At 50.9% G+C, this 57,671-nt stretch carries 43 protein-coding genes and 1 tRNA gene (2 of these 44 only partly in view); 22 read left to right on the top strand and 22 right to left on the bottom strand.

Annotated elements, in window-relative coordinates; translation table 11 throughout:
- Together recF and ACOQPM_RS03150 are read left to right on the top strand one after the other, a co-directional pair.
- Positions 1 to 571 carry the 3' portion of a DNA replication/repair protein RecF gene (recF, locus tag ACOQPM_RS03155; protein ID WP_420627775.1) on the top strand. It extends 674 nt beyond the left edge of the window, so the window shows 571 of its 1,245 coding nt (coding positions 675-1,245); its start codon lies beyond the left edge, outside the window; its stop codon occupies positions 569 to 571.
- A 145-nt stretch (positions 572 to 716) separates the two neighbouring features.
- A complete protein-coding gene (locus ACOQPM_RS03150) occupies positions 717 to 2,687 on the top strand; it encodes a response regulator (protein WP_420627774.1) in 1,971 nt (656 codons plus the stop codon).
- Here ACOQPM_RS03150 and rsmG read toward each other — a convergent pair.
- Together rsmG and ACOQPM_RS03140 are read right to left on the bottom strand one after the other, a co-directional pair.
- A complete protein-coding gene (rsmG, locus tag ACOQPM_RS03145) occupies positions 2,682 to 3,407 on the bottom strand; it encodes a 16S rRNA (guanine(527)-N(7))-methyltransferase RsmG (protein ID WP_420627773.1) in 726 nt (241 codons plus the stop codon). The genes ACOQPM_RS03150 and rsmG overlap by 6 nt on opposite strands.
- Positions 3,404 to 5,110, bottom strand: coding sequence for a peptide ABC transporter substrate-binding protein (locus ACOQPM_RS03140; protein ID WP_420627772.1), 1,707 nt, complete (start codon positions 5,108 to 5,110; stop codon positions 3,404 to 3,406). Before ACOQPM_RS03140 ends, rsmG begins: the two co-directional genes overlap by 4 nt.
- Before the next feature lie 468 nt (positions 5,111 to 5,578).
- Between ACOQPM_RS03140 and ACOQPM_RS03135 the strand changes: the two genes are divergently transcribed.
- Positions 5,579 to 6,811 carry a response regulator gene (locus tag ACOQPM_RS03135; protein WP_420627771.1) on the top strand — a complete coding sequence of 411 codons (1,233 nt, stop codon included), beginning with the start codon at positions 5,579 to 5,581 and terminating at the stop codon, positions 6,809 to 6,811.
- A gap of 4 nt (positions 6,812 to 6,815) precedes the next feature.
- On the opposite strand, the gene ACOQPM_RS03130 is transcribed toward ACOQPM_RS03135, so the two are convergent.
- The 3 genes from ACOQPM_RS03130 to lexA form a co-directional block, all read right to left on the bottom strand.
- On the bottom strand, positions 6,816 to 7,040 hold the full coding sequence (locus tag ACOQPM_RS03130; protein WP_420627770.1) for a hypothetical protein: 225 nt from the start codon (positions 7,038 to 7,040) through the stop codon (positions 6,816 to 6,818).
- A 1-nt stretch (position 7,041) separates the two neighbouring features.
- Positions 7,042 to 8,280, bottom strand: a complete 1,239-nt coding sequence (locus ACOQPM_RS03125; RefSeq protein WP_420627769.1) for an FtsK/SpoIIIE domain-containing protein — start codon at positions 8,278 to 8,280, stop codon at positions 7,042 to 7,044.
- Between the two features lie 99 nt (positions 8,281 to 8,379).
- Positions 8,380 to 9,081 (bottom strand): transcriptional repressor LexA, encoded by a 702-nt coding sequence (gene lexA, locus ACOQPM_RS03120; protein ID WP_420627768.1) that lies wholly within the window; start codon positions 9,079 to 9,081, stop codon positions 8,380 to 8,382.
- Between the two features lie 189 nt (positions 9,082 to 9,270).
- On the opposite strand from lexA, the gene ggt reads away from it, so the two are divergent.
- The 8 genes from ggt to ACOQPM_RS03080 all read left to right on the top strand — a co-directional run bounded on the left by ggt (position 9,271) and on the right by ACOQPM_RS03080 (position 20,288).
- Positions 9,271 to 10,878 carry a gamma-glutamyltransferase gene (gene ggt, locus ACOQPM_RS03115; protein ID WP_420627767.1) on the top strand — a complete coding sequence of 536 codons (1,608 nt, stop codon included), beginning with the start codon at positions 9,271 to 9,273 and terminating at the stop codon, positions 10,876 to 10,878.
- Positions 10,879 to 10,964: 86 nt separating this feature from the next.
- A tRNA-Ser gene (locus ACOQPM_RS03110) sits at positions 10,965 to 11,052 on the top strand.
- 200 nt (positions 11,053 to 11,252) lie between these two features.
- Positions 11,253 to 13,517 carry a GAF domain-containing sensor histidine kinase gene (locus tag ACOQPM_RS03105; RefSeq protein ID WP_420627766.1) on the top strand — a complete coding sequence of 755 codons (2,265 nt, stop codon included), beginning with the start codon at positions 11,253 to 11,255 and terminating at the stop codon, positions 13,515 to 13,517.
- Between the two features lie 15 nt (positions 13,518 to 13,532).
- The gene (locus ACOQPM_RS03100) at positions 13,533 to 14,570 is read left to right on the top strand and encodes a patatin-like phospholipase family protein (protein ID WP_420627765.1); all 1,038 of its coding nucleotides are present in this window, start codon (positions 13,533 to 13,535) and stop codon (positions 14,568 to 14,570) included.
- A 122-nt stretch (positions 14,571 to 14,692) separates the two neighbouring features.
- Positions 14,693 to 15,697: a patatin-like phospholipase family protein gene (locus tag ACOQPM_RS03095; RefSeq protein ID WP_420627764.1), complete on the top strand. Its 1,005-nt coding sequence runs from the start codon at positions 14,693 to 14,695 to the stop codon at positions 15,695 to 15,697.
- Positions 15,698 to 15,832: 135 nt separating this feature from the next.
- Positions 15,833 to 17,488 carry an McrB family protein gene (locus ACOQPM_RS03090; protein ID WP_420627763.1) on the top strand — a complete coding sequence of 552 codons (1,656 nt, stop codon included), beginning with the start codon at positions 15,833 to 15,835 and terminating at the stop codon, positions 17,486 to 17,488.
- A gap of 27 nt (positions 17,489 to 17,515) precedes the next feature.
- Positions 17,516 to 18,775 carry a hypothetical protein gene (locus ACOQPM_RS03085; RefSeq protein WP_420627762.1) on the top strand — a complete coding sequence of 420 codons (1,260 nt, stop codon included), beginning with the start codon at positions 17,516 to 17,518 and terminating at the stop codon, positions 18,773 to 18,775.
- Positions 18,756 to 20,288, top strand: a complete 1,533-nt coding sequence (locus tag ACOQPM_RS03080) for a tetratricopeptide repeat protein (RefSeq protein WP_420627761.1) — start codon at positions 18,756 to 18,758, stop codon at positions 20,286 to 20,288. The genes ACOQPM_RS03085 and ACOQPM_RS03080 overlap by 20 nt, the downstream gene beginning before the upstream one ends.
- A gap of 154 nt (positions 20,289 to 20,442) precedes the next feature.
- On the opposite strand, the gene ACOQPM_RS03075 is transcribed toward ACOQPM_RS03080, so the two are convergent.
- Positions 20,443 to 21,948, bottom strand: coding sequence for an NADH pyrophosphatase zinc ribbon domain-containing protein (locus ACOQPM_RS03075; RefSeq protein ID WP_420627760.1), 1,506 nt, complete (start codon positions 21,946 to 21,948; stop codon positions 20,443 to 20,445).
- Positions 21,949 to 22,102: 154 nt separating this feature from the next.
- Here ACOQPM_RS03075 and ACOQPM_RS03070 point away from each other — a divergent pair, with 154 nt between their 5' ends.
- On the top strand, positions 22,103 to 23,011 hold the full coding sequence (locus ACOQPM_RS03070; RefSeq protein WP_420627759.1) for a ParA family protein: 909 nt from the start codon (positions 22,103 to 22,105) through the stop codon (positions 23,009 to 23,011).
- The gene (locus ACOQPM_RS03065) at positions 23,004 to 23,735 is read left to right on the top strand and encodes a hypothetical protein (RefSeq protein ID WP_420627758.1); all 732 of its coding nucleotides are present in this window, start codon (positions 23,004 to 23,006) and stop codon (positions 23,733 to 23,735) included. The genes ACOQPM_RS03070 and ACOQPM_RS03065 overlap by 8 nt, the downstream gene beginning before the upstream one ends.
- 55 nt (positions 23,736 to 23,790) lie before the next feature.
- Here ACOQPM_RS03065 and ACOQPM_RS03060 read toward each other — a convergent pair whose 3' ends face one another.
- Positions 23,791 to 24,573 (bottom strand): carbon-nitrogen family hydrolase, encoded by a 783-nt coding sequence (locus ACOQPM_RS03060; protein WP_420627757.1) that lies wholly within the window; start codon positions 24,571 to 24,573, stop codon positions 23,791 to 23,793.
- Positions 24,574 to 24,756: 183 nt separating this feature from the next.
- Between ACOQPM_RS03060 and ACOQPM_RS03055 the strand changes: the two genes are divergently transcribed.
- The gene (locus ACOQPM_RS03055) at positions 24,757 to 29,526 is read left to right on the top strand and encodes a protein kinase domain-containing protein (protein WP_420627756.1); all 4,770 of its coding nucleotides are present in this window, start codon (positions 24,757 to 24,759) and stop codon (positions 29,524 to 29,526) included.
- A gap of 119 nt (positions 29,527 to 29,645) precedes the next feature.
- Positions 29,646 to 30,806, top strand: coding sequence for a methionine aminotransferase (locus ACOQPM_RS03050; RefSeq protein WP_420627755.1), 1,161 nt, complete (start codon positions 29,646 to 29,648; stop codon positions 30,804 to 30,806).
- A 25-nt stretch (positions 30,807 to 30,831) separates the two neighbouring features.
- Here ACOQPM_RS03050 and ACOQPM_RS03045 read toward each other — a convergent pair whose 3' ends face one another.
- Entirely contained in the window at positions 30,832 to 31,797 is a 966-nt protein-coding gene (locus ACOQPM_RS03045) for a helix-turn-helix transcriptional regulator (protein WP_420627754.1), read from the bottom strand.
- Positions 31,798 to 32,025: 228 nt separating this feature from the next.
- Here ACOQPM_RS03045 and ACOQPM_RS03040 point away from each other — a divergent pair, with 228 nt between their 5' ends.
- A complete protein-coding gene (locus ACOQPM_RS03040) occupies positions 32,026 to 33,168 on the top strand; it encodes an ATP-binding protein (protein ID WP_420627753.1) in 1,143 nt (380 codons plus the stop codon).
- Between the two features lie 49 nt (positions 33,169 to 33,217).
- Here the strand turns inward: ACOQPM_RS03040 and ACOQPM_RS03035 are convergent, their stop codons facing one another.
- Entirely contained in the window at positions 33,218 to 33,442 is a 225-nt protein-coding gene (locus tag ACOQPM_RS03035) for a hypothetical protein (protein WP_420627752.1), read from the bottom strand.
- A 262-nt stretch (positions 33,443 to 33,704) separates the two neighbouring features.
- Here ACOQPM_RS03035 and ACOQPM_RS03030 point away from each other — a divergent pair, with 262 nt between their 5' ends.
- From ACOQPM_RS03030 to ACOQPM_RS03020, 3 genes are read left to right on the top strand one after another with little or no spacing between them, the layout of a single operon-like run.
- Complete coding sequence (locus ACOQPM_RS03030) at positions 33,705 to 35,480, top strand: polymer-forming cytoskeletal protein (RefSeq protein ID WP_420627751.1); 1,776 nt, start codon at positions 33,705 to 33,707, stop codon at positions 35,478 to 35,480.
- A 15-nt stretch (positions 35,481 to 35,495) separates the two neighbouring features.
- Positions 35,496 to 36,809, top strand: a complete 1,314-nt coding sequence (locus ACOQPM_RS03025) for an FtsW/RodA/SpoVE family cell cycle protein (RefSeq protein WP_420627750.1) — start codon at positions 35,496 to 35,498, stop codon at positions 36,807 to 36,809.
- Between the two features lie 7 nt (positions 36,810 to 36,816).
- Positions 36,817 to 38,166 (top strand): penicillin-binding transpeptidase domain-containing protein, encoded by a 1,350-nt coding sequence (locus ACOQPM_RS03020; RefSeq protein ID WP_420627749.1) that lies wholly within the window; start codon positions 36,817 to 36,819, stop codon positions 38,164 to 38,166.
- Between the two features lie 81 nt (positions 38,167 to 38,247).
- Here ACOQPM_RS03020 and ACOQPM_RS03015 read toward each other — a convergent pair whose 3' ends face one another.
- The 10 genes from ACOQPM_RS03015 to ACOQPM_RS02970 all read right to left on the bottom strand — a co-directional run bounded on the left by ACOQPM_RS03015 (position 38,248) and on the right by ACOQPM_RS02970 (position 50,369).
- Positions 38,248 to 38,466 (bottom strand): hypothetical protein, encoded by a 219-nt coding sequence (locus ACOQPM_RS03015; RefSeq protein ID WP_420627748.1) that lies wholly within the window; start codon positions 38,464 to 38,466, stop codon positions 38,248 to 38,250.
- A complete protein-coding gene (locus tag ACOQPM_RS03010; RefSeq protein ID WP_420627747.1) occupies positions 38,456 to 39,496 on the bottom strand; it encodes an ABC transporter ATP-binding protein in 1,041 nt (346 codons plus the stop codon). The genes ACOQPM_RS03015 and ACOQPM_RS03010 overlap by 11 nt, the downstream gene beginning before the upstream one ends.
- Positions 39,497 to 39,515: 19 nt before the next feature.
- On the bottom strand, positions 39,516 to 40,481 hold the full coding sequence (locus ACOQPM_RS03005) for an ABC transporter ATP-binding protein (protein WP_420627746.1): 966 nt from the start codon (positions 40,479 to 40,481) through the stop codon (positions 39,516 to 39,518).
- A 4-nt stretch (positions 40,482 to 40,485) separates the two neighbouring features.
- Positions 40,486 to 41,847 carry an ABC transporter permease gene (locus ACOQPM_RS03000; RefSeq protein ID WP_420627745.1) on the bottom strand — a complete coding sequence of 454 codons (1,362 nt, stop codon included), beginning with the start codon at positions 41,845 to 41,847 and terminating at the stop codon, positions 40,486 to 40,488.
- 4 nt (positions 41,848 to 41,851) lie between these two features.
- A complete protein-coding gene (locus tag ACOQPM_RS02995) occupies positions 41,852 to 43,000 on the bottom strand; it encodes an ABC transporter permease (protein WP_420627744.1) in 1,149 nt (382 codons plus the stop codon).
- Positions 43,001 to 43,180: 180 nt separating this feature from the next.
- Entirely contained in the window at positions 43,181 to 45,799 is a 2,619-nt protein-coding gene (locus tag ACOQPM_RS02990; RefSeq protein ID WP_420627743.1) for an ABC transporter substrate-binding protein, read from the bottom strand.
- 654 nt (positions 45,800 to 46,453) lie between these two features.
- Positions 46,454 to 48,223 carry a hypothetical protein gene (locus ACOQPM_RS02985; protein ID WP_420627742.1) on the bottom strand — a complete coding sequence of 590 codons (1,770 nt, stop codon included), beginning with the start codon at positions 48,221 to 48,223 and terminating at the stop codon, positions 46,454 to 46,456.
- Positions 48,224 to 48,385: 162 nt separating this feature from the next.
- A complete protein-coding gene (locus ACOQPM_RS02980; RefSeq protein WP_420627741.1) occupies positions 48,386 to 49,909 on the bottom strand; it encodes a GNAT family N-acetyltransferase in 1,524 nt (507 codons plus the stop codon).
- Entirely contained in the window at positions 49,906 to 50,145 is a 240-nt protein-coding gene (locus tag ACOQPM_RS02975) for a hypothetical protein (RefSeq protein WP_420627740.1), read from the bottom strand. The genes ACOQPM_RS02980 and ACOQPM_RS02975 overlap by 4 nt, the downstream gene beginning before the upstream one ends.
- Complete coding sequence (locus ACOQPM_RS02970; RefSeq protein WP_420627739.1) at positions 50,142 to 50,369, bottom strand: hypothetical protein; 228 nt, start codon at positions 50,367 to 50,369, stop codon at positions 50,142 to 50,144. The genes ACOQPM_RS02975 and ACOQPM_RS02970 overlap by 4 nt, the downstream gene beginning before the upstream one ends.
- Positions 50,370 to 50,481: 112 nt before the next feature.
- Here ACOQPM_RS02970 and ACOQPM_RS02965 point away from each other — a divergent pair, with 112 nt between their 5' ends.
- Both ACOQPM_RS02965 and ACOQPM_RS02960 read left to right on the top strand, forming a co-directional pair.
- Positions 50,482 to 52,872, top strand: coding sequence for an NB-ARC domain-containing protein (locus tag ACOQPM_RS02965; RefSeq protein WP_420627738.1), 2,391 nt, complete (start codon positions 50,482 to 50,484; stop codon positions 52,870 to 52,872).
- A 70-nt stretch (positions 52,873 to 52,942) separates the two neighbouring features.
- Positions 52,943 to 53,497 carry an MOSC domain-containing protein gene (locus ACOQPM_RS02960; protein WP_420627737.1) on the top strand — a complete coding sequence of 185 codons (555 nt, stop codon included), beginning with the start codon at positions 52,943 to 52,945 and terminating at the stop codon, positions 53,495 to 53,497.
- Between the two features lie 10 nt (positions 53,498 to 53,507).
- Here ACOQPM_RS02960 and ACOQPM_RS02955 read toward each other — a convergent pair whose 3' ends face one another.
- The 3 genes from ACOQPM_RS02955 to polX form a co-directional block, all read right to left on the bottom strand.
- Positions 53,508 to 54,092, bottom strand: a complete 585-nt coding sequence (locus tag ACOQPM_RS02955) for an SH3 domain-containing protein (RefSeq protein ID WP_420627736.1) — start codon at positions 54,090 to 54,092, stop codon at positions 53,508 to 53,510.
- Positions 54,092 to 55,336 carry a SpoIIE family protein phosphatase gene (locus ACOQPM_RS02950; RefSeq protein ID WP_420627735.1) on the bottom strand — a complete coding sequence of 415 codons (1,245 nt, stop codon included), beginning with the start codon at positions 55,334 to 55,336 and terminating at the stop codon, positions 54,092 to 54,094. The genes ACOQPM_RS02955 and ACOQPM_RS02950 overlap by 1 nt, the downstream gene beginning before the upstream one ends.
- Positions 55,337 to 55,417: 81 nt before the next feature.
- Positions 55,418 to 57,163: a DNA polymerase/3'-5' exonuclease PolX gene (gene polX / locus ACOQPM_RS02945; protein WP_420627734.1), complete on the bottom strand. Its 1,746-nt coding sequence runs from the start codon at positions 57,161 to 57,163 to the stop codon at positions 55,418 to 55,420.
- A gap of 262 nt (positions 57,164 to 57,425) precedes the next feature.
- On the opposite strand from polX, the gene ACOQPM_RS02940 reads away from it, so the two are divergent.
- Positions 57,426 to 57,671, top strand: partial view of an ABC transporter substrate-binding protein gene (locus ACOQPM_RS02940; protein ID WP_420627733.1) — the 5' portion only. 1,533 nt of this gene lie beyond the right edge of the window; 246 of the gene's 1,779 nt are visible here — the first part of the coding sequence; the start codon lies at positions 57,426 to 57,428; its stop codon lies beyond the right edge, outside the window.

The following is a 57,671-nucleotide window of genomic DNA, read 5'->3' as shown; positions in this document are numbered from 1 at the left end:
ACAGCAAATACATTATGAATCATTGACAGCAGGTAAAGAATCTATCAAACTGCTTTATCTACCACGATTGAACAGTAGCCGATCAAAGGTGTCGCCATACGAGGAGCAAAGCACCACGGAGCTGGCTGATTGGCTTGAAAACCATCAGGGACAGTCAGAATTAGTTTCAGAACGTTTTGGTAAACTACTCGCAGATTCTTTAGCAACTGATATTGCGCGTGGGGCCACAACAATTGGCCCTCACCGTGACGACTGGACTTTTCAATTAAACGGCCGTTCTCTGGGCAGTTTTGGCTCTCGTGGACAGCAGCGCACTGCGATTCTGGCACTAAAGATGGGCGAGATCAACTGGATGGAGACAGCAACTGGTGAACGCCCTATTTTGCTGTTGGATGAAGTAGTGGCAGAATTGGATGAACAGCGACGTGCAGCTTTGCTCAACGCCGTCACCAGCACCACACAAGCTATCTTAACAGCCACAGACCCTGGCATGTTTTCTGACACGTTTTTGCAAACGGCAACACGCATGGAAGTTAAAAACGGCCGTATTCAAATAGCCGTTCAGGAATAAAATAATGGTTTCCCAACGAACGGCTACTTCAAGCCCAATCGCCAAATCTACGTTTTGTATCCGAATGGACACAAAGTAATGTAATTAACCAACTAGGCACAGCAAACCAAACCGGCAAGTGCCCCGAAATTGAGTGAACAGTATTGTGAACCAAACCAACCAAGACCCAACCGTAGTGCTCATCATAGACGACATGCGCGAAAACAGGCTACTGCTCTCCTCTCAGCTACGGCTAGATGGGCACGACATCATTGAAGCAAGCGGCGGGCGAGATGGCATCGCAATGGCTCAAAAACATGACCCCGATCTCATTTTGCTCGATGTGATGATGCCTGACATCAACGGGTTCAAAGTTTGCAAAATCCTCAAGGAAGATCAGCGAACGCACCTTATTCCTATCATCATGATCACCGCGTTGAGCAAGGTCGAATCCCGCATTGAAGGCAAAAAAGCTGGCGCAGATGAATTTCTCTCACGCCCACACATCCGGGAAGAGCTGCTTGTCCGTGTACGAACCCTCATTCAGCTAAAGCGCGCCCGTACAAATTTGGAAGAAGAACGGCATCGCCTGCAACTGCTGTATAACATCAGCCGCGCCGTTAGTACCCAGCTAGATTTAAAGTCAATGATGTCTACCATTATTGAGGAAACGCAAGCGGCCGTTGGTGCCACCAAAGGCAATATCATGCTGCTCAATGAGCAGGGCGATGTGTACCACAAATTCATTATCCGGGCTGGCTCTCCTATTGAAATTAGCGACCGCGTAACCCGCGAAGTAATGACGCGGGGACTAGGTGGGTGGCTTGTTAAAAACAAGCGAACCGAAATAATCCACGACATTCGTCAGGACGATCGCTGGACCACCCTACCGGACGATGTAGGGGAAACCGGCTCTGCTATCGGCGTTCCACTCCTTGGCTCAGACCGCACCGTTGGTATTCTTATTCTGAACCATCCAGAAGTTGGTTACTTTACTGACGAACATCAAAAATTGCTCAATGCCATTGGCGCTACAGTCTCCACAGCCATTGCCAATGCTTACTTGTTTACAGAAATTAGTGAAGAAAGGCGCAAGCTGGAATCGATTCTAAGCCAGGCAACAGATGCCATTGTTACGACTGATGAAGAGTGGCACATCTCATTGTTTAATCATGCAGCCGAGCGTCTTTTCAATCTGCAGGCTGATGAAGTAGCGGGAAGAAACCTGGGCGATATTGAGCAGCTCCAACTATTGCTTTCAAGTTACGGCAACGGTAGTAATCAAGCCAACGCGCAAGAAATCAAGCTGGAAAATGGCAGTACGCTTTTTACGAGTATTTCAGCTATCCAGGGTGTTGGCTATGCAGCCGTGCTGCAAGACATTACAGAGCTTAAGCGTATTGAAGAATTCCGGCTGGCTGAAGAGCGGCGGAAGAAACAAGAGATTAAGGAAACATTCTCACGCTACATGGGTCCTAGTCTGGTGGACTATGTGTTGTCTCATGAGCCAGGGCTGATGGCGCGCCGTGAAAGGCGGCGTGCGGTGGTTATGTTTGCCGATATTCGCAGCTTTACGCGCTTTACAAGGCTTGTTGACCCAAATGAGGTGATCGAACGGCTGAACAAGTTCTTCACCAAAATGACAGAAGTTGTCTACCGGTTTGAGGGTACTATTTTTGAGTTGACAGGTGATGAAATTTTGGTGGCGTTTAATGCTCCTTTTGATCAGGCTGATGCGGCGAACCGTGCGGTGGAAACGGCCGTTGCCATGCAAAAACGGTTCAACGCACTACGGATGGAGCTATTTGAAGAGCTAAACGCAGGCTTTGGCATGGGAATTGGCATTGATGAGGGGAATGTGATTGTAGGTAATGTAGGTGCCGAAACGCGAATGACTTTCCGCATGGTGGGAGATGCAGTGAACACGGCTCACCGCTTGGTTGACATTGCTGTAGACGGCCAAATTGTGGTCTCTAAAGGCGTTTACGACAAGCTAGAGGTGAACAGTAGCGATCTATTGCTGGCTCATCCGTTAAGCCCGGTTGGAGCCGTAGAAATTCAGGGCAAGGACGAGCCGGAACACCTGTACCAAGTGCAAATTCCGTTAGAACAAATGCTGGCCGAAGAGGAATTATAACGGCCGTTTACTTGGCACTCCCACCCGCCGTGGATATTTTTCCGGCGTTTCCCGCTCTTTTTGTATTGTAACCAAATAATGAGTCTGGCTTCTTTGCGGCAAAAGCACCGTATTCAGGTTTGGCTCCTCGCCGCCGAGCACCTGAATTGCATTTAGAGCATCCTCTATCTCTCGCTGTACCCCATCCCCTTTCTGCGCCAATGCGGTTCCTCCCACCCGACACAGCGGCAACAAATATTCAACCAATATGCGGAGTTCCGCCACGGCTCTGGCGGTTGCCCAATCATACTGGGCTCGATGCTGTGGCGACTGCCCCAGCCGTTCCGCTCGTTCAGTGGCGATTGTAACTTGTGTTAAACCAAGTTCCTGAACAGCTGCCTGCAAGAATTGGCCTTTTTTACTTACGCTTTCTACCAGCGTCAATTTTAGCTGTGGAAACAGAATTTTGAGCGGCAGGCCAGGAAACCCCGCCCCAGACCCAACGTCAATGAGGGAACGGCCGTTCAAATCCCCCACCACTTCCACACAGCTCAACGAATCTAAGAAGTGCCTAATGCGAATTTCGGCGGGGTCACGAACGGCCGTTAAATTCATCCGCATATTCCAATCAAGCAGCAACGCCTGGTATGCAGCAAATTGATGCACTTGTTCATCTGTTAAAGATGCGCCCAAGCCATTTGCCCAATCAGCAAATTGAATCCACTCGGCTGTGTGTTTCACTGTGAACGGCTCCGCTCTAGCTCTTTGCGGGCAACTTCAACTTCGTAGCTATCGTACTGCTCACCACCAAAAAGTGCCGGCTGGTAGGTAAGCCAATCTTGCACCAATACCAAATCGGTAGGCACATAAAGTGGCGCTAGCGGTGCAATTCCCTCATCCCCAAACATGATATTTTCAATTTGGCGGTAAAGTTCAAGCCGCCTGGAAATATCTACCGCTGTAGCCGCCTCACGAATGAGCATATCTACATCGCCGCACTCCCGCCGTTCCCGATTTTCACTCTCCTGACAATGCAGCAAATCTCCCATCCAGTTTTGTGCGTCAGGAAAATAGGATGCCCAGGCAAGCTCCCAAATATCCGGCCTGGCTGCACCTGCATCCGCCCGCGTATTGGCTAGCAATGTGCCAAATGGCACCTGCTCAATTTGAATTTGAGACTCCTCGCAGCCTAATTCCTCCACCCACATTTGGACGAGCAACTCAGCCTGGAGCAACGAAAGATCTGAGGATGACACCATAAAACGAATTTCAGGCATTAGGCGGCAGCTACCAAAACCGCTTTCTACCATTTGCAGGCGAGCATAATCTGGACTGTACCCTACACCGACTTGATCTGTTGGCATTGCCCCAAAGACACCGGGCGGTATTAAGTGGCGCATGGGTACGGCCGCTTGCCCAAACACTTCTTCCACAAGCTCTTCCCGGTTAATGGCGGCACTAAAGGCGCGACGGACATTTGGCTCGCGGAAAATGCCGCTTTGAAAGTTAAAGTTCAAGTAGAAAACAGTTTGTTGGCTCACTTGTTGAAGTTGCTGCAAGGTAGCTGGTGGCAGATCACCTAAATTTAGCTGGGTGGCATCAATCATATCCAATGATTTGGCTTGCCACAGCAAGAGCGCAATCTCATCGGTATCTATATAATTGATTCGGATAATTTCGCTGTTGCCCTGAAACGGAATTGGCCACAGTGTGTTCCGCTGCAAGGTGCTAAAGTCTGGCGAGGTGGGAATGAAGGGGCCACTGGTTAATAGTGGTGCACCGTCCTGAACGGCCGTCTGCCAATCATTGCCATACTGTTCTACAAATGAGTCTTCAAAAAGTTCGCGGGGTAACGGCCGCATAAACCAAAGGCTGGTGATAGTTAAAAAGTGTGCGGCTGACCGATTGAGGCGTATTTGCATGGTGGTATCATTTAACGCTCGCACGCCGATATTGGCCAGGTCTGCCGGAGTTGCTGTGGTAATTTGGTGTACTTGCTCACACCCTTCTACCAAAAACAGTATAAATGCGTCTGGCGAGTTGGTTTCGCGGGCACAGGTTCTTTGTATGGCAAAGACGATGTCGCTGGCCACCACAGGCCGCACTGCCTCAGAGATGACATAGCCATCCACCACTTCTTCACTGGGGCGTACCCAAAAAATGTCATCCCGCAGCGAGAAGGTCCAGGTACGGCCGTCTGCCGACACTTCCCATGATTCTGCCAAAGCTGGATCAACCTGATTGGTTGCGTGATTGTAGCGAGTAAGCCCTACAAACATATTCTCAACCAGATCAATCCCATCTGGATCGTCAGTGACTTGTGGGTCAATATTGGGCACATCGCTACGCACAAAACTCAAATCCACCACCACAGGTTGTTTTTGCTCTGGTGCGGCGGTAGGAACGGCCGTAGGCGTTGGCGTCAGTTCCAAAATTCGGGTCACTACTATCTCTTCGCCCGCAATATTAAAGACCTCTGTCACGACCACGGATGGTACTTCTTGACTATTATCGCAGGCTACAAATAAAATGATCCCACTTATAATGAACGCTAGGCTCAGGCAAATGAAAGTTTTATTGATCTTGGGTTGATTTTCCATCACAGCGTCATGCTAACCCATGCAAAACTGGGTGACAAGTTTTTTAACCAACGTTGTGCAAATTGATTGCACCCAACCGGGTTACGATGTATAGATTAGAGTTGTTCCTGAATAAAAGAATGAAGATTTTAGGACGCGGAAAAACGCGGATTTACGCGGATAAAATAACCTAATCCGCGTTTTTCTGCGCTCGTCTGCGTCCCATTTCTTATTAGGGAACAACTCTATTGGGTAGATTTCCGTGGTTGCATGCTTGCAGGCCGAGTAGTAATATAGGCGAACTGATACCTCCCAGCTTAAGGAAAGGCTAATATGTACGAGCGCGTACTCATTATTGATGATTCACAAGAGATTCGGGATTTTCTTTGCGAATATATTTTGCAACCAAAAGGGTTTGAGGTTCTACAAGCCTCCAATGGTTTGATGGGGCTGGAAATGGCCATTGCCAAAGAGCCAGACCTGATGATTGTGGATCAACAAATGCCGCGCTTAACTGGCCTAGAGGTATTAGAGAAACTGCGGGAACGGGGCGTAGAAATTCCAGCTATATTGGCAACAGCGCATGGTTCTGAAGAAACGGCCGTTGCTGCCTTCCGTTTGGGTATTCGAGATTACGTTATCAAGCCATTCGACGCCGACGAGATTAGCGATTCCGTGGATCGCGCCTTGCGCGAGAGCCGCTTGCAGCGGGAACGCGACCAGCTTGTGCAGCAACTCATGGAAAGCAACTCCCAGCTTCAGCGTCGCGCCCAAGAGCTAAACGTGCTGTATGGCGTAGGCAAATCGGTTGCCTCTTCGCTGGATTTGGAAGAAGTACTGCACCGGGTTGTGGAAGCGGCCGTTTACGTGGTAGGTGCAGAAGAAGGGTCGCTCATGCTGCTAGACGAAGAGCAAGATGAGCTTTACATTCGCGCCTCTAAAAACCTGGATTCCAAAGCGCAATCCATGCGTAAGCGCGTGAACGACAGCCTTGCGGGCAAAGTGTTGCAAACCAAACGGGCCATCGCCATCGGCAACGATTCACAGTGGAAGCGAACCCACACGGCCTTGTTGGTCAAATCACTCATTTATGTGCCGCTCATTTTGCAAAACAAGCCAATTGGCGTTCTGGGTGTGACCAACCGCCTCAAAGAAACCTCTTTCGACAGCAACGACACCCGCGCACTCTCGGCGTTGGGTGGCTACGCAACCATTGCCATCAACAATGCCAATATCTACACAGATATTGAGCAGCAGCGCGTCACGCTTTCTGTGGTGGTTGACCAAATTGACGATCCGGTTTTGGTTGTAGATAATGAAGACAGGCTACTGCTTTTGAACAAAGCGGCTCGTGAAGCGTTTGAGCTACCTGAGGCAAAAGTGGTGGGGCATCCCATTAACAAGCTGCTGAAAAACGAAGCAGCCGTTGATTTTATTTTGCAAAGCACAGAAGAAAATGTGCAAACAACGGCCGAAATTGAAGGTGCAGACGGCCGTACCTACCAAGCACGCATGACCCTCATTGAAGGCGGTAGTCGCTCAATTTTGATGACCGCAAAAGAATAAGAGATTAAACTGGCTTCATCCCCAGCCAGAAGTGATGCGGCAAAATAGCCGCCTGGGGCTGTACGCTTACTTTCCCCACGCGCTTTTCCTCAGACAACATCTTTTTGTTTACGAGGCATAGTTCCGGCATGTGGCCGTATTTCTCCCGATAATAGTCCACCGCCCGTTTCACCTTTTCATCCAGGCTCCGGCTCCGATCATCATCTAGCCACAACATGCCCACGTTCATCTTAATCCTCCACAATATTGCCTAACGGTTGTTCATCTTTTTCTGGCACTTCCGCTGTTTCTGCCGATGTGCCTGCATCGGCCCAACTTCCCTCCCGTTGCCAATCATACTCATTTGTTTCTGCATTTGTTGTGCCTAAGGCAAGCGGTTGTGCCAATAACGGCTGGGGACGGTTACGATGGATTGTTTCCAAAGTCAGGTGCAAATCGTAATTGCCAATAAATGCTGCCTGAAAATGAACCTGGCTGTCGTCAGCCACCGCCAGGAAGTCCCCTCCACCTAACAACGAATGAGCTTCTGCGCCAACAACGGCCGTTGCTGCCAATGATTCCGCCTCGTCCCGCACAGCACCCACCAGTCGCAGCGGCAAATTCGCCCGCATCACGTTGCTGAGCCATGAAGCTGTAGGCTGGCTGGTGGCCAACACCAAATGAATGCCTGCCTCAGCCCCACGTTGAAGCAGTTCAGCCAATGCACCTTGTATACCCTCCATTGGCGCAGCCAAAAATAGTGTTTCCACATTGTCAATCAGCGTCACAATGGTGGGCTGCACAGTCTCGTGCTTTAGCCGATGGTGCATTTCATCTACCAATATTTGCAATGTTCGCAATGCTTCTTCTGGTTCTGCAATAACTTGGCTGAGCAGATGGGGCAAATACATTAACGGCGCGAGTTCGTCCCCTGGTTTGCCGGGGATCCTTGGATCAATGACAAGTAATTGCAATTTGGATTGACGGTTGGTCATGGCTAACGAAACAGCCATTGTGCGTAACAGTGATGTCTTGCCAGCCTTGTCCATCCCAACGAGCAACGCATGGGTAATGTCTGGATCGGCAAAGGGCAGCAGCAGTGGTGCGCCTTCTTCATCCATGCCGAGGACGGCCGTACTTTCTGGCAGTTCAGGCAACAGGGGCAGTAAATCCAGCAAGGCCACAGGGGGTTCATGCGGCCGTACAATGTCCAACCGCCACTGCCCCAGTTCATCCTTCGCCAATGAGACATCTGAGACACCCAACACGGAAAGCAAATCCCGCTTTAGGCCGCGTAATCTGTGCAAGCCAGATTCCAAGTGCGACTGCAAATCGAACCGGATGGATTGCGTTTGCACCTGCCCACCAGCAACCCGTGTGGGCACCTGGTGCGTCGTAAACACACGCTCAATTTGCCGCGACTGCAGTTCTAACTGATGACGCAGTCGCTCTTCTTTATTCATCTTTTGCCAGGTTTCTTTTTCGCTCATAATATGTTCCAATGCGCCCACGCAGCACATCTGTTCTATTTTTGGGTAAAAAAAATGGACGGCAAGAAACGGCCGTCCATCAAGCATCCATTTTCTCTGCTACGCCGTCTGTCGCAGCACCATCATCACTTTGCCCTGCACTTGCACATTCTCACGATCTACATAAATCGGTTCCATGGTGGGGTTTGCAGGCTGCAAGCGCACCTGGTTGCCTTCTTGGTAATAATATTTTAGCGTGGTGGTGTCATCGCTTAACCAAACGGCCACCATGTCTCCGTTGCGAACATTGTATTCGGGGCGCATGATCACAATATCGCCATCGTTCACCATCGCATCAATCATAGAGTCACCGCTGACGCGCAGCGCAAACAGATCATCTTTGCGCCCTGGAATCATGCTGCTGCTCAATTCAATGGCATCATCGTCGTCATAAACAGAGAAATCGCCGCTGCCAACTTCAATTGGGGAGCCAGCTACAATGTCGCCAACCATAGGAACTCGGAGCATATTGGAAACGGCCGTATTCACCTGCCCGACCATTCTTTCAACAGCCTCCACAGCTTGGCCAGTAATCTCAGCCGCCTTTTCTGTTAAACGCAAACCACGGGACACATCCGAATCCCGATGAAGTAACCCGCGCTCTTCAAGCCTGGTCAGGTTATAGTTAACAACAGAGGTAGAGCTAATTTTTACTGCCTTGCCAATTTCTCGAATTGTTGGGGGACGTCTAAATTCAGCAATATATTGTTGAATATAAGTCAAAATATTTTTTTGGCGTTCAGATAATGCTTTTTTGGCCATTTTGCCTTTCTCCTAAGATACTACATGCCATGATATTGCTGAATCTGATAAACTTTCTTGAGGATTCACTATTTGCACACATTATGACAATCGCTCATTTGTTCTGAGGCGAAGTATACACGAACACCTGTTCGGTGTCAAGCTAATTTTTGGCCTAGACCATCTGGTACAAATTTTTAAGGAAAGCGCATGAATTTTGAAAAGTTCCAATTCCCCAGCAGACGTTCCAACATCATTGCCCACAATGGATTGGTAGCTACCAGTCAGCCGCTGGCCGCCCAAGCTGGACTGGATGTGCTAAAAGCAGGGGGGAATGCCCTCGATGCAGCAATTGCCACCGTAGCTACTCTATGCGTGGTGGAACCATGCTCTACGGGCATTGGCGGGGATGCGTTTGCCCTGATTTGGCAGGCCGACGAACAAAAATTGTATGGCCTCAATGCCAGTGGCCCTGCTCCCCAAGCACTTACGGCCGAATTGGTCCGCAACCAGGGTCATGAACAGTTCCCGGCAATTGGAGGGCTGGCGGTAACGGTACCGGGCGGCTTGCGCGGCTGGGAAGCGACATTGGAACGATTTGGCAGTTTTGGATTGGATACTTTGCTGCAGCGTGCCATCGCTTATGCACGGGATGGTTTCCCTGTGAGCCAACGCATCGCCCGCGCTTGGGGATTTTCCACTGAAAAAATGAGCCGTCTGCCAGATTCCAGGCGGGTGTGGTTGCCAAACGGCCGTTCTCCCCGCACCGCCGAACTGTTCCAAAACCCGGAATTTGCCCTCACCCTGCAAACGATTGCCGAAGATGGGGTAGATGCGTTTTATCAGGGCGAGATTGGCCGCCAAATTGCCGAAGCTGTGCAGGGCGATGGCGGTGTGCTGACGCAAGACGATTTGGCAAATTACCAGGCAGAATGGGTAGAGCCAATCAACGTAGAATACCGGGATGGCTTCGTTTTTCATGAAATTCCACCGAACGGGCAAGGATTAACCGCGCTTTTGGCACTCAATCTTGCCAAACAGTTTGATTTGCCTGCGCTGGGCTACGGCACGGCCGATTATTACCACGCACTCATCGAAGCCATGAAGCTAGCTTTTGCCGATGCCCATGCCTACATCGCCGATCCGCGCCAGGCCGAGGTGCCAATTGAGGCACTCTTAAGCGATGCGTACACGCGAAGCCGCACCAGCCTCATCCAACCAGACAGCGCTTTGCAGCCCTCGCCGGGCACGCCCCAAACGCACGGCGACACCGTTTACCTAACCGTGGCCGATGGCAATGGCAACATGGTGAGCTGGATTCAAAGTTTGTACATGGGCTTTGGCAGTGGCATCACAGCGGGTCGCACCGGTGTGCAACTACAAAATCGGGGGGCCAACTTTAGTTTGGAGCCTGGCCATCCAAATGAAGCGGCACCGGGCAAACGGCCGTATCACACCATCATCCCCGGCTTCATCACCAAAAATGGGCAGGCGTGGAGCAGCTTTGGCGTGATGGGGGGCTTTATGCAACCACAGGGACATTTACAAGTGGGGCTGAACCTGGTTGAGTTTGGCATGGATCCGCAAACTGCGCTGGATGCTCCCCGCTTTAACTGGCTAAAAGAGAAGCAAGTGGCGTTGGAAGCGGCCGTTTCCGACGACATCCGCCAAATTTTACAGCAGCGAGGACACGATCTGTGGGAAAAAAGGAAGCCGCTGTATTACGGTGGCGGGCAGGTCATTGTACGCAATCCCGAAACCGGGGTACTCATTGGCGGCAGCGAACCGAGGAATGATGGAACGGCCGTTGGCTATTAGCCCATTCGCCGACCCCACATTTTATTTAAGAATGGGCAAGTTCCCTTGCAAACCTGCCATCTCGTACTATAATTCCCATCCGGTTCGGAGAGGTCGCATAGTGGCTTAGTGCGCACGCTTGGAAAGCGTGTATACCGGAAGGTATCGCGGGTTCGAATCCCGCCCTCTCCGCCACACAAGGCGCAGCGAAAGGCTGCGCTTTTTATTTTCCCTTCGGAGCAAAGTGCCAGTCACGAGCTTAAACTTGTTCAATAGTTAAGGCCGCTCATCCCGTGACTGGCACTCAGCGGCAACGCTGGATGGTACACTGGTACTATTCCCACAATCTAGCTTTGCCACGAGCCACCCCAACCATTACAATAGTCTCATCAAACATGAACGCATACCAAACTAACCTTTACCTACCCCTAATTGCCGCTGGTTTTTACCTGGTGCTCCTCATCTTGCCGCAAATCCGCCGCCAGCCAGAAAAAAACCAAACCAGGTGGCTAATCATCACCCTCATCCTTTCGATTGGATGGGAGTTTGCCATCTTTTTTGCTAGCAGCGTGCCAATTGCAAATTTTCCCAACATAATTTTGCTGCTGGCAGTTTGCGCTCTGGCGGCAACCACCAGTGCCTTTTTGGAGTGGCAGCCCGCAAAACGGTATCTGTTTTTGGGGGCCGTTGCTTTGCTTACGGCCGTATTCATCAACTTACTGGCCCCCAATCACCGCTTCTTTCTGCCAGACGGCCGTGTCCTCTTAACCAGCAACGGAACGCTCGCTTTTTACCTGGTGTGGGGCGCCCTAGCCGGCGGGCTGCTGGTTGCCACTTGGCGTGAATATCGCCGAACCAGCTTCCCCTGGCACGCCAACCGGCTGCTCTATTGGTTTTCAGTTCTGGCTACCTTGTTTTTAGGAGAATTCATTCAATTCTTCGATCAGCTACCCTTTCTCATCGTTGGGCAAATTTTACGATTTGTGGGGATGGCTGGGATGGCCTACGGCGTTGCTTCTTTCCGCATTTTTGACGTGCGCGCCCGCGCCCAACGCGCCATCGCCTTCATCATTATCAACACCCTCTCCGCTTTGCCACTCATTCTTTCCGTCATTATCGTTTTCCAATTCGGAGCAGCCCTGAGTCAGGGCAACAACATCCTCACATCCATTCTCATCGCCGTCATCATCACGCTCGGTTTTTTCCTGTACCAACCCTTCCGGCGGCTAATCAGTCGCCTAGTTTACCGCTACCTGCGCGGCGAAGGGGTGAATGCCGGGCAAGTGGTGCGAAACTACAGCCAGGACATCTCACGGACGCTGGACGTGCAGCAAATATCATTGCTCATTGTGGGTACGTTAAGCGAGCTATTGGAAACCAATCGCGGCACGCTGATGTTGGTGACACGGTTAGATGATGGCGGTTATGAAGTAGAACCCATTCCCGCCATGGGGGCTGTGCCTCGCTACCCTATTCGCTTTAGCCAAGACGATCTATTCATTTCTACGCTGGTGAACCAGCACCAGCCTCTGTTGCAATACGAACTAGATTTCAACCCGGCATTTAGTGAGCTCAGCGACCAGGAACAAAGTTGGCTGAAAGAGATGACAATGGAAGTGTACGTTCCCGTAAGCAGTGGCGCAGATATTGTAGGTTTGGTAGGCGCGGGGCCCAAAAGTTCGGCCGTTCCTTACCAGCCAAATGAACTGGAATTGATACAAACGTTGGCAGACCAAACGGTGGTTGCCTTGCAAAATGCCCGTCTCTTCAGCGAGATTAACGACCAAAACGAGCATATTCGCTACCTGAACATTGATCTGGTTGAGCAAAATGAGAAGCTAGAAATTATGGATCGGGTGAAGTCAGACTTCATCACCATTGCCTCGCACGAGCTACGAACACCGCTGACGCAGGTAAAAGGGTACGCCGATATTTTGTCTGCCATGAATGAGGAAAATGCGCTAACGCGGGAGCAAACCCGCGAGATTGTCGGGCATATCAACCGAGCCACATTGCAGTTAGAACGGCTCATTACTGCCATGCTGGATGCCAGTCAGCTAGATGTGGATGGCATGCAGCTAACCTTTGTTAAAACGCAGCTAGACACGGTGTTGCGTTTAGCGGTTGAGCCACTCATCCAGGCAATGCGAGAGCGGCGTATTCACCTGGATATTGAAGGAATTGATGAGTTGCCGCCCATCTACGCCGACTTTAAGCGATTGGTGCAGGCATTTACAAATTTACTAGGCAACGCCGTGAAATACACTCCGGACAATGGCAACATCTTTGTGAAGGCAGCTATTGTGCCGGGACAAAGTTTTGAAGAGGAGTTTCTGGAAATTGCGATCCGGGACACTGGGATTGGGATTGATCCGCAGTTTCACAATTTAATTTTTGAGAAATTTTTCCGCATTGGTGATCCACAGCTACATTCGACGGGCAATACCAAATTCAAAGGGGCGGGGCCAGGCCTGGGCTTGCCTATTGCCAAAGGTGTCATTGAAGCACACGGCGGCCGTATTTGGGTGGAATCTGAAGCAGAAGATGAAGAGCGTTTGCCAGGAACCAGCTTTAATATTGTGCTGCCGGTTCGTCCTGCTGGCTCTGAAGATGTGGTGGATGGGGATACGGCCGTTCGCCCAGCCTACCTCATCGGTTAAAACAGGAGGCGTCTCATGCCCACAAAAAATCGTAAAAACGCGCTTATTCTGTCCGGCGGTGGTGGACGGGGCGCATATCACGTAGGTGTGATGCGCTTTCTGGAGGAACATGAATGGTTCCCCAACGTTGTGGCTGGTACTTCCATTGGCGCGGTCAATGGTGCAGCTCTGGCTTCTGGTCACAGCTCTCGCTCGCTGTGGGCTCTCTGGCAGCGGCTCACCTCCGACGATGTGCAAAAGACGCATTGGAATCTGCTGGAGGGTAACTATCTGCTAGATACGTCGCCCCTTCGCAACACCCTGCAGGAGCATGGTTGGGTTGATTTTGAACGGATCAATTCTGAAGAAGCGGCCGTTCACCTGCGCGTAACAGCCACCGAGATCAACAGCGGCCAACTGCACATCTTTGGTAACAGCGAGGATGTTTACCCAAGCAAAATGCGCCGCGAGAAAATTGAGCTTAACCACATCATTGCTAGCTGCTCTATTCCCATTGTTTACCCTGCTACTCAGCTAAATGACACGCTTTATTGGGATGGCGCTACCGTGGCCAACACGCCGCTTGGCCCCGCCATTGATGCTGGCGCAGAGGAAATTGTCGTCGTCATGATGACTCCCTGGGAAGATGGTGCCGATAACAACCCAACACTGCCCACGCCTAACAATATCCTGACAGCTGCCAGCACCATGCTGGAATGGGCACTGCTGGCCTCCTTCCAATCCGACCTAAAAATGTTCCGACGTATCAATGAAATGGTGCGGCTGCAGGTAGAAAATGCCCGCCTGCAAGCCACCAATCGGCTGCTGATGAGCCAGCTACGGGGCGAAGAAATTGAGCTTGAGGACAGAGACAATAATGGTATTCCAGACATTTTTGAGGACAAATATCACGCACTGCCCGACCCGATCATCGTCGCCCCACAAAAGGCCATTCCGGTAGATCGCATCATTCGCTATACCCGCGACGGGCACGATGAACTGTTCCAGATGGGGTATGAAGATGCCAAACGTGCCTGGAAAGCGGCGGGCAAAGCAGTCGAAGGCGAAGCGTGATCGGGAGATTGGAGGCTGGAGATTAGAGATTCGAGCAATCCACGCTCTTTTTTCTCTGTGTAACTCCGTATATCCTCTGTGCAGCTCAGTGTCCCGCTTTTCTACTTTCACAGGAGTATATTATGTTAACTGATAATCCAAAACGGGCATTGGTGCTTTCGGGCGGCGGCGGTCGTGGTGCGTACCATGTGGGGGTGTTGCGTTTTCTGGAGGAGCATGAATGGTATCCAGATGTGGTCGTGGGTACGTCCATTGGTGCGGTAAATGGGGCGGCACTGGCCTCTGGCCATACAGCCAATTCGCTATGGGCCTTGTGGCGGCAATTGCGAACCAAGCATGTACAAAAGCCAAATTGGAATCCCTTCTCATCCGTCTCGTTGCTAGACACCTCCCCGTTGAAAGATACGCTGCTGAATGAAGGCTGGGTTGATTTTGATCGCATCAATGATCCAGAGCAAACGGCCGTTCACTTACGCATCACCGCCACAGAAATTTCAACCGGGCTACTCCACATCTTTAGCAATAGCCTAAACAACAAAACAAAGATTACCGTTGAGCATATTTTATCTAGCTGCTCCATCCCACTCATTTATCCCCACACCAATTTAGGCGCAACCAAATATTGGGATGGCGCAGTCGTCGCCAACACGCCGCTGAGTGCCGCCATTGCTACTGGAGCAGAAGAAATTATCGTGGTCATTATGACCCCCATCAAGCAAACGGGTGACGATAGTTCCCCACCAACGCTGCCAACTAGCCTTCCCACAAATCTGTATGAAGCCGCCAGCATGACCCTAGAATGGGCGCTGCTGGCTTCGTTCCAGGCAGACATGAAGATGTTCAACCTCGTCAACAGCTTGGCCGAAATTCGGGATGAACTGGATAAAATTCAGGCAGATTACCCGGACGTTGTGGATCAGTATATGCAGGATATGAACAACTTTGTGGGGGCAAACGTGAAACAAGATTACAAAAAGCTGAAATATCCCACCATCATTTGCCCAGAAGATTTTATTCCAGTAGAGCAAATTGTGAGCTACACCAAGAAGTGGCATGAAAAACTGTACAAAATGGGATACGATGATGCGCGTGCAGCCTGGGAACAAGAAGGGTATACCGTAGAATAATCCTTGCCCGCAAATAAACAAAATAATGCAATTTGCATCCCAGCCCACTCCTGATTAAACTAGCCAAAGATTTTACATAACTTCTGCAAGAGATAACAAAAGTCTCCAAGACTTTTGTTATCTACCCAACTATTTATGCTCCCTAATTGGCAGGTTCAAGAACTCATCCAGCTCGTCCGGCAACGCTACCCGGATTGGGAAGATTTTGCCCACCCGGATTTCATGGCGGATGAGATTTCGTACAAGCAGGCCACCGTCGCCAAAGCGCACAATTGGCTAAGCCAGGAGGCTTTGGATCAGCTACTGGCAGATGGGGCTTACGACACGTTCATCAGCCGACTAAACAAGCTGACGCAGGACAATAATTTGCTGTGGCGTTCGGTGCCTTCTTCGGGAGATACGGCCGTACTCAACCATCCTGATCTCGACATACCCGCCTTCTGCACGCAGCTCCGCAATCTGCTGTACGGCGACCGCCCCACCCCAGACCGCCTGCAAACTTTCTCAGACTACCTAAGTGCCAGCGGACTACCCAACAAATGGCCGCTGCCCACCTACTTTTTGTTCATCTGCCATCCGCAAACCGAGATGTTGGTCAAGCCCCGCACCGCCCGCTGGTTCCTCAAGTTCACTCAGCCGGATGATGAAAGTAACCCACCTATTCCCCAAACCAAGCTGTTCATCACTCTGGAACCGTCAGTCAGCAGCTACGCCTTGATTTTGCAGCAAGCCAATTTGCTATACGAAGCCCTGCGTGATTATGGCGTGCGCGACATGGTGGATGTGCAAAGCCTTATCTGGGTGTGTGAGCAGATCAGCAAGCACCAAACCGGCAGGCTCACCGACAAAGGGCAAATTGAGCTAGACGTGCCAAAATCGCTACCGACCAGCCCCATCCGGTATGCGCCTGCGGTGGAAACGGCCGTTCTCCACGACCCCACCCCCGACTACCAAACCACAACCGAGCTGTACTCCCTGGAACAATGTGCTGACGACACGGGCTTACCCCAAGAAGACCTCAGCCGCTGGCTGCGCGCTATCGAGCGCAAGGGGCAGGCCATTTTTTACGGGCCACCCGGTACGGGAAAAACTTTTTTGGCGCAAAAGCTGGCGCAGCACCTTACTCAAGGCCAGGATGGTTTCTGGGAAATGGTGCAGTTTCATCCCGCCTACGCCTACGAAGATTTTGTGCAGGGGATACGGCCGTTTACCGACGAATCCGGCACCCTCCACTACAGCCTCGTCCCCGGCCGCTTTTTAGACTTCTGCCGACGCGCCAGCCAGCACAAAGGCGTTTGTGTGTTGATTATTGATGAGATTAACCGGGCGAACTTAGCGGCCGTTTTTGGGGAACTGATGGTGCTTTTGGAGTATCGCGATGCCTCGATTCCGCTGGCCAGCGGCGGCAGCTTCCAAATTCCGACCAACGTGCGAATCATTGGCACCATGAATACGGCCGATCGCTCCATTGCCTTGGTAGACCACGCCCTGCGCCGCCGCTTCGCCTTCATCCACCTGCCACCAAACTACGACGTCCTGCGCCACTTCCACGCCAGCACCAGCTACGATCCAGAACCGCTCATCAAGCTGCTGCAACGCCTCAACCGTCAAATCGCCGATCCGCATTATTCAGTTGGCATTACCTTTTTCTTGGAGCCAAGTTTGAGGGATCAACTTCCCGACATCTGGCAACTAGAAATCGAACCCTACCTGGAAGAATATTTCTTCGACCAACCCGACCAGATCGAAGCGTTCCGCTGGGTGAAAATTGCCAACCAGCTCCCCTCATAACCTGCATCAACATGGTATAATTGCCGCATGGACGAAAAACGCGCCACCAATCTGGAAGAAGTCTGGCTCCACTTTGATCCACACAAGCCACTGCCAGCAAACTCAAAATATTACGTTGAACGCCCCGGCAATGCCCTGCAAAGGCTGCAACGATGGCTGCTGCGCGAGCAGCCATCCCCAAAATATTTCTACTCCGGTCATCGCGGAGCGGGCAAATCCACCGAACTAAATCGCCTCATCGCCGACGAAAAAATCCAAGGCAAGTACATCGTCATTCCTTACCACATTAGCGACTACGCCGACCCTATGAATTTGAGCCATGTGGACATCATCTTTTCGATGGGAACTCAAATTTTCTCCCAATACACCAGCGAGGAAGGCTACGGCAAAAAGCTGCCCAAAGCATTGTTAAATGAACTGGAAGGGTGGCGCGGCCGTATCGAAGAAAAAGTCAAAACGGTAGATAAAACGGTCGGCGCATCAGCGGAAGCAAATCTGAACGCTTTCTTTTTGAAGGCGTTGGGCTGGAGCAAAGCAGAGGAAACCAGCCGCAAGCAAATTCGGCAGATTTTAGAGCCGCGCCTCTCTGAATTGATCAGCACCATTAACCTGATTATCGCTGCCATTATTGCCCAAGAGAAAAAACAGGTTTTGGTGGTCATTGATGATTTAGACAAGCCGCCACTGGAAAAAGCGAAGGAAGTTTTTTACGGCTACCACACCATCCTCATGCAGCCAACCTGCGGCATTATTTACACTGTACCCAGCGCCATCTTCTTTGCCTCTGAATATGCCGCGCTGCGCGGACAAAGCTTCTTCCTCCCAAACGTGAAGCTACACCCGCCCGGCAAGCCAAACGAGAAACTGCCAGCAGGCTATGAAACGATGCGAAACTTCTTTTCACGACGCGCCAGCTATGAACTTATTGATGACAAAGCACTAGAAGCCGCAGCGACAGCCAGCGGCGGCGTCTTTCGTGAATTTGCCCGCCTCATCCGCACCGCTGCCGATTTAGCCATTGAAGCCAACCGAGAGCAAATTGCCCCGGTTGACGTCGAGCGTGCCGAAGCAGAGCTACGCAATGAGTTCACCCACTTCCTCACACCCGAAAATTACGAAACGCTGCGTGAGATTGAGCGAAATCCACACTACAAAGACCCGGTAAAGCTATCGCCGCTTTTGCACAACTTGGCCGCGCTGGAATACCACAACGACCAAAGCTGGTACGCGGTTCACCCCGCCATTTTGCCCCTGATTCGTGAACTAAATGGAAACGCAACCAACTGAAACTACCCCCTTTGAGCAGCGCATAGACCGCCTGGCAAACCACCTCTTGCGGGCTGGAAAAGGGCAAAAATCGGCCATCTTGTTTGCCGTTTACCGCTCCGAATTTGCCCGTGCCGAAGCAGAGAAGATGCTGGAAACCAAACTGCAAGATGCAGGCGAAAAGATTGTGCGCGTGCGTGTAAAGTCAGAGGGGGAAACGGTTGATTTGCCCCGCTACCTGCGGCATCATCCCAAAAAAGGGGAAGCCGTCTTTTTCATTTACGATGTTGCCAATGGGGGCGACGCCACCCAGCAATACCTCAACTACCGCCGCGAATTTTTGGTGGAAGACCAGCAGCGGCTGCTGTTATGGCTGCGCGAAAACGAAATTGGCTCCCTAGCCCGTAACGCCCCCGACTTTTGGGCCTTTCGCGGTCGTACCCTTGAGTTTTTGGAGCAACTAGCCTCACAACACCAAGACCAGCTAGCTGGCGACCTAGCTTACTACAACTGGCAAGGTGATTTTAGCCAAAGCAAAGAAGAGTTAGAAGCGGGCATTCGCCTGCGAGAACAGCTACTGGCCGAACTGCCCGATAAACCAGAATTTAATCAAAACCGATCTGAAGTTTTGTACGCATTAGCAGCCCAATATGCAATGCAGGGTCGATCGGACAAGGCATTGCAACTTTTTAACCAACTAGAGCAGCTTGTTGAGCCAACCAAGGTTGAATTTCTTTCCCGAATTTTTGTTGGCCGTGGCCTCGTCTACGATTCCCTAATGGATTATGAAGCAGCTCTTACCGAATATAGGGAAGCAATTCGACTGAATCCACAAAACGAAAATGCTTACAAGAATCGAGGCATTGTTTACAATACCTTAGGGCATTATAAGGAGGCTCTAACTGATTACGAGGAGGCTATTTACCTGAACCCCGAATTCGTGGATGCCTATAATAATCGTGGCAACACTTACTACAATCAGGGCAATTACTCGGCTGCCTTGACCAACTATACAGAAGCTATCCGACTGGAACCAAAAGGTGCAATACCTTACAACAATCGGGGAGCCACTTACCACGCTCAGGGAAACTATGCAGCGGCATTGTCTGACTACACAAACGCTATCCGACTGAATCCTGAATATGCGTTGGCCTACCACAATCGGGGGATCACCTACCATACTCAAGGAAATTATTCGGCGGCTTTAGCCGACTCTACAGAAGCTATTCGGCTGAACCCTGAATATATGGATGCTTATAATGAGCGGGGCAACATTTACCATACTCAAAGGGATTACACAAAGGCATATGATGACTATGCAAAAGCCAACAAGCTAAACCCTGAAGACGTGACCGCCTATCTAAATCTAGCTTTATTGAAAATGGACATGGGCAAGCCTGAGAAAGCATTGCAACATTTGCAACGGGGGTTAGAGCTTGCACCAAACAAACGCCAATGGGTAGCTAATCATGCCTCTTTTGCCCCGCTACGGGATGACCCGCGTTTTCAGGAGTTGGTGGGTAAAGGTGAGTAACTTCATGTCCCTCGTTCCCACGCCAACGCGTGGGAATGCCCTCCCCGGCGCTCTGCGCCGCATTTGGAACGCTGGAGCGTCCTGATCTTCATTCCACGCCGAGCGTGGAACGAGAAAAAAAATCTGTGTAATCTGCGAAATCTGTGGCTAAACCCTACCCAAACAGTTTGGCAAAGAAGCCGCGCACGCCGCGAGACGGCCGTTTCCCCACCACAGCCCCCGTTTGCCCATTCACCAACAGATCATACGTCTCATCATCCACTTGGTAATGCACCAGCCAAATCGGTACCAAAGCCAGCTTAAACGACTCTACCACCAGACCCAACGAGCCTAGCTTGAGATTCCGCACATCCGCCAGCGTGAGCTTGCGGGGATTGCGGCGCAGCTCTTGCAACACCTGCTTACGCGCCTGTAAAGACGCATCCGCCAGCGGAATAGTGTGCCGCTCGGCAGGCCAGTCGGCCAGGTAACGACTATCATAGACCATCAGTCCGTCCAAATCGAAACCGTCAAACGCTTTGGTGAGCTTACGATCCAGCTTCTTGCTGGCAGGCACGCGCACGTCGTCGCTAAATGTCAGGTGATTGCCGGTAATTGGCACCCAGGTGTCCCCCTTCTTCACTTGGCCACCCCAGTGAATTTCCCCGCCCACGTCAAACGTCCACAGCGGCAAATAGATGCCAACAATGGGTGAGAGAGACGGCCGTTCCACCCCACCTTCCTGCAACCAACCTCGAATCGCCTTCTCTGCCTGCTCATGCGAAATGCGAAAAGGAATGACCGTGTGGGGCGGCATGATGTTGTGAGAAGCGGCCGTTTCCGTCACGTAAGTTGAGTCGCAGTAGGGGCAGGTCATCGAGATGGCTTCGGGAGCCAGAACGAACTCTACGGCGCAGCCGTTGCACTGGAAAGTACGCATCTGCACCGGAGCCAAATGCCCCTTAGCCCGCGCCAATGCCGTCGTAAACTCCTGCTCAAACGCGCCTTCACCGAAATTAGCCACAGAGTTCACAGAGGTTTTTGAGTTTGGATTCTCTTTTTCCTCTGTGGCTCCAATTGTTTGCTCAAAGCCGCAAAAACCGCAGCGCAGCGTTGTGCCATCGGCCAAAAATTGCAGCTTGCCGGCACACTGCGGGCAAGCAAATTGCTCTGCAGCCGTCTGCTCCGGTTCCTCGCTGGTGGTTTGGCTGATTTTGTTGGGATCAATCACATCTTTAGCTTGGAGACGGCCGTCCAGTAAAGCTAAACCCCGCCGCGCCACGCCATGCGTGGGATCAAAGGCCAGCACCTGCTCCAAACAGTGTCGCTTCTGTGCTGGCTTCTCATACACCTCGCTCAGCCAGAGCCACGCCTGCGCCTGCTGCTTCTCGCTGGAATCCGTTCGCAAAACCCAGCTTAAATAATGAAATGCTTCATCCTTGTCCCCCGCTTTGGTGGCAGCCACGCCTTGCCGAAGCAGTTCGCGCACGCCAGCTGTGCGGACATTGGCAAAACCGCCTTCCCCGGCAGAAAATTGCTGAAGGCGCATCAGCTCTTGTGGCGACTCCCGCTGGCGCTCTACGGTAATGTGGTGATTGCACTGCTCACACTGGCGGGAACGGCCGTCTGCCGAAAAGACCAATCGGCCACCACATTCTGGACATTGGTTGGAATCGTTCATACCTGAATTGTAAAAGCCAGGCTTTACAAAGTCACTTACACTTCGGTCATGGTTAGCGTGCAGGGGAAGCATACTTTCCCCTCGCCCACTCGCACAGTTATGGTAAAATGTCAGCAGATTCCTCAACAAGAGAGAAAAAGCGACTTCAAAAACCATGACGCAAAATCCAGGCAGGCAAGACAAAGTATTGGCCGTTGTCAACCGCAAGGGAGGCGTGGCGAAAACAACCACCGCTATCAATTTGGCACATGGCCTCTCGCGCAAGCTGATGCGGCGTGTCGCCCCCCAAGATTTAGACAAAATTACCGATACGAGCAATCTGTTTCAATATCGAGACACACATTATTACCTGTTGGGGCACGTTTTACTTATTGACTTTGATCCACAAGGGCACTGCGCGCGTGGGTTGGGTATAGACACAGGCAAGGCAGATATTGGCGACGTATTGCTAGAGCAACGCCACATCACCGAAGCGGTTGTCTCTGCCGACCGCGCCGACGAAGGGTTCCCCCGCCCCAATTTGTGGATTTTGCCCGCGTCAGACAATTTAGAACATGCCAAAGACATTTTGCGCGCCCAGGCATTTGCCATGCCCAGCACCAAAAATTACGGTCTGGTGCGTGTCTTGGAAGAACGATTGCAGGTCGCTTTGGAACAGTTTGCCTACATCGTGTTAGATTGTCCGCCAGCGCTAGACACATTTACCCAGGCGGTTTACCAATTTTCTGATGCAGCTATCGTTCCTGTAAAACCGGACTATTTTTCGATGGCTGGCACCGGTCAACATATCAGCTCCATTTTTGAGGCACAAACAAGAGGCATTGACATTCGTATTCACACTATCGTACCGACACTGAACGTCGCGCGGCAGGTATTGGATCGAAAAATGGTGGATGAGCTACGTGAGCTACATGGCGACAAGGTCAGTCAACCCATCCCGCGCAGCCAGGCAGTGGCCGAAGCGCCCGCTTTTCAGCAAACAATCTTTGAATATGATGCCCGGTTTTTGAATCCGGCAACCATCGCTTACCAGGCATTGGTAGACAGAGTGTATTATGGCTAAGAAGAAAACCAGCAAAGCAGCCCAGCAAGAAAATGTAACGGATCCTTTGAGTAGTGTAGAAACGTTTGATCCCAAAAAAGTCGCGGAGGAAACGGCCGTTCGCGCTCAAAGCCGCCCCGTTTCCCCCCTCGGCCCCCCTCAGGCCGTCCCTACCCCGCCGCAGCTTACAATGCCAGTGCCCGTGGGGCAGCCCAGCGAGGATGTAACCGCCCTCAAAGCAGAAATCCGCGAACTGGAAAAACGGAACATTGAACTGGAAACGGCCGTTACCCAACACAAAGCCACTATCGAAGAGCTAAAAGCCGAACGAGAGGTGCGCCTCAAGCTAGAGCGCGAAATGGCTGGCATGGAAGTGGAAATTCGCCAAGTGCGCCACGCAACGGCCGCTCTGGAAGAAGAACGGCAAGCCCGCGTGGCGCTAGAGCGCAAGCTGGCCTCGCTGGAAGTAATTGCCGAACGCGCCCAGGAAGCCACTACTCAACTTGCCGATGAACGCGCCATGCGCGTCAAGCTGGAGCGAGAAAAAGCTACCCTGGAAGTGCAGGTGCAGAGCCTGCAAAAGCTGGATACGCTTCTGGCCGAAGAGCGCCAAGCCCGAATGAATGCCCAATCCCGCGCCTCCTCCGCCGAAGCGCGGCTGGCCCGCATGGAGGGTGAAATTCAACAAGGCGGTGGCGGTGAGAGCGGCCGTTCCTTCATGGATCGTCTGCGCGGCCGCTCTTAGAAAATGGCCACAGAGGTAAAAGAGAAAAACTCTTAAATCTCTGTGTCCTCTGTGGTTAATAAATCTCCGGACGACGATCGGCAAAAACGGGAATTTTGGCGCGAACGGCATCTACCTGGGCAATATCAATAACGGCCGTTCCCAACATCTTCCCCTCTCCCAATTCAAGTACAATCTCCCCCCACGGGTCTAAAATGCAGGAATGACCAAAAAAGTCGGTGTTTTTGCTGCTGCCAACCCGGTTGCAGGCCACCACAAACATCTGGTTTTCAATGGCGCGGGCGCGGAGCAGCGTGCGCCAATGCGCCAGGCGCGGATGCGGCCATTCGGCTGGCACAAAGACCAATTGCGCTCCCGCCAGCGCATATTGCCGAAACAGTTCTGGGAAGCGCAAATCGTAACAGATGGTTAGCCCTGCCTTCCCCCACTCAGTTTCAACCAGGGTCGGATTTTCACCTGCGGTCAGAAATTGCTCTTCCTGCATCAGCCGGAACAGATGCAGCTTGCTGTATTCACCCAGTGAACGGCCGTTTGCATCAAAGTAAATGGCCGTATTGCCAAACGCCCCCTTGCCCAGCAGCGATAAACAAGAACCCAAAATCGCAATCTGATGCTGCTTGGCCAACGCCGCAACCTGAGCAAACAGTCCCGCATCAGTCCGCGTGGCGTAGCTAGCCGCATTTTCCAAATCGTAGCCAGTGGACCACAATTCCGGGAAAACAACCAAATCTGAACCGCGCCGGGCCGCTTCGGCCGTCATCGCCTGCACCGTGCGCCAGTTTGCTGCCGGATCACCCAGTTTGACATCCATTTGCCCTAAAGAGATTGTTGTTTTCATAACGGCCGTTTCCTCCACATTCAACAAAATTTGACATTTTCGTTATAATACGCATATTCGGGAAAGGTCAAAATAGTTGTTCGCAAATTTTACTTCCCATGCTAGCTGCTTTCTAGGCAAACTTGTTCCTTGCCTACCCTAGCAACTTACCAGCCACCACATCGAGTCGTGTAAAACATTCTTGTGAACAATCAATCTGATCTCACCGGACGCACTTTTGGTAAATACAAACTGTATAACCGCCTAGGCATTGGGGGAATGGCGCGTGTTTACAAAGCGTACCAAAGCAATTTGGATCGCTTTGTGGCCCTGAAGGTGCTGCACGCTTACCTGGCCGAAGAAGATGAATTTATTGGCCGCTTTGAGCGTGAAGCGGCTGCCGTTGCCCGAATGCGGCATCCCAACATCGTGCAGGTATTTGATTATGATACCGAAGGGGATAGCCGCTACATGGTGATGGAGTACATCGAAGGGCCTACCCTTAAAGCCGAGCTAGATCACCGCGATTCATCCGACATCCCTTTCACCTTTGATGAAATTAGCCATATCATCACATCCTTAGCCAAAGCGCTAGATTACGCCCACACGCGCGGCATCATTCATCGGGACATCAAGCCCTCCAACATCATGTTTACGCTGGATGGGGACGTGGTGCTCACCGACTTTGGCATTGTGCGAATGGTGGGGCTGCCGCGCTACACGCTTACCGGCATGGTGGCCGGTACACCGGCCTACATGGCACCGGAGCAGGCACAATCACTCACCATTGACCACCGCGCCGACATCTACTCGCTCGGCGTAATTTTATATGAACTCATTACCGGGCATACCCCGTTTTCGGGTGACACGCCCATGGAAATCATCAAAAAGCATATTGATGAGCCGCTACCGCAGGTTGATGCACCCAAACCCATTCCACAGGAAGTTGAACAAGTCATCAACAAAGCAATGGCCAAAGACCAGGATGATCGGTTTCAATCGGCCGCTTCCCTGGCCACCGCCCTGCAACAAGCTTTGGGGCAAACGGCCGTTTCCCAACCCACCATCATCCAAATGCAGCCATTGGCAACGGCCGTCTCCACCCCCGCCGATCCTGCTACCCCCATCCTCTCGCCCAGCTTTCAAATGCCGGACACCTGCCCCTACCGAGGCCTGTTTGCCTTTGGCGAAGAAGATGCCGCCAACTTTTTTGGCCGCGAAGCGTTTACCCAACGCCTGCTAGAAACCGTCGAAAGGCAACGCCTTCTAGCAATTGTTGGCGCTTCTGGCAGCGGCAAATCCTCCGTCGTGTTTGCTGGATTGGTTGCCAAACTGCGCGCCAACCGCGATTGGCACATCATCACTTTTCGGCCAGGGCCAGAGCCATTTCATGCCCTCTCAGCCGCCCTGATTGCCCACCAGCATCCCACATTTAGCGATGATGAACAGCGCAAAGCAACCAGCCAGCTCGCCAACGATTTGCGATACAAAGAGGTGCAGCTGCTCCCCTTGCTAAGCCGCATTTTGACACAACACAAGCCAGCCAAGCAGCTTCTCATCGTCTCTGACCAGTTTGAAGAAATTTACACGCTTTGCAGTGACCAAAAAGTACGCCTCGCCTTTTTAGATTTACTGCTGGAGGCAGTAGACGTGGCGCAATTCCGCCACCTACCCCACTTTACCTTGGCGCTCACCCTGCGTACCGACTTTTTAAGCCAGGCACTCACCCACCGCCCCTTTGCCGATGCCCTGCAAAACGCCGACATCAAGCTAGGTCCCATGACCCGCCGCGAACTTAGCCAGGCCATCGCCAACCCGGCCCGTCGCTTTGGCCTGCTTTTTGAAACGAGCCTGGTCGCCCGCATTTTAGATGATGTTGGGGACGAGCCGGGCAATCTGCCCCTGCTGCAATTTGCTCTAACCGAGTTGTGGGAAAAAGCGCGTGAAGGCTACCTTACCCACGAAGGGTACGATGCCATCGGCGGCGTGGAAGGGGCGCTGGCGCGGTATGCTGACCGGGAATTCAGCCAACTCTCTGCGGCCGAACGGCAGCAGGCGCGGCGCGTCTTTATCCAAATGGTGCGCCCTGGAGCCGGTACGGAGGACACGCGCCGCCTGGCCACCCGTAGCGAACTGGGAGAAAGTAACTGGCAACTGGTGCAAAAGCTGGCCGATGCCCGTTTAGTCGTCACCAGTTTAGCACCTAACGGCCAGGAAACGGTGGAAGTGGTTCACGAAGCGTTGATTCGGGGTTGGGGGCAGCTACGCGCCTGGATGGAGGATGATCGTGCCTTCCGTGCCTGGCAAGAGCGGCTGCGGGCAGCCCTACGCCAATGGCAAATGAGCAATCTAGATAGCGATGCCCTGCTGCGTGGCACGTTGCTGGCAGAAGCAGAGGGCTGGCTCAATGAACGGGAATCTTTTTTAAGCCGAGAAGATCGATTTTTTATTGATGAAAGTTTGAAGCTGCGAACGGCCGCACAACAAGCACTGGAACAGGAGCAGCTAGAACGCCAGCAGGCAGCGGCCCAGGCACGCTTTGCGCGGCGATTGGGCTGGCTAACGGCCGCTTTGGTTGTCACTATTGTTTTGTTACTGATTGTGGCATTTTCGGCCGTCAATAATAATCAAATTGCTCAGGCCAATGCGGCCACGGCCCAAGCCAATGAAGCCACGGCCGTTTCCCTGCGCGAAGCGTCTGAATTTAGCCAAGCCACCTCTGTGGCGGCAGAAGCCACCGCCCGCGCCGATGCCGAGCTGCGCGCCACCGCCGAAGTTGCGGCTGAACAAGAGCGTGAGATTGCCGAAATAAATGCCCAGGATGCCATTGCCGCCCGGGAGACGGCCGTCTTCTCTGCCAATGAGCTGGCAACGGCCGTCATCATCGCCGAGCAAAACGCGCAGGAAGCAGAGAACCAATCTCGGCTGGTGGTGGCTCGTGAGCTGGCGGGCATTGCCACCGACCAGCTAAACAGCGACCCGCAGCTAGGTTTGCTGCTCTCGTTAGAAGCGGTGAATCTGACCCAATCGTTCAATTTGGCCGCACCAGAATCGGCCGAGGATGCCTTGTTCCGGGCCATGCAAAGCTCGCAGCTACAGCGCATCTTCTCTGGCCACACCGAGGGCGTTAACGACATTGCTTTTAGCAGCGACGGCCGTTTGCTAGCCACCGTCAGCCAGGACAGTGAAATTAAGCTGTGGGACGTCGCCAGCGGGCAAGAGGTTGGCGTGCTTACAGACCATGCCCGCGCCATCAACACCGTTGCTTTTAGCCCCGACAGCGCTCTCCTGGCCACGGCGGGCGAAGATGGCTTCATCATTTTGTGGAACACCGCCACGCAACAGCGGATCACCGTGCTAAACGGAGCCGATGGGGCAGTCACCGACATCGCTTTCAACCCGGCAGGAGACCGACTGTTGGCAAGCTACAGCAGCAGTGCCCTGCGGCTGTGGGACATTGGCAATCGCCGTTCGCTGCTGCGGCTGCTGGGGCATACCAGTCGGGTTCAGGCGGTGGCCTTTAGCCACGACGGTAGTCGCTTTGCTTCTGGGGGGGCAGACGGCCGTATCATCATCTGGAATGGCGCAACAGGCGCATCTCTCTTCTCCATCGAACCATTTATTGGCAACGATAACCAAACCATCCAAATTAACGGGCTGGCGTACAATAACGACGATACACATCTGCTGGCAGCTAACAGCAACGGTACGGCAGCCATCTGGAATACAGCTGATGCCTCGCTCATTTTTCGCGTCACTGGCCACGCCGTCCAGCTGGATGATGTGGCCTACAGCCCAGATGGGACGCTATTTGCCACAGCCAGCAGTGACAGCACGGTGAAAGTTTGGAATGCCGTCTCCGGGCAGGCGCTGTACACATTGCCCGGCCATACCAACGGAGTAACGGCCGTTGCCTTTCATCCCCTCGAACCGCAACTCATCACCGGGAGTGGTGACAGCACTGCCCGCCTGTGGCGCACCGAGGCAGGACTGTCGCCGCAGATTTTGTCGGGGCATACCGGCAATATTTTGTCAATTCGCTTTAGTGCCGACGGCCGTTTCCTGGCAACCAGCGGCGCAGATGAAACAGCCCGCATCTGGCGAACCGAAGACAGCGCCCAGCTTCACGTATTTGCCGATCATAACAATGCGGTGAACGATGTCGCTTTTGCCCCCGATGGTGCGCTGCTGGCCACGGTTAGCGACGACCAAAACGCGCGCCTGTGGGATATTGCCAGTGGAGAAATCCAGCTGCCGGTGATGGATCATCCAGCCGAAGTCAATGGCGTGGCCTTTAACCCGGAAGGCACCGTTTTGGCTACCACCGCTGCCGATGGCATTCTCCGTTTTTGGAGCCCAATAGACAACAGCCTGCAGCTTCGCTTACCCTACGGGGCAGGGCTCACCACGGTGAGCTTTAGCCCAGACGGCAGTCTAGTGGCGGTCGGTTCTGTGGATGGCACGGCCGTTATCTGGAATGTCGTCACTAATGAGATTGTGCAAATGCTGATGGGTCACGAGGGGGTTGTGAATGATGTGACGTTTAGTGGAGACGGCCGTTTCTTGGCCACCGCCAGCAGCGACGGCACGGCTCGGCTTTGGTCATTGGAAAGTGGCGAAGCAATCCGCGTCTTTTCTGGGCATGGGGGGCCGGTACTCAGCGTAGCCCTAAGCAGGGACGGCAGCCGCCTAGCCACAGGCAGTGCCGACCGCACCACCAAACTGTGGGACACAGCCACGGGGCAAACCCGCCGTACCTATTTGGGGCATACCTCTGTGGTAAATGGCGTGGTGTTTGATCCTGGCGACGGCCGTTTGGCCACCGCCAGTGCTGACCGCACGGCTCGCATCAACACGCTGGAGACTGTGCAGAACCTGTTTGAACGCGCCAAACTGCTGGTAACGCGCTCCCTCTCAGCAGACGAATGCACCCAATATTTGCGCGGCCGTCCCTGTTTATCGTTTTCTCCTTAAAGTAATTGCAAAGACGGCCGTTCTCTGTCACAATCCCCCACGCAAAAAATTTAGTAGCTGGCGGTTAATGGCGGGTCACTGACGAGCCACTAACCACCAGCCGCTTTCAGGAGACCCACATGAGTTACATGGCGCAGCGAGTAGCTGGCTTTGGCACCACCATTTTTACCGAAATGACGGCTCTGGCCAATGAGCATCAAGCTATCAATTTGGGACAAGGCTTCCCCGACTTTGCTGCGCCGGATTTTATGAAGGATGCAGCCATCGCAGCCATTGAAGCCGATATTAACCAATATGCACCGGCAAACGGCCGTCCCCGCCTGCGCCAAGCCATCGCCCAAAAAGTGCAAGATTTTTACGCCGTAGAGGCCAACCCCGATACAGAAATTACCGTTCTGCACGGGGCAACTGAAGCCATTTTTGCCACTATTTTGGGTCTGGTGAATCCAGGGGATGAGGTCATTGTCTTTGAGCCATTTTACGACTCATATGTGCCTGCCATACAGATGGCAGGGGGCATTCCCCGCTTTTACACCCTGCGCCCACCCAATTGGCAGATAGACGCAGGTGAACTGGCAATGTTGTTCAACAATAAAACGAAGCTCATCATCGTGAATACGCCGCACAACCCAACCGGGAAAGTTTTTACGGAAATAGAGTTGGGACTAATTGCCAATTTATGCCAGCAGCATGACGTGCTGGCCATGACCGATGAAGTGTACGAACATCTCGTCTTCGATGAACAGCAACACCAAACTCTCATCAGCCTGCCCGGCATGGCGGCACGCACCATCATGATTTCTAGCTTGGGCAAAACATTTAGCGTGACTGGTTGGAAGATTGGTTGGACGGTAGCCCCACCGGAGCTAACCCACGCCATTTTTCGGGCACACCAGTTCATGACCTTTTGTGGAGCAGCACCTTTGCAAGAAGCGGCCGTTACGGCCGTTTCCCAACCCCCATCCTTCTACCATGAGCTAACAGAGTTTTACACCAGCAAGCGCAACTTTTTGCTAGATGCCCTCAAAAGCGTCGGTTTGCGGCCAATTGCACCTCACGGCACTTATTTTATTATGGTAGATATTTCACATTTGGGTTTTGCTAATGACGTCGCTTTTTGTCGCTACCTTACCAGCAAGATTGGCGTGGCGGCCATTCCCCCTAGCGCCTTTTACCACAACCCTACCGACGGTGCAGGTTTAGCCCGATTTGCTTTTTGCAAAGAGGAGAAAACCCTCGCTGCAGCCGCCAACCGCCTGCAGCGCCTAAAAACTGGCTAACAACCTACTGATAACTGATCACCGATTACAGCGACCGTTCACTATATTGCGCCGCTGCCCGCTGCAGCTCTGAACCAATCTGCGCCCGCAACCAGATTGGTGCCAGCACCTCTACTTGCGCCCCCCAACTGCGAATAAATGGCTGCATCTCCTTTGGCTGCGCCACCTGCACCCGCAAAATGCAGCCGCCATCCTCTGTTCTTTCCAGCTTTTGCGTGAGATGCCACTGCCGTTCGTAGATGTGTGGCGTCACCTCTGGCGTAAACCGAAGCACGACCTCTGTAATTTCGCTGCCCGCCATGATCCGCCAACCCGAAGCCAAATGGCTCTCCAAATCAAACGCTTCCGGCACGGTAAAACTGTCCTTTAGCAGCGTAGCGCTTTCCAGTCGGTCTAGCTTAAAGGTGCGGATATCCTTTGCCCAATCATCATGCCCAATGACGTAAATGCCGGAGGGCGTTGGCTCTAGCGCATAGGGGGCAATCACGCGCTCGCGGAGTTGCCCGCTACGGGGCGAGCGGTAACCAACGCGCACTTTATGCCCGGTTCCCCATCCTTCAGCCAACGCTTCCAGCACAGCCACCTGCCGCTGACTGTCGTTGAGGGTTTGTACACGGTCGGCGGCGCGTTTTAGGTGGGGCGAGATGACTTTGGGCAGGGTAATGGCTAATTTACGCAAAGCAGAGGTGACATGGGGATTTCGCTCGTCAATGGTGCGGGCTAGCAGCAGCCCGGCCAATGTTAGCGCAATGGCTTCATGGAAGGTGAGGTGGACAGTGGTGAGATACCGGGTGCGATTCATGCCGAAACGGCCGTCTTTCTGCCAAATTGGTAAGCCTTGATCACACAAAAAATCAACGTCCCGGTACACCGTTCGGCGATCCACTTCAAGCTTTTCCGCCAACTCTGTGGCGCGCAAACCATCTGGGGTTAGCAGCAGCAGTTGTTCAATACGGCGCAGTCGTGATGTTCGTGATGCCAAGCGAGACATAGATTCTCCCATTGCGATTTAGCCCATTTGTTCTATTTTGCCTCGGAACAGATGCCTTGTCAACAGCGTTTTGCACCTGGTTAGCTACCAGGGATTGATTCTGTTGATTCGTTCGGCTATTGTGCAAAAGACAGTTCCTTGCACGATAAATGCTATTTGCGCTGACAGATTTTTACCCTAATATATTTTGGCGGGCATTTCCCTCAATAAGTGCAGTATTACTAAATTATGAGCAATAAAAGCCAAATTGACGTATTGCTGATTGAAGACAATCCACACGATGTACAGATCGTGCAGAGATTGTTGCACCGCACGGCCGTTTCTAACTCGATGCTGGCAAATATTCACGTAACGGCCGTCCCCCGGCTGCAAGATGCCTTAAACCAACGCCGCCAAGACCCCTATGATGTCATATTGCTAAACCTTTATTTGCCAGATGCCACAGGTTTAGACGCTTTCTCCAAACTAAAGCAAAGTCACCCCAAAACACCTGTCATTCTTTTAAGCGACCAGACCGAACATCAAACCATCATGGAAGCAGTACAAATAGGGGCCCAAGATTATTTGTCTAAAAGCGATCTCAGCACCAATTTATTGCTCAGAACAATCCACTACACAATTGAAAGACACCGGCTCATGCTAGAACTGCATCATCGAGCCGAGAATCTACAAGACCAAAATTTGGCACTCAACGATTTTGCCCACACAGTAGCCCACCAAATTCAAGGATTGCTCAGCCAGATGGTAGGGTATGCCAGCCTGGTAGATTCCCATTACCAAGAAGAGTTAAGCATACCTGCCAAGCAAGCGGTGGACCAAATTATGCAGAGCGGCTACAAGATGAACAATGTCATCACCGAACTGCTATTTTTAGCCAGTATGCGCTCCGAAAATATTCAGGCAAATTTGCTAGACAACAAGCGCATCCTTGCAGAAGTATTCAAGCGACTTCGCTATCAGATTCGGGAAACCCAGGCGGTTATTAAGTTGCCCGAAAGCTGGCCAACGGCCGTTGGCTATGCACCATGGATTGAAGAAGTGTGGCTAAATTATTTGAGTAACGGCCTAAAATATGGCAGTAAAGATGGCGAACCACCTGTGTTACAGATCGGATATGCACCAGAAGAAAATGGGATGGTGCGCTTTTGGGTTGCTGACAACGGCCCAGGTATTTCAAAAATTGATCAGAAGCGCTTGTTTAAAGCGCATACCCGCGTTACTTCCAAAAAAATACGGGGAGAAGGGCTTGGCTTGTCCATTGTTAGCCGCATTGTCAAAACAAGCGGCGGCAAGGTGGGCGTTGAAAGCACGGAAGGAAGCGGCAGTTGTTTTTGGTTCACGCTACCGGAAAATCTGCCTGTTCAGGATTAAATGCCCAAACCATCACGGCTTACATCGTCTTGATGCCCCTTCTAGGCGGCTACGATCCAGATTGAAAATCAGCTCCATCATCTGTTTGGTCATTTTCCGGTTCGTCAGCTGGTAGTTTTTGCACACTGCCCATGTGCAAATTGCGTAATCCGTTGACGCTGTTGTCGGCAATATCATCTTTGCTCTGGCTGAGGGCATAAAGGGCAACGGCCGTAAGGCAGAAGGCCAAAAACGCCAGGGCAAAGAAGGCAACGATGAGTCCATTTTCACCCATTGTAGTTCTCCCTGATTATATTTTTGTGGTTTGCTAAACGGCCGTACTGCCTGGCCTTCCTAGTTGATAACTCCACACCCAAACGGCTGCCCATAATAGCACATGTGTTCTAAATACTCAATATCTTGGGCATCATTACTCATTCAAACCAAACTTTTGGCGAATTTGGCAGAGTTAACGGCCGTTTCACCCATTGTTCCGTTCTTTTCAGTATCATCTTAAGCATTCCCCTGCTATAATGGCATGGTACATTTTTTTGGCTATGACTGTAACAGAAGAATCCACAACGCCTGACGGCACACTCATACCAACCGATGAGCCGGCAACCGAACCCAACGCAGAACCAAATGGTCAAGGCTTGCTAGACCGGCTGCGCTTTTGGCGGCGCGGGCAAACCTGGCTGGAAATTGTTGGCTACCACGTTGAGGATATTCACACTGATCAACCCGTCGCTATTCAGGAAGGAGCAACGTTGGTTGGCAACGTCTTTGCACCCCGCTTGATGGTGGCTGGTTTACTCACTGGATCGGCCGTTTGCCATGATATTCGCGTTGAAAAAAGTGGCCAAATTTTAGGGGATGTTTTTACCGTAGAGCTTATGGTTCTGAGCGGCGGCAACATTCATGGCTGGATCAGCAGCGTGGATGAGGCTGATTATGCAACTCTGGCAGAAAACGGTCACCTGCCCGATGATAGCAATCTTACCCGAAACGAAAACGCGCCTGACCTACCTGAAGGCCAACTGCTCAATCGGAACGAAGCCCAAATTGAAGCATTGCATCACCTACAAGCGCAGGCGGCCATGTCTTTGGCAGCACGCGCCGAGCTTGAGCAAGACTTTCAGCGTCGCCTAACGGAATTGGCGGGGGAATCTACCAGCACCATTGCGAATCTAAAACAAGAGCTAACAGAGCTACGTACGGAACTAACCACGAAGCAAACGCAGCTAGATGAAGCGCAAGAGGCGTTGCGCCACCGCAAAAGCCAGGTAGAGCGGCAAACCAATGAACTGGGCATTGCCCGCGATTTAATGACTGAGCAAAATGACGAATTGACAAATCTACGGCAGCAACACACCCAGTTACAAAACAGCCATTCCCAACTTCAATCGGACAAAACGGCCGTAGACAGCGAGCTAGAAACGGCCGTGGGTGAAATCAACACCTTGCGCGACCGTATCCACAGCTTGGAGGTTGCCCACAAAGCCAGCCTCGTCCACACGTCCGAGCAAGAAGAATCGCTCATTCGCTGGCAAGAATTAGCCGAAATCACTGAAAAGAAAGTGGAAGAGTTAGAAGCCGAGCTGCAAAAGATGGAAAACCAGGCTGAGGAAAGCAATTCTGTTTTGGAAATGCAGCGGGAGCAGCGCAAAGCCGCCGAAACAGAGCTGGAAAAAGTGCTGAACGAGTTAACTGAGCTTCGTGAAAAAAGTGCCGATCCGTTGGCTAAGATTGAGCAGCTAGCCGAAGCGAATGAGCAAATTAGCCAGCTAGAAGCAGAATTAGCAGATGCTGAACATGCTCATTTTGAGCGTGTTTTGTGGTATAAAGCGGAGCTGGAAGCAAGCCAGGCGACCGCCACTTCTGCCGAAAAAGCAGTGGCAGACCAGGCTGACCATCTAACCAAGTTAGAAGCTGAGTTGCAACTGCAGACAGACAAAGTGGCAGAAATGCAAACGGCCGTTACCGATACGCAAGCTGATTTGCAATCCAAACAGGCCAAATGGAACAAACGCCACGAAGAACTGGTAGAGCAAAATATGGGACTGCAAACTGTTATTCAAGATCAAAAAGTGCAGCTAGAATCCAGTGAAACTGAGCTAAATCGGTATTTGAGCCAGGCCACTGCACAAGGACATCATTTGGCAGAAATTCAAGCGCGGCTGGTAGAGCGTGAGCTTCAGCTTAAACAAGCCATTGCCAAGTTAAAAGATGCCCGCAGCATGATAGAAAAGCAAAATCAAGCAATCAAGCAAATTCAGCAAAGAGCCGGCGAGCGCATCCAAAACCTACAACGCCAACTCACCCAAACTTCCTAATCGTGCCACAACTTTATGCCGAGCCTTTCATCTATTTCTCTTCGCTTTGATGCGGAACAGGGCCGTTCCGAACCAATCCTTTTTTGCATTGCCGCTTTATTTGTGTTTAGCAACGCCCTGGCACTGGGGCTAGCCCGCCACGGCCGTATTGATGGCAGCACACTCTGGGGGCCACTTTGCTGGTTGTTGGCGCAAGGCACGGCCATTTGGCTCCTTCGCAAGTACGCGCCCAACCACGATCCCTTTTTGCTGCCGATAATTGGTCTGCTAACTGGTTGGGGCATCCTGATGCAAGACCGGCTGGCTCCCAATTTTTTGGTGCGACAAGTGGCGTGGGTGGTGTTAGGAACGGCCGTACTTGTAAGCATCACCATTTTGCCACGAAATTTACGCTGGCTGCGCCGCTACCGCTACACCTTGCTGCTGCTTGGTATTGCATTATTAGTCGCCACGCTGCTATTTGGCATTAATCCTGCTAATTTTGACGAGGCAAAATATTGGCTACGGCTGCCCATTCCATTCCTCACGCCAGTTTACTTCCAGCCATCAGAACTGCTCAAGCTGCTGCTAGTCATCTTCCTGGCCAGCTATTTTGACGAGCGGGAAAGCATGGGGCAGTTACAAGGGAACGGCCGTTTACCAAACATCTCTTACCTGGCTCCTCTGCTGCTCATGTGGGGCTTCTGCATGGTTTTGCTGGTATGGCAGCGTGATTTAGGTGCGGCTACGCTCTTTTTCATTCTCTTTTTGAGCCTTCTCTATCTGGCAACAGGCGCTTGGCGTGTGGTGGTTGGTGGCGTGGGGCTATTGCTGCTAGCAGGTGTATTTGCCTACTTTGCCTTCAGCCTCGTCACATTACGCATTGATGCTTGGTGGAATCCCTGGCTCGATTTTGATGGCCGCGCCTTCCAAATTGTGCAATCCCTCTATGCTGTGGCTGCCGGGGGCATTTGGGGGCAAGGCATCGGGCAAGGCTTCCCTCAATACATTCCGGTTGTTCATTCAGATTTTGCTTTTGCCGCTATCGCTGAAGAGTGGGGACTCATTGGCAGCCTAGGTATTGTAGGGCTTTTTGCTTTGCTAACACATCGGGGAATGCGGTTGGCCTTGCTGGCAGAACGGCCGTTTCGCCGTTATCTAGCGGCCGGCATCACCATTTTGTTGGCAGCCCAAGCCTTTCTCATTATGGGCGGTGTTACCAAGCTACTGCCACTCACAGGTGTCACCCTCCCGTTCGTTAGCTACGGTGGCAGTTCGATGATGATCAGCCATGTGATGGTGGGCTTGTTACTCTATCTTTCGACCAAAACCAAACCAATCCACCTCTAATTATTCGATGAATAAACAGTCGCCCCAAACGCAACTGCACAAAATGCAGCGAGCCATCTTGCTGGGCTTCTTGGCTATCGCCCTGTCGCTCGTTTTTTGGAACGTCGTGCGTAGCGACACCATTCTGGCCCGCGACGACAATCCTCGGCTTGTAGAAGCAGAGCTACGCATCCAGCGCGGCCAAATTTTGGACCGAAATGGCGTGGTGCTGGCAGAAACCATCGGCGAACCAGATGCGCTTGTCCGAAACTATCCGTACCCCGCCATTGGGCCAGCCGTTGGCTATTACAGCTTTCGGCATGGTACAGCAGGCATCGAGGCCGGATTTGATACTATTTTGCGGGGCAAGGATGAGGGATTTACGGCCGTTCTCAACCGCGAACTATTCCACGCACCCCAAATTGGGCGCGACGTGCAGCTAGCCCTGGACGCCAACCTGCAAACCACAGCAGAAGCACTCTTCGGCAACGCACAGGGAGCACTTGTGCTACTAGAGGTTGAAACAGGGCATATCCTGGCAATGGTCAGTCATCCCGGCTACAACCCCAACCTGCTAGATGAAAATTTTGATGACTTAGTTGCCGATGCAACCGCGCCACTACTAAATCGGGCCGTTCAGGGACAATACCAACCCGGTTTGGTGTTGCAACCATTCATTTTGGCAGCAGCTTTAGATGCAGACCGCATTCAGCTAGACGGTGCCGTCCTGAACGCAAACCGCCCAGTGTCTGTCAGCGAGGAAGTAGAACAATGCCAAACCACCCCACCAGAAAACCCAACCTGGGCGGATGTCCTCCGCTACCGCTGCCCTGGCCCCATGCAAGATTTAGCGGACAGGCTGGGTCTGGCAGGTCTGGATGACATTTTTTTGCGCTTTGGCTTGGCAACACCCCCAGAATTGCCGCTAAACACCGAACTTCCTGGAATTGAGCCGCTTAATGATCCTCTACAAGCTGGCATTGGCCAAGATACGCTCACAGTCTCGCCCTTGCAAGTTGCACAAGCATTAGCAGCATTGGGCAATGACGGCCGTTTACCCACACCGCAGTTGGTAACGGCCGTCCAGGATGAAAATGGCAGTATGCAGCCTCAACCAGCCGCCGCAAGCAGTGGCAATGCAGTCACCAGCCGTGCCACCCGCGACATTCGCCAGCTTCTCACTGCAGATGAACACCTGAGTTTCATGGTGTTGGCTATATCTGGCCCAAACAGCCGCAATGGATGGTACCTGGCACTAACGCCCGCCGCCCAGCCAAGGTATGCCATTGTAGTCGTCGTTGAAAACAGTGAAAATTTAGAGATGGTGCAAGAGATTGGTGTTGGTGTGGAAACGGCCGTACACCAAATAGAAAAATAAAATGCCACAGCTAACTGTGGCATCGAATCAACTAATTTAACCGATTTTAGGGGCTAGGGAGTGTGGGAAACGGCCGTTGCCTTAACCCTCATACCAATCATTTTCACGCCGCCGACGGCTATCACCAACGTGCATAGCAGTCCCAATGACCCCCAGAAAAATTCCTATAACCGAAGCGGCAAAAGCGATAAAATTAAGGAAAAAAGTGGATTCCACAAGGCGAATGACAATGACAAATGGCACAATAGCTCCAATCAGAACCAAAACAAACCCAACCCCAATCATTCGATTAAACGGCATTCATGCCCTCCTCGTCAAACAACCAACAAGCTACACGATGATTAGGAGCAACTTCCACATTTGGTGGTCGCTTAACATCACATAGCCCCTCAATAACTTTGGGGCAGCGAGGATTAAACCGGCATCCTTGTGGAGGATTCACCAAACTAGGCGGTTCTCCACGAGGAACCTCACGCATAACCAAAGCATTATCGGCATCAGGGTCAGATGAAGCTTCTAAAAGCGCAAGCGTATACGGATGCTTCGGGTCAGCCAGCAAATCCTCCATCTCCGCGATCTCAATAACTTCACCTGCATACATCACAAAAATGTACTCAGAAAAATACCGCACTGTAGAAAGGTCATGCGTAATATAAATGACCGATAAATTGTGCTTCTCCTGCAAATTGCGTAACAATCGCAAAATCTCAACCCGAACAGAAGCATCAAGCATTGAAACAGGTTCATCTGCCACCAATAGCTTCGGCTCCATAATCATTGCCCGCGCAATCACTACACGTTGCTGTTGGCCACCGCTCAGCATATGCGGAAATTTTGGTAAAACTTCATCAACTGGGGCTAACTTAACCTCTTCAAGAATCTTGCGAATTCTTTCCAGTCGTTCTTCTTTATTGTCAACTCCATTAATCACCAGCGGCTCTTCCAAGATACGCTGAATTGTCATGAATGGTGGCAAAGCACTAAAAGGATCTTGTTGAACATATCCTATTTTCGACCGATATATTCGTAAATCTTCTCCAGACGTCTCTGTCAAACGCTGGTCATCAAAAATAATATCACCCTTTGTTGGACGATTAAGGCCTAAAATAGTTTTCATAAGGCTAGACTTACCGCAACCGCTTTCTCCCACACATGCCATTGCTTCGCCTTGCTTCAAATCAAACTGAACACCGTCCACTGCCCGAACATAACCCGCGTGACCAAAGCCAAATCGCTTTAATTCATACCAAACATGCAAATCATCAATTTGCAAAATTGGTTCATCTGCATCATTTGTCCTGGGTTTCAAACCATTTTCCATTTCGCTCATTTTTTATTCCTATTACCAATTATGCATAAAGCCAGCATTTAACCTCACGCATGTCCTCTCGAACAATAGTGGGCGGCTCTTCATCACATTTTTCAAACCGGGCAGGGCAACGGTCAGCAAATCGGCAGCCTGTTGGTGGCTTCAATAAACTTGGTGGTTGTCCAGTAATAAATTCTGGCTCAATGGTTTCACGCAACCGAGGCACACTTGCCATTAATTTCTGTGAATATGGATGTAATGGCTCATTAAAGAAATTGTGTGCATCCCCAACCTCAACAATTTGACCAGCATACATCACAGCAACATTGTCTGCTAATTCACTAGAGGTTGCAATATCATGGGTAATCAAAATGAAGCTCGTTTCCAATTCTTGCTTTACTCGCTTCATCAAGTTCATGATATTTGCTTGCGTAAGCACATCTAAAGCAGATGTTGGCTCATCCAAGATTACCAAATCCGGCAGCGTAATGAGCGACATTGCCAATGCTGCTCTTTGACGCATACCGCCACTTAACTCGAAGGCATAACGATGCAAAAAATCTACGGGTACACCCACATGTTCAAACATTTGCAGGGCACTTTTTAGTGCTTCTTCCTTAGACAATCCCATATGAATCATCGCTGGTTCTGCGACCTGGTCACCAATTCGCATCACGGGATTCAAGGCGTTCATAGCTGCCTGAGGTACCATAGAAATTCTTTTCCACCTCACCTCGCGGCGGAATGATTCGGTGTTGTATTGCATGATGTCCTTATCATGCAACCACACTTCACCATCGTATGTATGCACATTTCGCGGGAGCAAGCGCAAAATTGCCTTGGCTAATGAACTTTTGCCACAACCGGATTCACCAATAACAACTGTTGCCTGATTTTTCGGTAACTTAAAATCAACGCCATCTACAGCCTGAACAACACCTGCCCTTACCTTAAAATGCAAACGCAAGCCTTTTACCATTAGGAGATCATTATTTTCTGATTCCATTCAATTAAAGCTCCTGTAATCGAGGGTTAAAAATTCGGTCAAGGGCAAAACCGACCATCGCAAAGCCAACGCCACAAAACATCATTAATGCTGCCGGTTCAATAATCCAGTAATAGAAACCGTTAAACAAAGCACCTTGATTTCGAGCATCTGAAATTAATTTACCCCAAGTTGGCAAAATAGGATCACCAAGACCCAGAATAGCCAAAGATGCTTCAAGAAATACAAACGCCGGAACCAGCGAAACAATGCCTGGAATGACCAAAGGCAGAAGCCGTGGAATCATATACTGGAAGATTATGCGCGTATTGCTTGCACCATAAGCTCGTGCAGCATCTATATATGCTAACTCTCGTACCTGGAGGAAGGTGGCTCGGTATGTTTTAATGGCAAGGCCAAAGATACTAAATAATATTACCAAGCCTAACATTAGCCAGATACTTCGAGAATACAGGGTTCCCACCATAATTAAGATCGGCAACAGAGGAATAATATTATTCACTTCAGTGATGCGCTGAATAAGGGCATCAAGTATGCCACCGTACCAAACACCTACGGCCGCAATGCAAAGAGAAGATACGGTAGTACCTAGAGCAGCAATCAGTCCGAACGACATTGCAATTGGCGTTCCCCAAAGCAAAGCAACCGTTAAATCTCGCCGACGATGATCTGTTCCAGCAAGGCCATGAACCAAGCCGTAGCTTACAAATGTCGTCTCAACTTCTGAATTGTCTTCAAAAAGCAAAACAGACAGTTTGAGTTGGTAATTACCCTTTAAAACCTGTAATCCTTCTTGTTCAGGATCATCAAACAAGCCTTTTTCGGCAGCTACTTCATCAATGCCAGTAGCACGCTCTAGACGGCGCTGTAGGCGGCTATCTTGTGAGAAGCGGAATGAAGATGATGCAGATGGAGAAAACTCACCTGCACGAATCTCACGGCCGTCCGGAGTTAGCCATGTCATTTCCACATGCGGCTGTTTTTCTTCAAAGGTTGCATCAAAGAATATGATCAGCTCTGGGGGAAACTCATCATATTGATAATCAAACTCATAGGTATAAATGGCTTCACGGGTGTCTTCAGACAAATCTTCAATGACAACATTGCCATCCCCGTCCGAGCTTTTAAAAACAATGGTTTCAGGACGTTGAACATCACTAAACCAATTTTGCCAAACGGGCCACGCATTTCGGGGATATTCTGCCCAGACATCCTCTCCCCCACGCCAAAGCCGAACGGCTTCGCTATATGGAATGGCAATGGGTGTTATTATCGCCGTCAGGATAAGCAAAGCGATAATAATTAATCCAATAATAGCAGAAGGGTATTGCCGTATACTCTTTAGGTTAATCAGAATTGATTTCATAGTCTTATTCCGTTTTTTGCCCTACTCGCACGCGAGGGTCAACCAGTGCGTAAATAAAGTCAAGTAGGAACACTGTTAATGCCAAGAGATACGCATAAACAACAATATTTGCCAAAATAACCGGTGTGTCAAACGCACCAATAGCGGCAAAATAGAGCTGCCCAATGCCTGGCCAATTGAATACCGTTTCCAAAATAATAGCACCCGTCCACAAATTGATGAGCAAAAAGGCAAAGCTCGTCACAATATTGGGTAAAGTGGGCCTTAAGATATAACGACGTTCAATCATTCTATCCGTAAGACCTTTGGCTTTGGCCATATCCACATAATCTTCACTGGAGAAAATGAGGAAAAAGGTACGCCATGTGTACGCATTCAAAAAGACTGCATTGATGACAATTGCCGATATGGGCAAGATCATATGGCGCATTAGGCTAAGCATGTAGTCTACCCGGCTTTCTGGCGGTGGTGCTTCTACCATGCCGCCAAAAGGCAAAACACCCAATATACTGGCAAAAATCAAGATGAGGAATAAACCATAAAACCAACCTGGTGCAGACGAGGTTGGTGCCATTCCTAATATAAATTTATCCCAAAAACTACCGTACCGCCTAGACAGACTTAAACCCACAGAGATGCTGGCAAAGAACAAAATTAGGTTCCCTGTTCCGAAAAGCACCAATGTAGACGGCAGCCGTTCGAGAATAATATTACGAACTAACCTAGAGCCACTATCACTCATCAAGAATTCAGAGAAACCTAAATCAAGCGTCAGGGCATCAGTTAAATACGTAAAACTGCGTACAATAAATGGCTGATCTAACCCGAACCGTTGTTCCGCTAAAGCAATGCGTTCTTCCAAAATAGCGGTTCGTTCTTCTTCTGGTAGTTGGCGGAACTCAAGGTTTGCGCTTAAAGCAAGTACCGTTTGTTCACGAATAACACCGCGACGAATTTCGTCTACATGCCCACCCATATTGGCAATGAGGATGGTGATGTATACACCAGCGACAACGGTAAGAAACAATGCCACTAGTTTTAAAATCGTATAGCGGGCTAATCGCGTGATCGTTTCTGTGCGTGCTTGACGTGATGAAGATTCAATTGATTCAACATCAACTTCGACATCGAGATTAAAGGCTTCCTGACTCATAGAGTTACCCTTTCCTTGCTAATATCTTAACAGATAGGACAGAAAGAACAGGTTGGAAGCAGTTTTCAAACCACCTCCAACCTGATATAGGTCTAAATTGGCAGATGCCTATTTAGTAGGTTTACATTGGGCATTCTTTTACAAAAATGCCCAATGTAGTAAAGCGAGGTTTTACTAACTTTATGGAGCCGTAACGAACTGGTATTCACCAAGGCTTGGCAAAGCTACCAGATTAGAAACGACAACTACCTCAAGGCGATTGGAACCTTCTTCAAGAGCGGCAGTTGTATCTGCACTCAGAACAACTTCCCAAAGGCCATCTTCTACAACTGTTGCTTCGCCAGCTTCAACCTGGGCGCCAGTTGCATCGAAGAGCAGGTAGGTTACGGAGCCAATATCATCAGCAGCGTAGGGGCCATCGAATACGTCAATGAAGACGTCGAAGGCAGCTTCATCACCGATGGTAACACGGCCTGGGCCATCAACCTCAACCTCTGCAATTGCAGGGGCAGCAAAGCCGGCAAAACGGTTTGCTGGGTCTGGATGTGGCTCGTAGCGGGTCAAGATTGCCTGACCTTCTACGGGGAATACACCGGAGAGGAAGTAGACGTTTGTACCCAGATAGTAATGACCATACCGACGAGCAAACTCAGACAAGTTAGCGTAACGAGCAGCAGCTTCGTCAGCGGAGATGTAATCGCCCAAAGTTGCAGCATAGGGGATGAACCCTGATTCTGTAGCAGCGGCTAACTCTGCTGCAAACACATCCAGAGACGGGCCGGCAATCATGTTGGTCCGTTCGATTTCGTTTGCTTCTGCCTTGTCAGGTGTAAAGGCAAAACCACCGTTTGCTTCACCACTGAGCATCAAGGCCATGTTGTGCCATGCGCCATCAGCGAAGTCGTAGGTTGGCCACCAAGTTACAACAACATTTTCGGCGTCAAGCTGAGCGTTGTCGGCATAGTATTCAATGGTCAGCGGATCAGTAGAAACGATGCGCGTGCCTTTGAATGCGGAGAGGAACTGAGCCAAGTCTGGAGCTAAGGATTCGTCGTAGTACGGGCTGTCGGGGTTACCAAGATCGAAGGTGATGATCATGCCCATTACGAAGTCAGCTGGGCTCAACGGGCTACCGTCGTGCCAAGTGATTGTATCAAAGAGGTCAGCCGGGTAGGTGACAGTGCTCTTGAATACGGCCGTTTGCGTCTCAGTATAAACGTCAGCAGCAGTCAAGAATGTCTGGTTTACAGCATCCCAACCGGCCCACGCATCGTCTGGTACCACAATTTCTGGCTCGAAGCTCAACGTAATCCAATCAGAGGAGGGGGAAACGCTGGCCGGGAAGCCTTCTTGTACAACAACTTCTGCACTCTCGATACGAACCGGGATACCAATACCCGTATTAGGATCTGTGTACAGCCCGTTTTCACCAATTGCACGTTTTACCATGTTATCGAAGACCCAGTTAGAACCACCAATCGGGTTCCACGGTTCGGTGAAAACGCTGGGCAAAGCGATGGTCATGGAACCACCAACTTCGTCAATGAAGCGAACGGTTTTAGCCCAGATAGCAGCACCGCTTACGCCAGCAGCCAAGTCGGTGGTAACAGCAACTTCGTCGCTGTAAGGCACCAGTGTGGTACGGCTGGTTACCCAAACGCGGGTGGAGAATTCACCTGCCAATGGCAGAATTTCTTCCATCAAAGCACCACGTTCAGCCAGGTCGGCATAGTCATTGTTGAACAGACGCAGGGAAAGTGCGTCAAACTCATCAGTTGGTTCGTAAACCTGCCAGGACGGCCACGGAACACCACGTGGGGTGTAGAAGAAATCAAAGTTGTCCGTATCGCTACGGGAGATAGCTGTTTGACTCCATGCACCCGTGTACAGATTCCATTGGCATTCTGCTGGGTCAGAGCTAATCCACAGCGGGCTTAGCTCACCAGAGGTACGCTCAACGCGCTCAATGGTGAAACCCATTTCTTCTAGCTGATTAGCAACATAGTTACCAATTTCCAGACGGGTATCTTCGATACGAATCAGGAAGATAAGCGTTACTGGTTCGCCAGCCCAATTCCACTTGCCGTCTACTAGTTCAGCGCCCAAGCCTTCCATCTCAGCAGCGATGATTTCATTTGCTCTGTCAAAGTCGTAAGCGTACTTAGCTTCGATGGAGCGAATGGCTGCTGCGTAACGACCACGGTCAGCACCAGCTTCAGAGATGGTGGTGTACTTCGGTACAGCCAAACCACCGTACAGCTCGTCAGCTACGAAGTCACGGTCAATTGCCCAGTTCATGGCTTCGCGGATGGCACGATTGTTGAACGGGTTCAACACGTTTTCATCGGCGCAAACGCCATTGTTGAAGAAGATTTCGTCATACAGACCGTACTGGGTAACAGCAGTGATGTTGCCAGCATCGGAGATAGCCTGCACAGCAGCCTGCCCACCAATGTCATCGGCAAACATGTCAATGTCGCCAGCAGCCAGACGCGCAATAGCAGAGTCCTGATTCGGCTCTTCAACAAAGATGATGGTGTCCAACCAACCACCAGTGCGATTTGCTTCCTCTTCGCTGGTGGGGTCAACAACCACTGTTTCAACGACCGTTACGGTTTCCGTTACGGTTTCCGTTACGGTTTCCGTTTCGGTTGTAACTACTTCACGCGTTACTTCAACCGGAACGGCGTCGCCTTCAACAACGCGCGTTACTTCAACAACTTCGGCTGGTGCTGAACATGCAACGGCTACAAAGCCAGCCATGAACAGCAATAAAATAAGAGATAAGGTTTTCTTCATAGGTATTCTCCTCGTAAAGAATTTGTCAAACTGTTTTGCTCAATTTGACGTGAACTGAGTAAAAACCAACTGCAAAGGCAAATGCCTCTGGCAATTAACTACCAAAGCAACCACAAAATGACGATACTGCCAAATTTGCGATTGTCTTTTTAAAAATTTGAAGTTTTTGCAACTATATTACGCAAAAAAACCAACCTGCTGCTGGAGTAGTCAACAGGATGGTTCGCTATAAAATGGGTTTATAGTTTTGTTTGCTATTGCGCTTGTACGCCATGTTGAGATTTCTCTTCTTCTCAGTCAACCACGGTGATATGGGCGATATGGTGGTAGCATTATACGGATATTCATTGTAGATGTCAAACAGGGGACATTTGGGGGGACGTGAAGGGATGACAAGGTGACACAATCTTCCACTAGAGGCAGGTTTGGTAAAATAATCCAAGCATTGTGACTTGGGTAATGGGCATATTGTACTAGAACTGAAAACATTGGCAACATCTCTCAGCCAGTCTATGCGTATGGTTGTTTGTACTGCCCATTTTGGTGTTGGATCGGATGGGATTTGGTGGAGCCTTTGCCGAGCGACTCATGTGATTTTGGGTTGATTGCCCTGCCAAATTTATTATTTGCATCTGCCAGGGCAATCAGATGAACTTAGCGAACGATCATAGGTAAATACAGATCGTATTGCCCAGTGGCCTCTCCCAAAAACTGCCCGAATATTTCAGTATCCCAATAGGAAAGTGCTTCGTGAACGGTGTTCATTTCCCAGAAAGCAATGAAGCGATTACCCAGGTTAGTTGAGACAATTGTTGGCATATGCACATCAAAAAAGATAGACGCGTTTGGAATGGGTGGCTGGCTTATGCGAAAGGCAAGTCCCAAAGTCGCTCCGTTTGATTGCACATATTGTCCATATATTCCCCCGTCATAATTCCCGTTGTCGTAAAATTCATACGCTTGCCAAACCGCCAAATAGCTATTTTTGGCGGGATCAAAAGCTAGCGACGGCCGTGTTGCCCTGAAGGCAGGATCCCCATCGGAACCTGTATGGCTAAGGCGAAAGTTATTGCCAATTGGTTGACTGGTTTGGGCTGCGATCCGTTGGCCGAATATCTCCCAATCATCTTCTACGGCAACGGGGGCTTGCCAAATAACAAGGTATTCCTGGGCTATATTGTTGTAAGTAACGGCCGTATTTTTTGCCTCATAATCAGAATCTTCTTCAGGCCCAGTGTAGCTAATTCGGAACATATCGCCGACATGGGCGAGTGTGTCGCCCTGCAAAACCTGACCATAAACCTCGTCACCAACTGTATCGTGACCAGGCACATTGTCTTCCCCCGTCCACACAACCAGAAAATGGTTATCAATTTCATTATAAACAGCTTTTGGAGCACTCACCCTGTAGGCATCCGAGCCGTCTGGGCCAGCAAAGCTAAGGCGAATGTTGTCACCCAATAATGTGCCAGTCAGGCTATTGACCTGCTGCCCATAAATCTCTTTTTCATTATTGGCCAATCCAGGGTGATCATCTTTCCCTTCCCAGACGACTAAAAGTGCCTGGGTCTTTGAATTGTAAACAATATCTGGTCTATCAAAAGCACCATAATCAGCATCGTCGTTTGGCCCCATAAAGCTAATTCTGGTGTTGGCATCCAGCACAACGCCTGTAAATGCAGATATTCGTGCACCGTATATTTCATTTTGCCTGACATCATCAATGAAATAAGTCCCTCTCCAAGCAACAAAATAAACGTTAGCTGCCTCACTGTAAGCCACGGCTGGTTCACTCGAAGAAAGTAAATTATTGGTCGGTTCAATGGGTTGACTTATTCTTATTCTATTGCCGATGGCTTCGCCTGTATTGGCGTCAATGCGTTGTCCATAAATTTCTATTTTAAATTGATGCAAGCCATCTTCATTACTATTTGCTTGCCAAACCACAAAGATTTCCTGCTGAAGTGGATTGTAGGCGACGGCCGTTTCTCGGCTTCCATAATGATCTGTAATGAACCGCATATCGCTCACAATCCAATCATTAGGGCCTGTCTCGCTACCAGTTTGCCCATCAACCAACTGAGCATAAACTGAATTTGTACTTCCTTTTTCTGTTGGGTTGCCGTGCTCCGCTTCGCTGAGGATGAGGTAATTTTGGGAGCCGGGGCTGAAAGCAACAGAGGTGCTTCGCCCTTGTTGCACAGCGGCATTGCCCGCTCCATTTTCTAGGTAGCGTTGATTGGTTCCTGTCAGGCTACCCGTTACGGCCTGCATGCGTTGACCATAAACCGCCCAAGCTGAAACCGTATCATTGCCTAACCAAGTTACAAAATATTCATCCTGAAGTACATTGTAGGTCACGTCTGGGTGATAGGCATCATAAGCAGCATCCCTGGGTGCTCCTTGCTGGCTAATTTGCATCATCTCGCCTTCCAGCGTAATGCTCCCATAAGCCGGACTGTTGTCTGTGCTTAATCTTTGGCCAAATATTTCATACTCGTTGTTGACTGTTGCTTCATCCTCTTTGTCGCCACGCCATACCAGGAAATATTCTGTTATTGTGCCGAGCCGAGCACTGATTTTAGGTTACACCGCATCGTACCCGGTTGCGCTGTCTGTACCCATGTGGGTTAGGCGAACTTGCTGACCAGCGAAGGCAGTGCTGTTGGTGTGTAGAATACGGCCGTAAATCTCCCATTCTCCCACTTGTTCAGAAGTATCTCCCCGCCATACGACCATAAATTGCTTTGTCAGCATATCGTAAACCAGGTCTGGCTCGGCGGCTGCGTAATTCGTATCGCCATCTGGACCTGTTTGGCTAATACGGATTGTTTCACTCAATATTGGATCATTATTGAAATTGACATACCTGCCAAAAATTTCGAATTCATCGTTGACCAAACTATCTGCATTGTTATCACCAACCCAAACGACAAGATAGTTATTGTCTAAAAAACCTGTGGTGTGCGAAACGGCCGGTTGCATTGCAGCATAGTGACTATTTCCTTCTGGTCCCATTTGGCTCAAACGGAGGGGCACACCAACCAGCTCACCATCTTTGGTGAGGCGTTGGCCGTAAATCTCATGTTCACCGGTGCTTAAATGTGCCGCAGTCCAAACGATAAAATATTCATCATCAACCATGTTGTAGGTAACATCTGGCTGAGAATTTAGCTGATTGGTTACACCGATTTTTATATAATTTACCCCTAAAAGTTCCCCGGTTTGGTCATTTACACGACGGGCAAAAATGTATTGGTCAGAATCATTTTCGATTACATTCCAGCCCAAATTTCCTGCCCAGACAACTAAAAATTCATTTTCCTGATTGTGGGCAACGGCCGTATCCCTAGCAAACACATTTTCGGCCGTTCCCATCTCGCTTATAAGAAAGTTCTCGCCCAGAGTGCCCTCCACTGCCTTTTGAATCGCAACCGCCTCACTTATTTGTGGATTTTCAGCGATTACCGTGCCGGTATGAGGCGCTAACACGGTGACCACCATGAGTAATAACATGACAAAAAGCGCAGCCGATTTTTGCCATTTTGCGTTGGCCGCATGGGGTTGAACAATCGTTTTCACCATACGGACGCCCGGAAACGAAACCGAATCCGGCAACTCAACCGCCAATCGCTCCACAACTTTGAAGCCAGTTGCAGCATACAGTGGCTCACCCGTTAACGTTGCCATAAGTTCTAACTGTCGGAACCCGACCCGCACAGCGGCTGCTTCGCAAACTGCCATGATGGCGCGGCCAATGCCTTGCCGGGCATAGAATGGATGGACAAAAAAGGCGCGAATCTTGGCTGGGTCCACTTCCGGATTAAGCAAATCGGCGTCATCTTGCCGGGTGGTAGCGGCGTCGCCACCAAATAAGGTTCTCCGCTTACTCCAACCACCGCACCCTACAAAACGGCCGTTCATCTCTGCCACATAATAAGTCCCGTCCACAATCAGTTGGGAATCAATTCCATAGATATATTTCAAAGCACTGTTTATTTGCACAGGCGTATAATCGGGCGCATTTAAATGCTGTACAGATTCAATAATTAGCTGATTTAAGTTGGGCACATCTGCCAATGTTGCCAGCCGAATGTGTATTGATTTCATCTTGATCTCCTTTTTTCTTGCTTGACCAGGCGATGCCAAGTGCGTTGCCCGCATTCCGAACAGTGCCACAATCGGCGCGGCGTCCCCTTCGCTTTGAAGCGAATGCCACCTACGTCCCAAACCGACAAAGTGTGTCCACAACGGCATTGCATGTGCCATTGGCGAGATTCCTGCACAACGGCCGTTGCCCACGGCCTCGGTAAAAGCGTCAAAATCAACCGCTGAGCTACCGTCATGAGCTAGCCCCGCTAACATTGAATATTTGATTGCGTAACCAACAGGGAGGAACGGCCGTTTCCAATGAAAATTTAGGCGATTCCTCAAAAAGCCCAACGGCACATCCTGACACGGGCCAATCCTGTAACTGGCTAAAAACCACGGTACCCATAAGCAGCACCGATAAAGCCAACCAATAAAATATGCGTCTCTTTTTTTCAACCTGCCAAATGCGCTTTATCATTTAAATCCTCCACGTACTTTGCTCGCTAATGAATGCATTAAAGCGCAGAGGAGTTGTCAATTGGGGGCCATTAGTGGCACAATGAGTGCCACAAAACGAAGGGGCAATCGTTGTGTCACAACAAGCAGAGGAATTGGCAAACGTTTCGTTCGGGGCGTGGGTACGGCATCGGCGGCGGGTGCTCGATCTAACCCAGGCCAAGTTAGCAACTCAAATCGGCATTTCTCGGTCATTTTTGCGGAAAATTGAGGCTGATGAAAGACGGCCGTCTGCCCAGGTAGCCAAATTATTGGCCGACGCATTGTCTATCCCCCAAGATAACAAAACAGTTTTCCTGCAAGTAGCCCGCGGCACACAGCAAGTGGCAAAACTAAACAGCCGCCCATCACCCTTGCCGCAACAAACCAAACAAAACCGGGAGCACCCTGCCCTACCCATCCCCGCCACGCCTTTCATTGGGCGCAGCCAACTGCTAACCCAATTGGCAGCGCTGCTGGCTCAGCCAGAATTGCGTCTGCTAACGCTCATTGGGCCAGGCGGCATTGGCAAAACACGCATCAGCCTGGAGGTAGCAAAGCGGCAACAGGCACACTTTGCCGATGGGGTTTTCTTTGTCAATCTGGTAGATATTCGGGAGCCAAGTTTGGTCATGTCTGCCATTGCCCAGCAGCTCAACGTGCGCGAAAGCGGCAACCAATCTGTGCTGGCCGATATTTCTGAATCGCTTGGGCAGCGACAGTTGCTGCTGGTGCTAGACAATTTTGAACAGGTTATGGCAGCAGCCACTTCTGTTGCCCAACTTTTAACGGCCGTTCCGCAACTTAAAATCATCGTCACTAGCCGGGAACTCCTGCGGGTATCTGGAGAACACCTTTTTTGGGTTCCGCCCCTCACCCTGCCCAACCCCGAGCATTCGGAACAGCAGGTTTTTGAAAGCGAGGCGGTACGGTTATTCGTGGCTGAAGCTCGGCGCATTGAGCCAACATTTGTTGTAGATGAAGAAAACGGCCATGCCATCATAGAAATTTGCCGTCGCTTAGATGGCCTGCCGCTGGCCATAGAGCTGGCGGCGGCCCGCGTACGACATTTGTCGCCCCAACTGCTGTTGGCCCGCCTGGAAACACGCCTGCCGCTGTTAACTGGTGGCGTGTGTGACGCACCCGCCAGACAACAAACCTTAACCGCCACGCTTGAATGGAGCTTCAATCTGCTAGACGAAGCAGAAAAGCGGCTTTTTATCCGTTTGGGTATGTTTCGGGGCGGGTTTACGTTAACGGCCGTTGAGCAACTGTGCCAGCCCGATCTTGCGGAACCCGTTCTGGAAAAGCTGGCTTCACTAGTGGATAAAAGTTTGGTTAGGCAGCAAACCAACCAGAACATGCCCCGCTACTATCTGTATGAAACCATCCATGAATTTGCCCTAAATTTGCTCACCGCCAGCGGATTTCTGCAAAAAATGCAGTCCCGCCACGCTAATTACTACCTGACACTAGCCGAAACGGCCGCACCAAAATTACATCGTTCAGAACAAATCACCTGGTTGGCAGCCCTGCAAAACGACCACGCCAACTTCCAGCAAGCGTTAACCTGGTTCCTTCAACATCAAGAAGCAGCGTTGGCTTTACGTTTTGTTGCTGCCCTGGGCTGGTACTGGACAATGCGCGGGCACAGCTTAGAGGGATTCCGTTGGCTGCAACAAGCGCTTGCCCTGGAAACAGAGGCAACACCCAAGATACGTGCCAGGGCAATTGTGAATGCAGCGGGACGCCTTACCGCCAACTTCAACCGCACAGAATTAGGCCATTCGCTGGCTCAAGAAGCGCTTAGTCTGGCACGCGAAGCCGAAGACCACGCCAGTGAAGCATGGGCTATCGGCTGGATTGCGCTGTATGCTGTCCAAATGCAAGAACCAACCAACAAAATATTTGATCTGTTTCATCAGGCAAACCAAATATTTGTCGAGATTAATCATCAGTTTGGTATGGCTTGGTCATACACGGCTCTGGGCATTATCTGTGCCCAAGAGGATAAGTTTGAGGAAAGCAAACAGTACCATAAGCAAAGTCTGGCTACGTATGAAGCAGAGGGTAATTTATGGGGAATTGCCCAAGCCTCACAAAATTTGGGCTTAACCTTGCTAAAGCTCGGCCAACATGAAGAAACGCTTCCGTTATTTACCCGTGCTTATACACTTTATGAGGAGATCAATCACATAAAAGGCAAAGGCGATGTGTTGTGTGGCCTTGCTTTAGTTGCAGCCCAATACGGCCGTTTCACAACCGCCTTAACCATCCTCAGTACCGCTCAGGCTCGCCTGACCCAACACAATAGCTGGTTTGGCTATCCAGAAGAACTTTATTACGAAGACCTTCTAGCCAAGCTCCGCACCCAGCTAGACCCAGAACAATTTAACGCAGCCTGGGAAGCGGGCTTGCCCTTAACATTTTCCGAGGCATTTCACCTCATCAGCCAAAAGCAACAAATAGATGATGCTAAAATTTGATGACGAGCTAAATGCTCTGGACAGCATTGTTTGCTTTCGCAACTAAAACAAATATTTAGGAGATAAATTGATGGCAACCAAACATCTGACAATGGCAGAATTAGAAGCAGGGCTAGATCACATTCGGCAATCGCCGCAGGATGATGGTGTGTTGGAAATGATTGTAAGACGGCCGTCTACCGACGAACGTGAACTATTAGAGGTAGGCGAGTTGGATACGGCCGTTGGGCTAGTTGGCGATAATTGGCAAACTCGCGGCAGCAAATCCACGCCCGATGGCTCCGCTAACCCAAATGCCCAACTGACCCTGATGAACAGCCGTGCAGCAGATTTAGTAGCCCAAAGCCGCGACCGCTGGGCACTGGCTGGCGACCAGCTTTACATTGATTTTGACTTAAGCGAAGAAAATATTCCGCCGGGAACCCAATTGCAAATTGGCGATGCAATTGTAGAAGTCACGGCTCAACCGCACACTGGCTGCAAAAAGTTTGTGACCCGCTACGGCATGGATGCCGTGAAATTTGTGAATTCGCCAACGGGAAAGCAGCTTCATTTACGAGGAATCAATACCAAAGTGATCCAATCCGGCACCATTCACGCTGGCGCTTCCATTACCAAAATGTAGGGTCAAATGATTATGGGCCAGCCGCAGGGATAAGAAAATCGCCAGCCGCCCACCCTTCGGTTCCATCGTCGAGCTGAATTTGCCACCAAAGCCGATTGTTGGCTTCGTCTGGCTCTGGCCCGCCGATAACCAGGACAAGCGACTCTTCATCTACCACGGTGATTTGGGCATTGCTGGTACTGGGGCCGCCGCGCAGCGTCACGCCAAAGCCATCAGTGTTAGCCACTTGGGCGTAAAAACCAACAGTGATCTCTGGGGGAGCAACGGCCGTATCTGGCGTGGGTATTGGCGTGAAGGTGGGAATGGGGCTAGGCGTGGGCAATGGCGATGTGGGGGACGGGATGGGGCTAGGCGGTGCGGTCAGGATGATGAGCGTCGATTCGATGGGAGCGGTTTCCAGCGGCGGGCGGGCTAACAATGAATTGACTAACGCGAGTGACAAACCAATGCTGATGATGGTGACAATCAGCCCCAGGCCTAACCAGCGCCAGGGAATTGGCGCTTGGGTATCTTGCCGCAGGCGACGCGGCTGTTTATCTGGCGGATCACTTCGCTTAGACTTTCTAGGGTCTTCAGGAATTTGGTATCGGGCCATTAGGCTGCTGCTTTTGCTTCCAGCACAAGAAGCGTCAGATCATCAAACGGATCTGCGCTGCCCTGCCATTGAGCAACGTCCTTCACTAAATAGTCCACAATTTCAGTCGCTGATCTCACCCCACAGTTCGCTACAGTAGCAGCCAGTTGCTGATTACCATACCCTTCGTCTGCTTCGTTGACCGCATCTGGCACGCCGTCACTAAACATCACCAACCTATCGCCCGGTTCCAAGTTTATGGTCTCTTCATTGAGTTCCAGATCAGGCATCATGCCCAGGAAGCGATCGCCGCCGGGTAAAGCCATTACTTCACGACCAGGGCGCAGCAGAAACGGCCGTTCATGTGCCGCCCGAATATAAGTTAGACGACCAGACGGCCGGTGCAGTACGCCATAAAATGCCGTCAGAAAAACCTCATCATTGTTGGCAATATCAAACATGCCCCGATGAACAGCTAACGCCACCGCTGCCGGGGAAAGCGATTGTTGGCCTTCGCGCAAAAAGAGCGTGCGGGTAACAGCCATGAAAAGGGCCGCATGGAACCCCTTGTCAGCCACGTCTGCAATCAGCACGCCCACATGCTCGTCGTCAATTTCCAACACGTCATAAAAATCCCCACCCACCTGCCGGGCAGGCTCCAGGTAAGCGGCAAAAGCATAATCCGAAAATTGTGGCAGCTCGACCTGTACCAAATTGCGCTGAACCTGGGCTGCCAGCTCCAGTTCACGTTCCAGCCGCTCTTGCTCCACTAATTTTTCCTGGGCTGCTTTTAGCCGCTCATACGCCTGTTCCAACGCCTCGTTTTTAGCCTGTAAATCTTCAATATATATTCGATCCATATTGCGGGCATTGGATAAAATTTGCTGGAGCAACAGATTGGCCAAAGCGGGGCTGTTCATGACAAATTTGTCAAAAGCCTCTTCGGTCACTTCTAGCACGGTCGTGGGGGTAATGGTGACACAGTTAGCATTGCGGGGAGAGTCATCAATGAGACCCATCTCGCCAAAGTAACCATTTTTGCCTACCATATTGAGGATGCGCTCCTCGCCATCTTCCAAAACGCGCACAATGGCCACGTTGCCCTTCACAACAACGTAAAAAACATGCTCTATCTTCCCCTGATGGCACAGGGTGGTATTCGGCGGATATTCTACTCGCTTGGCTACCTGACGCAGAAGGTGGAGCGTCTCTTCATCTAAACCTTTTAATGCACTGCGAATAACGGCCGTTGTTCCTGATTCCATAAGTATATCCTGCGAAGTAACTGTTTTGGGTAATTGAGTAATTAGGTAACTTGGTAATTACTCAATTACATAATTACCCAATTACCGTCCCTTCTCCTCCAAAAATGTCAACAGTTTTGCCAGCGGCCAACTATTCACAACCATTTCCCCCGTAGCCCAGCCGCGTTGGGCAGTAGCGACGCCGTAATGCAGCAGATCAAACTGCTCGACGTGATGTGCGTCGCAGTTGATGGAGAGCAAAACACCTAACTCCATTGCTCTTCGCACATGGCTATCGCGTAAATCCAGGCGGCGCGGGTTGGCATTGATTTCGAGGATGGTTTGGGTAGAAACGGCCGTTTGCAACACCGTCTCCATATCCAAATCAGCCCCCGGCCTATCCGGCAGCAGCCGCCCGGTGGGGTGGGCAATCATATCCACATGCGGATTGTGCATTGCGTTCATGATGCGTTTCATCACCTGCTCGTGTGGCTGGTTCAGGCTTACATGCAGGCTGGCAATCACAAAATCAAGCCGGGCCAACACCTCGTCCTCAAAATCGAGTGAGCCATCCGCCTTAATTTCCATCTCCGTGCCGTGCAAAATGCGGAATTCCGGCCCCATCTGCTCATTAGCGGCGGCAATTTCCTCCGCCTGCTGCCACAATCGTGCTGGCGTAAGCCCGTTGGCAATGCCCAAACTTTGCGAATGGTCGGTGATGACAATATATTGCATCCCACGCGCCTGCGCCGCTTGCGCCATCTCCAAAACGGTCATTTTGCCATCAGACCAAGTAGTGTGCATATGCAAATCAGACACAATTTGCTCGATCTGAATAAGTTGGGGCAGCTGCCCATTTAGCGCCGCCTCAATTTCCCCTCGATCCTCACGCAACGTCGGTAAGATGTACGGAAGGTTCAAAACCTGGTACAGCTTTTCTTCACTGTCACACAAGATTTCCGCGCTATCAGCACCACCGCCGTCATTGGTGGGAGTGAAAGCGTGTTCATTCAAACTTAAGCCCTGCTTAAGGGCCAACTCGCGCAGGCGCACATTGTGGTCTTTGCTGCCCGTAAAATAGGAAAGTAGCGTTCCCCACCGCTCGATGGGCAGCACGCGCAAATCCACCTGCATGCCGTTGAGCAGCACCACGCTGGATTTGGTTGGCCCATGCCCGGAAATAGACTCCACGCGTGGCATATTCACAAAGTAATCCATGATGGGGGCGGCGTCATCGGCTGCCACCAGCAGATCCACATCCCCGATACTTTCTTTCATACGGCGAAGGGAACCGGCAACGGCCGTTTTCACCACGCCCGGCAACGGCTCCAACTCAGCTAAAATTTGCTGCGCCAACGGCCACGCCTCACCGATGGGGGTGCGATCATCCCCGTGCCGCGCCAATGCCTCGATTGCCTTGACCAGCTTCGCCTCGGACTTTGCGCCCATTTTGGGCAGTTCACGCAGCTTGCCTGCTTTGGCCGCCGTATCCAGCTCCGCCAACGTGGTGATGCCGAGCGTCTCATACACTTGCTTCACCCGCTTGGGCCCCAGGCCATCTACTTTCAGCATCTCCACCAGCGAGGGCGGAATCTCCTGTGCCAGCTTGTCATAAAAAGCGAGCTTGCCCGTGGTAAGCATCTCTTCAATTTTCTCCGCCAGCGTTTTGCCGATGCCAGGAATGTCGGTTAGCTCACCCACCTCGTAAACTTGGTTAATGTCACGCCCCAGCTCTTGAATCGCCTCGCTAGCACGGCGGTAAGACAAAACACGGTGGATAATGTCGCCACGAATGGCAAGCATGTTGGCTACATCGGCGAATATTTTGGCAACTTCGCGGTTATTCATGCAGCAATTATAGCAGTGGCAAGGGAGTTACAAAATGTTGGGGAATGGTAGGTGTTAAAATACGGCCGTCAACTAAAAACAGCATCGTAAATGGTTTGTTACTTCATTCGAGTTGTCAATTACCCTTCGTCAATGAAAATCTGCCACCGCGTTGTTTGTCATCTGTCTGAAGCCATGCTACCATTGCTGCCTTCACTATTTACCTCTACATTTTGCTTGCATTGCAGCAACTTTATTCAAATTCTCAATTAAGGAGGAGAATATGAAAAACACCCATAAGTGGACCCTTTTAACCGTTCTTTTTCTCTTGCTGGGCCTGTTCGTCGTCGCTTGTGGCGGCGGCGCGGCTACAGACGAGGAACCAGCCGCCGATGACTCAGCCTCGACTGAGGACACCGCTGACGACGAGGCCATGGATGATGAAGAAGCCATGGATGACGAGGAAGCGATGGATGACGAAGAGGCCATGGACGATGAAGAGATGATGGAATTCGAGCCAATGTCTGTT

It is taken from the genome of Candidatus Leptofilum sp. (assembly GCF_965223525.1).
Classification (GTDB): Bacteria; Chloroflexota; Anaerolineae; order Promineifilales; family Promineifilaceae; genus Leptofilum.
Note: the sequence above shows the minus strand (reverse complement) of the source record. Positions and strands in the feature narration are given on the sequence as shown.

Excerpts from the sequence above, each read along its gene's own strand:
- ACOQPM_RS03105 (WP_420627766.1), top strand. The coding sequence starts at position 11,253 with ATGAACGCATACCAAACTAACCTTTACCTACCCCTAATTGCCGCTGGT.
- ACOQPM_RS03060 (WP_420627757.1), bottom strand. The coding sequence starts at position 24,573 with ATGAAAACAACAATCTCTTTAGGGCAAATGGATGTCAAACTGGGTGAT.
- ggt (WP_420627767.1), top strand. The coding sequence starts at position 9,271 with ATGAATTTTGAAAAGTTCCAATTCCCCAGCAGACGTTCCAACATCATT.
- ACOQPM_RS03015 (WP_420627748.1), bottom strand. The coding sequence starts at position 38,466 with ATGCCGTTTAATCGAATGATTGGGGTTGGGTTTGTTTTGGTTCTGATT.
- ACOQPM_RS02985 (WP_420627742.1), bottom strand. The coding sequence starts at position 48,223 with ATGATGCAAATTAGCCAGCAAGGAGCACCCAGGGATGCTGCTTATGAT.
- ACOQPM_RS03135 (WP_420627771.1), top strand. The coding sequence starts at position 5,579 with ATGTACGAGCGCGTACTCATTATTGATGATTCACAAGAGATTCGGGAT.
- ACOQPM_RS03030 (WP_420627751.1), top strand. The coding sequence starts at position 33,705 with ATGACTGTAACAGAAGAATCCACAACGCCTGACGGCACACTCATACCA.
- ACOQPM_RS02955 (WP_420627736.1), bottom strand. The coding sequence starts at position 54,092 with ATGGCCCGATACCAAATTCCTGAAGACCCTAGAAAGTCTAAGCGAAGT.
- ACOQPM_RS03025 (WP_420627750.1), top strand. The coding sequence starts at position 35,496 with ATGCCGAGCCTTTCATCTATTTCTCTTCGCTTTGATGCGGAACAGGGC.
- ACOQPM_RS03090 (WP_420627763.1), top strand. The coding sequence starts at position 15,833 with ATGCTCCCTAATTGGCAGGTTCAAGAACTCATCCAGCTCGTCCGGCAA.
- ACOQPM_RS03080 (WP_420627761.1), top strand. The coding sequence starts at position 18,756 with ATGGAAACGCAACCAACTGAAACTACCCCCTTTGAGCAGCGCATAGAC.
- ACOQPM_RS03085 (WP_420627762.1), top strand. The coding sequence starts at position 17,516 with ATGGACGAAAAACGCGCCACCAATCTGGAAGAAGTCTGGCTCCACTTT.
- ACOQPM_RS02960 (WP_420627737.1), top strand. The coding sequence starts at position 52,943 with ATGGCAACCAAACATCTGACAATGGCAGAATTAGAAGCAGGGCTAGAT.
- ACOQPM_RS03000 (WP_420627745.1), bottom strand. The coding sequence starts at position 41,847 with ATGAAATCAATTCTGATTAACCTAAAGAGTATACGGCAATACCCTTCT.
- ACOQPM_RS02975 (WP_420627740.1), bottom strand. The coding sequence starts at position 50,145 with ATGACGGTAGCTCAGCGGTTGATTTTGACGCTTTTACCGAGGCCGTGG.
- polX (WP_420627734.1), bottom strand. The coding sequence starts at position 57,163 with ATGAATAACCGCGAAGTTGCCAAAATATTCGCCGATGTAGCCAACATG.
- ACOQPM_RS03020 (WP_420627749.1), top strand. The coding sequence starts at position 36,817 with ATGAATAAACAGTCGCCCCAAACGCAACTGCACAAAATGCAGCGAGCC.
- ACOQPM_RS03100 (WP_420627765.1), top strand. The coding sequence starts at position 13,533 with ATGCCCACAAAAAATCGTAAAAACGCGCTTATTCTGTCCGGCGGTGGT.
- ACOQPM_RS02995 (WP_420627744.1), bottom strand. The coding sequence starts at position 43,000 with ATGAGTCAGGAAGCCTTTAATCTCGATGTCGAAGTTGATGTTGAATCA.
- ACOQPM_RS02950 (WP_420627735.1), bottom strand. The coding sequence starts at position 55,336 with ATGGAATCAGGAACAACGGCCGTTATTCGCAGTGCATTAAAAGGTTTA.
- ACOQPM_RS02990 (WP_420627743.1), bottom strand. The coding sequence starts at position 45,799 with ATGAAGAAAACCTTATCTCTTATTTTATTGCTGTTCATGGCTGGCTTT.
- ACOQPM_RS02970 (WP_420627739.1), bottom strand. The coding sequence starts at position 50,369 with ATGATAAAGCGCATTTGGCAGGTTGAAAAAAAGAGACGCATATTTTAT.
- ACOQPM_RS02980 (WP_420627741.1), bottom strand. The coding sequence starts at position 49,909 with ATGAAATCAATACACATTCGGCTGGCAACATTGGCAGATGTGCCCAAC.
- ACOQPM_RS03125 (WP_420627769.1), bottom strand. The coding sequence starts at position 8,280 with ATGAGCGAAAAAGAAACCTGGCAAAAGATGAATAAAGAAGAGCGACTG.
- ACOQPM_RS03050 (WP_420627755.1), top strand. The coding sequence starts at position 29,646 with ATGAGTTACATGGCGCAGCGAGTAGCTGGCTTTGGCACCACCATTTTT.
- ACOQPM_RS03045 (WP_420627754.1), bottom strand. The coding sequence starts at position 31,797 with ATGTCTCGCTTGGCATCACGAACATCACGACTGCGCCGTATTGAACAA.
- lexA (WP_420627768.1), bottom strand. The coding sequence starts at position 9,081 with ATGGCCAAAAAAGCATTATCTGAACGCCAAAAAAATATTTTGACTTAT.
- ACOQPM_RS03040 (WP_420627753.1), top strand. The coding sequence starts at position 32,026 with ATGAGCAATAAAAGCCAAATTGACGTATTGCTGATTGAAGACAATCCA.
- ACOQPM_RS03075 (WP_420627760.1), bottom strand. The coding sequence starts at position 21,948 with ATGAACGATTCCAACCAATGTCCAGAATGTGGTGGCCGATTGGTCTTT.
- ACOQPM_RS03010 (WP_420627747.1), bottom strand. The coding sequence starts at position 39,496 with ATGAGCGAAATGGAAAATGGTTTGAAACCCAGGACAAATGATGCAGAT.
- ACOQPM_RS03070 (WP_420627759.1), top strand. The coding sequence starts at position 22,103 with ATGACGCAAAATCCAGGCAGGCAAGACAAAGTATTGGCCGTTGTCAAC.
- ACOQPM_RS03095 (WP_420627764.1), top strand. The coding sequence starts at position 14,693 with ATGTTAACTGATAATCCAAAACGGGCATTGGTGCTTTCGGGCGGCGGC.
- ACOQPM_RS03035 (WP_420627752.1), bottom strand. The coding sequence starts at position 33,442 with ATGGGTGAAAATGGACTCATCGTTGCCTTCTTTGCCCTGGCGTTTTTG.
- ACOQPM_RS03005 (WP_420627746.1), bottom strand. The coding sequence starts at position 40,481 with ATGGAATCAGAAAATAATGATCTCCTAATGGTAAAAGGCTTGCGTTTG.
- ACOQPM_RS03065 (WP_420627758.1), top strand. The coding sequence starts at position 23,004 with ATGGCTAAGAAGAAAACCAGCAAAGCAGCCCAGCAAGAAAATGTAACG.
- ACOQPM_RS03130 (WP_420627770.1), bottom strand. The coding sequence starts at position 7,040 with ATGAACGTGGGCATGTTGTGGCTAGATGATGATCGGAGCCGGAGCCTG.